This is a genomic window from Lysinibacillus sp. RC79, from assembly GCF_041262405.1.
Lineage (GTDB): Bacteria > Bacillota > Bacilli > Bacillales_A > Planococcaceae > Lysinibacillus.
This window is the reverse complement of record NZ_JBGCCD010000004.1, coordinates 115,343-173,013: the sequence shown is the minus strand read 5'-3', so window position 1 is coordinate 173,013 and position 57,671 is coordinate 115,343. Positions and strand designations below refer to the sequence as shown.

The following is a 57,671-nucleotide window of genomic DNA, read 5'->3' as shown; positions in this document are numbered from 1 at the left end:
ATAAAATTTTATAGTCACCTTTTCACTTGTAAGTAGCAATTTAGTTATTGAATATTTGTTCGTAACGGTGGAAGAATGCCACTGTGTGCGCTCTTGCTAGAGAATCATTTGGTTTAAACTCTTCATTTGTTTTAGTAGTTGTTAAACCATTATCACGAAGGAATTTAATAGCTTCTGACTGAGATACAGTCTTACCATAATGCATTGAAGCTAAGATACGAGCGAAGTTACCCCGTGTGATATCCTTACCTGCAATGGCTTGTTTGGATGCTGTGTTAGCACCTAGAACCGGTAGAGAGTATTTTGTAGCCAGTTGGTAGTTTACGTCTCCATACCATGAAGTATTAGCTATCGTTGAAGCTAGTTCTGATGGTTTGAAGTAACGTAATAGGATAGATAACATTTGGTTTTCCGTTAAGTTAGTGTACGGTTTAAGTAAGTTTTCGTACTTACCTGTTGATGGGTTTTTCACGTTTGGGTATCCACTGATGATACCGATGTTGACTGCCCACTTAAAATCCTCAGCCCAGTATTGGTTTGCATTGTAATCAGCAAACTTTGATACATCAACGTTGCCCGTTGTGGGCGGTGTTACTGGAGGTGTTGGCGTTGGTGTTGAAGCTGAGTAGTTTAAATAACTTGATGCTACATACCCCTTTGTCCCGTCACTTCTTTTCATAGGATACCAAACAAAATGGTTTTTCTTCGTTGATACTTCTTCATATTCAAAAGGACCCGTAATGGTAACAATTTCGCCTTCACGTAAAGTACCCATAGAAGAACTATCCGTAGTAGGTCTTGTCCTTAATGTTACATTAGTTGTTGCACTAACTTTTTGATTTGTTTCAAAAAAATACTTTGATTTATTTAATGGTAAATCAAAATCATAGTTCATCGCTGAAAATTTAATATTTTCCCTGCTGTTAGAGTCATATTGAAAATGTTCGCGTGAAAAAGGCAGCTCTGTTAAGTCTATTAACTCCAATTTCTCAATAATTTGGAGAATTCTTTCTTGATAGGCATTTGCATTTCTTTCACCAGTTGCTTGGACAATTGGACTATTTACTGGCTTAGTACCGTTATAAGCCATGATAGCGAAGTACCAATGTTCCAGTACATCTCTTTCCCCACCGTTGATGCTAGGTAAATCCTTCCGCTTAAACATATTATCTAGAGTCTCTACACCAGCTTGAATATTATAGACAATATCGCTTTTTAGTCTATCTTGATTGTAGCCGGCTTGATTTGTAATTTGCATAATGCCAATTCCCTTATCAGCTGTCACAATCGCTTCACCATTCACATCGAAATGACGCCAATTTCCACTTTCACCTTCCGCTATTGCCTTCACAATTTCAGGAGGAACATCATAAATCAGTGCTGTTTCGGTTAACAAACAGTTCATTGTGGAAAAATCAGGGTTTACTTTCGATGCCGAATTATAATCACATGTATTTGCAATATTATTAGCTAATACATTTTTATCTATATTTATAGATAGAGAGAGGGCACCAATGGCAATAACACTAATCAATGGTTTCAATATCTTTTTCATATCCGAATATTACACTTCCTTTCATATTTTCTAAAGTTAAAAGATTCAGATATATGTTATCATAAACCCAATATTTGAGATAGGGGTAATAGTCAATGTTTCTTTCATTTAACAGGATTGAGTGATAAATGATAGCCCTAACATATATTGTTTAATATTGATTCGGTGAAAGGGTTGTAAATAGCGATTGTTGGATTTTTACATTTTTGTTAAATATGTAAGCTTCCTAAAGTCCATTTAGACAAGCCCAAGCCAAATCTATCAACTCTTACAGGCTCGTTAAATGGCTCTAGGAGGTTGCAAAGAGAAAGTAGTGTAATGATTCAACAATTGATTACGAACATCTAGGGGTAGCATCAGAAAAATGCGAATTTACAACGATAAGGGATAGATTTTGTATGTACGATTTTATGCATCTGAATTTTGGCTATCAGATTTTGAGTTTTTTAACTTAATAACGAATAGGATTATGACTAAAATTATCAGAAATAGACCTAGATAGAGTAGCCCTTTTCCTAAGGGATAGTTTATTGCATATTCTTTTTGAAATTCCAATAGCTCTTTACTACTTATAGAATTAATATCTTGTAAAGGGATAAGGATTGTTTGTAATATATATCCAATCACTATTAAACAAAATGATAAAAAAATCATGCTAAAAAGTGTTATCTTATTGAACAAAAACCGCATAATGTCACCTCAATTTTTTCCCTATTTCTTACATAGACGTTTTCACTCAAAAAAGGTTGTTCGATACAAAAAAGCTCCCATAGCGAAGTTAGGGAACTTTTTATACTTAACGTTGTAAATCCGCATAAATTAGATGCCACCTCATTTAAGGTAGCCTCTGAATCTCGAAGCAACATACCTACAAGCAAGTTTGCCCTTTTTGTGAATACTGTAGCGCCACGCTTAGAGATTTTATATAAAGACATGTTTTCCTCATAAACCATTGCTTTAATTTCACTATGTGGCATTACTTTAACACCGTTATTCTCTAGTTCCACACGATTGCGTGGAATCAATTTGTTTACCACTTAGTAATCAACACCATAGAACTCAGCAACCATATTTGTTGTTGCAAGCTCAGTGTTTGGAAGCAATAACAGCCCACCTGTTCTATCAAGCACCTCTGTTCTGTGAAGATGTTTTGCTCTTAGCTCAGGGTTAGTGATTAGGATAGAAAAACTAGAAAAAGCACACCATTTTAATGATGTGCCAATTTAATATCAATCAATGTAATTACACGAAATCAAGAATTGTAGTTAATCGCACCATATATATTATAAGTTTCATTACCATAATATATATATAAATCAATTATAAGTGTTATATATAATATGGTGCAGATAAGTACATTAGTTGATTTCCCCTTAATAAGGTAACTGGGCAATATCTATATCAGCCATAGGGATTGATGGGATTGATTTTTCAAACGCTTCCCTCTCCTGCTTCTTAATAGCAAGATACTCCTCCCGTTTCATTACTTCCATTTTCTCGAAGGGTACAGGTTTATCCAAAAAGGAACTATAGCCATTCGTGTAGTAGGTAGTAGCCTTCCTGTCTTTATCAAACATCCCAACTACAAAATACTCTTGATTAAACTGATGCTCAATCATATTGTAACCTTTTAGAAAGTCCAAATACTTAATCAGTGTACGTCTAGCAATCCCTGTTTCAGCAGATAAACTAGATAGCGGAACATCATAGCCATCAAAGAGGTCATTTTTATGCTTTAACCAACTGTACAGATAAAATCCTACGACACCTAAATCTTTGTTTGCCATACAGTAAGTGAAAATATCAAAGTCCACTGAATGAGTGTTAGATACATCAAAGAATGTACCTAACATATCTTGCTCAACTGCAACACCATCTTCTATGTGAAGCATAGTCCTTTCAAATGCTTTCATAGGACGCTTCAAGAAGAACATTTTAGGGATAGGTGGTAGCAAATCTTTATCCAGTTCAGAAGCCATAAAGAATGAAAGTCCTTCTCCTGCACCATTCTTATAGTCCCAAGTCCTTTGTGGATTCTAGGTAGCCAATCTCTTCTAGCAAGCCACCTTTTTTAGTAATGTAGTTCATTGTGCGATTGCTCTTGCTGTACCCTAGTATCTGCTTAATGACATTCACATCAATAAGCTCCTCAGTGTTAAAGTATTTGCAATTGCGATACAAGAACTGTGTTAGATAGCTTTAGCTGTAAGCAAATGCTATGTGAGTGCTATCACCAATATAACCCTGCAAGTCGCTGAATATTTCATTGGGCAGGAATATATCTGACTCCCTTCCTGTAATGCTCAATACTTTGTAGGTACTCGGAGCCAACAAAAAAAGGTAGACAAAACAAATCAAACCTTCTCGTATTCGAGAAAAGTCCAATTTAGTATTGTCTACCGCTGCATGTTAGTAGAATGTTATAGGTTTCAAATAATATACCCTTTAAGGCTTTGTTAATGTTTAAGTTTCATTGTAAATGTAAAGTTTCATATAATGGCTTCAAGTGCCTTCATTTAACATTATACTAGACTAATAAACTCTTGACAACTATTTCTTATCCCTTTTAACATGAAGCCAGAGTTGAGGACAACGGCTTGGTGCAATAATGACTGCCTACATCACAGAAACAATTAATCTTGAATCTAAGACATAGACAGCCATCGCAACATGAATCCGTCATTTGAGGTATCCGTTTATGTATGCCCTTGTTAATGTGAGATTGCTCTCGATACACATAGTTCCTACTTCTGCCCCCGAAACGTCTTATCGTCTGCCACACGCTCTCGTAACGTGTGCATAAATGCTTATCCTACTGATTGTGCGGAACTCAGCAACAACGATATTGTGTCATGTACCCTGCATGACCGTAGCCACTCAGACCTTCCACTCCTAGCTGTTAATGGTCGCTAACACCATTCAGACACCCAAGCTAACAAGGAAGCTTGTATTGGTATCCTAGACTTTTGTTTGCATTGGTAATGCCTTAACCTGACCATATTTTATTTTGATTGGTGTTAATGGGCAACCACCAAAGAGCATTGCTACTGACCTAAAAAAGTCAATAGGACTAGACCTTTGCATTTCCACTTTTTTTGAAGTAGAATGAAGGCACGTTAAACGCTCATATTTAGTTGTATTTGACGTATGGCTAAAAGCGTTGGAGGGTAGCATTGCGAGTGCTAACCCTCTATTTTTTTGCATAAAACTCAATTGCATTCTTCTTTACCAGACTCTTTATTACTCTAACTTGTAAACATGCTGTAATTTGCCTTCTACAAGCTTAATAACCTCTCTATATTAATTTTTGGTATATTTGGTCGATTCTTCTATTCAATCGACCAAAAGCCCTTCTATACATCTAAATTGTTCAGTGGACTGTGCCGCTGATATTTCTTCATCACTTCTTTATCCGCAAAATCCAAATAGATTTGTGCGGTTATTTCAACACTTGCATGTCCTAATAATCGAGAAAGTGTCGCTAGGTCACCACCATTGACCAAATAGCGTTTGGCAAAGTTATTACGCAGTAGATGGGGTGAGATTTCTAAGCCAACATCTTTACTTCGTAAACGAAAAGAACGCTCTACACCCTCTACTTTTACCTTAGTTCCATGTATTGTCGGAAAAACATAATCCGAGTTGGAATATCTATCTTTGTAGTCCAACCAAGACTTAAGATTGCGCCTAGTCTTGTCACTAAAATATACAAAGCGCTGTTTCTTACTTTTTGTATTGCGGAGAAGCAACGCATTGGCTCGTAAATCAATATCTGACGGGACAATGTCTAACAGCTCACCAATCCGAGAACCCGTATCAAAAATCAAACGTGCTATTTTCCAATCTCTGTACTGGTCAAACTTTGTCACATCAAATGATTTAAAGAATTGCTTTAGCTGGTTATCCTCCAGCATGACTTTCATTTTCCGCTCAGGCTTCACATTCTTAACGTTTTTCATTGGATTAGTACGAATCACTTGCTCTTGATACAAGTAAGAAAAAAACACCTTGATATTTCGAGTATAGTTCGATATCGTACTATTCGATATTTTCTTACCAAAATCTTCTCTAGCCTTTGGATTGTTATTTGCTTTGTCATTGACCGTCATTTCATATTTGCCACGCTCTGATAAACTTCGCATATAGCTTCTCAAATGCTCTGCCTTTACATTCGTAGGTGAATCAATTTCAAATTCATCAAACATCCATTTTGCATATAGCTTTAAGGTTTGTTCATATGACTTCATTGTTTTTACAGCTAGCCCTTTTGCCGCACAATCAAGCATAAAACGGTCTATTTCAATATCGAAATCAGTCATAAAAAAAAACACCTCCATAAACGGGATTTTCCCCATAAATGAATGTGTTTCATAGTTTAATTCAATTAATTAACATTAGTTATATAAATTCAGTAGTTAGTTGGTATAAATTCAATGAATTCTCTCTAAATAAGTCCTGTAATCCCTTGTGGCTCTAACGTTTAACTAGCCATCATATCAATGCGAATCTTGTCTGCAATCATAGCGATGAATTCGCTATTTGTCGGCTTCGATTTTAAATGATGGACCGTATAACCAAACATCGACGAAATCGATTCATAATTGCCACGGTTCCATGCGACTTCAATGGCATGACGTTTTAGATAACTCTTATATAGCGAAAATTTACCGGTCATTCTACCGGAAGCCTTCGCAGTTTTTGACGACTTATATTTACCGATTATTTTACGCTAGACAAACATAGAAGTAAAGATAAATTACGCTAACTTCACAATTACTTCTATTATAATACGTTGTTCTTTATCTGTTGTTTGGATTGTAGTCGATGATGGAATAACTTCTGCGCTAACTGGCGTTACATGAATAGCATTACCTTGTTTCAAACGTTTAATTACGACAGGTATTACATCTCGTGGTTTTTTTCCCCGAGCAATTTCACCCAACATCCAATCCATTTGTACAGCGTCGTTACCTTTGTAAACGGCACCTATCGAATCTTTAGGAGCAAACTCTGGCACTTCTTTGCGAATGTCTCTAACATAACCGCGAATTACCGGTTCTTCAATACCATATTTTTTAGAAAAGTCGCCTGTCCTCATAATCATTTTAAAGCCCCCAATGAACTATTTATTTACGTCAATTAAACGCTCATTTGAAGGATAACCGTTAATATCAGATTTTAAACGGCGCTCCTACGATTCGAGACGGTCAACTATCCGCTTATACGATTCTCGATACGTCTGACAGCGCTGAATATCGCAGATTACATTGACTCCCGTCTTTAAAAATGAAATTTATTTTGTGTGTGACGTAGAGAGGCGGGATATGATCGGCGGCCGTTGGGGGGGTTTCTACATTCAATTAACGTTGATTCAACACGATGAATAACGAAGGAATATTTATTCATTCTAGCTTCCGAAAACGTTTATTATGTAAACTAAAATAACCTACGAAACGTTGATATAACAACGTTCTTCAACTACCGCAAAACTACTCGTTATGCATTATTTTATACATAACGCTCAAACGCAGTGTCTACGCATGGTTACGTTATGTAACTGTAACAGTCCGATTGATTACGAATGCATAAAATATAACGTTGATTCGCATTGTTTTGACCCCCGATTTTTAAACGCTTCGTCCGCCCGAACCTTCTGCCTGATGTATTCGGATTTGTACGCAATCATGTCGCTATGACCACCGATATACTACCGAATATCCGCACTTATCCGATACATAAGCAAAAAAAAGACCGAGCATACAAGCGGTCTATTGCGCTCATACACTCGGTCATGGTCATTCTATTCGTTTGTGTCGTCAGTCATTTCGATAACATCTGCGTCTGCCTTAGCGATAATACGAGCGATGTCATCATCTGTAACTTGCGCCTGTAACATCGGTTGTTGGACGCTTACTTCGTGCTTAGTTGACTTACTATAAACGCCTGCCATTTCGAGTAACATCTCGATAGCTCTGATTGACGGCGTGCCCGTAATACTACCATCTGCTAACTGATGCAAGCGTGTGATTGCCATTGGAATAGCAGAGCCGGCGCTCATCTGTACGCTATCCCTTACATAGCGTTGAAACTCCGGCATAGCTCGATAGCGAATAAGCGTATCCTCGTCAATCCCTAATTCAGTGGCGATTTGCTTATAAGGCTTGCGCTTGCTACCTCGTTTCTTAAATGTCATATCGTTTATCATGACAGCTTGCGCTGCTTTGATTTGATGCGGTTTTAAGTCGTAGTTATCAGCGTCCGGTAAAGTCGGTTGCATGAAAGACTCGCTCTCTAATATCTCCGCTGGCTCATACTGTTCCTCAATTGCTTTAATCTCGTTTGTCATATCGTAATTCCTCCTGTTATCTTAGTGAAATCCTCGCCCTATTTGACGACGGCCTGTTACTTTCGTTTTATACTCTGGATACACACCGTACATCCAATCTGGTTTCGGTATAATCCTTGCTTCCGGTTTTTTAGCAGTAGAGAATGCCATTTCAATAGCATCTAAAACGTCCACAACTCCGTTAGGATATTCTTGCAACTCTCGATACACTTCTTTATGATCGCGATTAAGGATAAGCGACTTATTAGCAAGTGGTACTTCTAGTGATTCGATACGGCTCGCCTTTGACTTAGTACCGTGTGTTTTAATCGTTTTCATACGTGTGTGATAAATTGAGTTATGGCGCATCGCATCTTCTAGTTGCTCGGCATAAGCTCTGTACGCTCCAATACCTTCAACAACGCATTTATGCGGTTTATACTCGGCCATTCGTGGCAAGATTTCCATAATAAACTCAGACGGTACCTGTCGACTTGCGTAAACATCTAATACGAATACGAGGCCACTTTCCTTATGACGTCCTAGCGTCACATATGCGTTAAGTGCTGACCGTTTACTGCCCGCAAGTGCCGGATCCCAACATGCGACCTTATCCATATCGCGTAAATAGTAATACTTGTCGTTATATTCGATTGCGTCTAGGTGATGTTGTCCGTCAAATACTCGTCGACCATATGCGTATTCCTCAGGACTGAAATGCTGTTCATCGCTTGCGAATGATTGATTCATATACTCCGAAGCGAATGCACGACTTCCCAGCGACGCCTTTTTGTGCATAAGCTCACGGTAAGTCCACATATTCGACCAGGCTAACTCTATTCCACTTTCTAGTTCGTCCCGATGTTTCTCGTAGTATTCGTCTAGTTCAGCGTCTGTCGCTTCGCCCGTGTACATGTGCAAATAGTCGCTCCACAAATGAGGATTGTCCGGCTCATTAATAATTGCGGCATGGAATAGTTGCTTATAATCACGACGTCCTAGTAGGTGCGATAAGAGTCCGGTCGCAGTAACTTTTGTTCCTACGAATACAATTACGCCACTTGCTGATGGTAAAGGCTCGACAGTCGAGTTCCACCAATGAATTAACTTTTCGCGTTGTTCTTCCGTTGCTTCATTGTTCAACGAAGATAAATCATCGCAGATACATAGCGATGGACGCTGACCGTTAAAGGTTTTACCGCGCAGTGACTTCCCTGCTGACGATGCCTCTACTAATTGCTTATTACTAGTAATAAACGTATCTTCGTTATCTCGCTCATTCTTAGTAGACTGCTTATGAAGCAATTCTCCAAAGTCCTCACGTAAGCGCTCGTTGTGCTTCAATTGGTTAGCGATAGACGCAACTAATCGCTTTGCAAGCGTATCTGTCTCGGAAATAATAAGGATGTAATTATCGTGTCCGTATGCTAGTGAATGAAGTGCTTTGATCGTACTGACTATCGAACTTTTCGCATGACCGCGGGGCGCCGCAATAACGAATCGCTTATCTTTACGCTTAGTAATCGAGTCACACACGTCATACATATCGCGATGAATAGCTGCGATTTCTTCTATTGTTTCATGCGGTCGATCATCGCTAAAATTACGAATAATATTAACCGCCTCATTGTCAGGATTGCGTTCATCCGAAAAGTATTCATATGCGAAGTGTGCTACGTCATGTTCGCCTTTTATGATCGATTCCAGGCGCTCGCTTTCCCGGTCCATCGCTACGAGTTGCAATTGTTCCTGGCTCGTTAGTTTCCCCTTGCCTGCCTTCTTGGCCAACGTTTGAATAGCGCGACGTAGCTGTTTTAATCGTGCTTTACGTTCACTCATATTCATATTAGTTAGCACCTCCGGCGATTAATAAGTCTGCAATCTCGTTACGAGCATCGGCTGCAGACCGTAGATGTTCTGCATCACCTGTTACATGGAACATAATCGCTGACGTTACTAAACTGCGTGCTGTAATCGTTGCTGGCGTCTCCTTCATTTGATTTATCGCTGTTAAATCCTCTTGCAAAGCCGAAATAGTTTCTCCGTCTGCAGAGCCTAACGCTGTTGTAAATGCTGCTAAGATTGTGTGTGTTTGAATTGCTTTTAAATTGTCTCTAGTCATATTCCCATCCCCTTTTTAAATATAAAAAGACAAGCGCTGATGCGCCTGCCTTCGTTGTTATTCATCCGATAAAGATAATACATATAATAGCTGTTGGTGCTCCGCCTCAAACACGAATACCCTTGCACCTTTAACTAACTTTTGCGGATATTCAATCGTAGCCGGCTGACCGTTTATCTTAACCGTCTCTGTATGAGGAAATAACTCCGGATTACATACAATAAACGGATCAGGCGTATCAAATTCATCCCTATCTAAACGAATTGAAAAGTTAGGATATTCACTAGTAACAGTAGCCAACTGTAATGTACCGCCTGGATTGTAGCCTAACGCTTGAATTAATCCAATTATGCGTGACGAACCAGTACCTTCTCTCGGAATCATAGGTTTAAAAGCCATATCCTACCGCCTCTTTTTCAATTAATTTTGCCAGCTCAAATGCGACTCTTTGTATGTCAGCTTCTTCTCGTACCGTAAATTGGTTGCCGGTAATGACAACGCCACCTGACCCGTTTCCGCCTTTACCTTGCGAATAATCTTTATTTTCCTGTGCAGTCATAATGCGTTCGCCCTTGTGCAAGCGCGTATAATACGAGTCATACGGCACATAATCTAATCCATGATAGTTCGATTTCGCAGTCTCACCCTTGCCGCCGCCGAATAAACCGCCGACAAAGTTTACGCCCGCACTAACGCCATTGGTCACCCAGTCCGGTAATTTCGCCTTACCGATAAAGCTAATGAAATCTTTTACATGGCCGTAAGCCGTCGATACCCAACCACTTAACGTTTCGAACCATCCTTGCACGATCTTTAATGCCCCGGAAAAGTTGTCAAACGCATTTTTCGCAGCGGTTGTGATAAAGTCGATAAATGGCACTAGGACGTTATCCCATAAACGCTTAATTATAGTCGACACTAATTCAAATAATAGCCCTAACCCAGTTAGTATAGGCTGTGCTATTGACCATAAAGTCGCGAACAGTTGCACTAAAAACGAAATGGCAGGCATGATAATGTTATTAAATACAACCATAGCAATATCGCCGAGAACCTGTAGCATATTCCAGAAACCGCTCAAAAATGGCTCGATAATAGACCACGCGTTTGTTAGAACACTGACTAATGTCGACCATACAGTCGAAAAGATTTCTTTCAAACGGTCAAATGTCGGTGATAACTGCTCTATTTTTTCAGAAATATACGACTTTACTTCGCCGAATTTAGATTTAACGTTAGTGATAAACTCGGATATTTTCGATACGATTCCGTTAATCTGTCCGTCTACTTTTGATGCCATTTCAGGTGAGAATCCTAGTGCGGTTAACAAATCTACGGTGCCACCGCCAGTAACCATCGTTCCTATGCCGGAAAATACGCCTTTTACCATATCGAATGCCGACTTTAGGCTGTATCCGAATTTGCGAATAAGAGCGACTTGCTCATCCGAGAATCCTGCGCTTTTTAGTATGTCTAAAGATGCTTTGTGCTCGCCACCGAAAATTTTAGCTGTACTTTTAAAGACGGCTTTAACCTTGTCGAACGCATCTCTAAGTGAGTAAGCGAATGTCATAACGAGCCTTATTTGTCCTTCACTAAGTCCGGCTTCTTCCAAAAGGTTTCTCGCTGTTCCGTATCCTTTAAGTCCGTTTTTAAATATTTCTGACACAGCTTTGAACGCGCTGCCGATGCCGTTGATGGTGTTTCTGAGTGGTTCACTATTATCGTAAAGAGCTTTGAATCCTATTACTACTGCAGATATTCCTGCAGCGATTAGTGAAATCGGATTTGCTAGCATTGATATAGCTCCTACAGCAATTAGTGCGCCAGCAAATGTAGCGACTGCGCCTGCAGCATACATTAGTGGCTCACGCCATTTCCATACGAACTTGCCGAACGCGATTGCCTTATCAACGAGACTAGCGAGTTTCTCGTCTATTTTGGCAGCCAATGAATTTAAAGCACCCTCAGAATTGTCAAACATTTTAACGATGTCACCTAATGCAGCACCTAGTTTAGAGTTACCCATATTTCCGATTTGCCGCATGAACTTTCCGACTCGCTCGCCAATTTGTGCCCAATAGCCGAGAGTTGTTTTACCCATAGCATCTACGGTTTTTTGTGTAATTCCCATACCGTCTAGCATTTTATTAATCTCTGCAATTTGTTGTGGGATAGCCATCTTCTTAATATCATTAAGTTTTTGCTTATCAAGCCCAAATCGCTCAACCATTGACAGCGAGTCGCCTTGCCACATTTCTTTTAGCGCGAAGGCTGCTCCGTCTGTACCTTGCGTCGGATCAAGAACCATTAATCGCTCAATAATCGACCATGCTTTACCTAGGTCATCAACGTTTTTTGTCATTGCAACAAGCGATTTAGACGACGCGAGCATATCGGTAGAGTTAAGCAAAGGTGAATCTATAGCCGTCTTGTCAACCATCTTCATATACGCATTGGACTTTTTGTCATCATTAAAAATTGCTTTTACTGCAACTTCTGACTGTTGATACCTAGCTGCAGCACCAATCGTTGCATCGAACGCTTTAGCTGCGCCTTGAGCACCTAAGTATGCCGAAGCTATTCCAACTAGCGAACTTTGCATTCCGCGTAATGATGCACTAAGCCCGTTAGCACCCACGCGCAATGATGAAACGCGAGTTGCAAATCCTCCCATGTGGTTAGACGCAGATGATACTGCTCCTCCAAGCTTATTGGTTGCAGATTGCGCTCTTGACATACTGTCGCTGGTCGTACGGCTTGTCCGGTTCATACCCTCCATCATACGCGTGAGTTTACGCATCTGTTGCGAACCCTGGTCACGCATCTTAAATACAGCTGTTAAATTTATGGCCATTAGCTGCGCTCTACTCTCTTTGCCACTATATCCGCTAGACGATCAGCTTGTTGGCTTGCGGCAATATATCGTTTGCGTGCGCTCATATCCCCATTTGCATATTCGATTGCAGCGTTTAATGCCTCTAATCGTTTTCGTGCATGGTCCGCTTGTATTCGACCACTCATTGCGATAGCTAAAAGTGGCATACGAAATTGCTCAGCTTGCTTAACTTTTAATTTCGCAACCTTACCGTGCAATCGCTCTACTTCAACTACAAACGTAGCCGCAGCGAGTATTACTTCGTTATCGCCCAGTATTTGTGTTACTTCCTGTCTGCGGTGATTTATTTTCATTTCTCGCATCCCCTTTGCGTTTTATGAATAGAAAAAAGACACAACGTCAGTTAAAAACGTCATGTCTTTTGCGTTAATATTGCGTTATTCAGTTTGTCATTTACTACACGTTAACAGGCTTAATTGACTTCGATGTAATGGCCGGCGCATGTGAAATTTTCGGTTGGTTTGCTTGCTCTGTAACTAGCGCCTGCTGTCGTTCAAACGCTGCTTTAATAGCAAAATATCGTTTAATTGCTTCAACACCTCGATACTCAGCGTGATTTGCTGCGATAGCTAAGTTATGTGCGTCGATTTTTTCATCCGAAATATCAACTTGTAATACGTCGAAGCCTTCCGGTAACTTCTCAAATAATTGTTCGTCACCCTTAATTGCAAAAGTGCCGTCGCCGTTTGTTAGCATAGAAATTGTCATTTAATCGTCTCCATTCGGTTTTATTTGTGGAAATATAAAAAGGCGGAACCAAGTCCGCCCTAATCGTTATTCCATTACATTTGTTCCAGCCATACCTCCGAGTGTTTCAACCTGTCCGTCAAGGATGCCTAGCGCCGTTTCCGGATCGTTAATGTGATTTGCAATAGCGCCAATATACGTCTTAACAGTGTCGTGCTGAGGCGATCCCTCACGGAACAATTTAATATCCTCACCATCGCTAAAGTACGCCAGGACTTCGTTAGCCTTCGTAACTTCCGGCGTAGTAGCCTTTGCCTGGACGCTAGAATAAATATATCTTAATGCCTGTCTATGCATCGGACTGTCATCAATAGTAGTTACTGTTTGGATAAGCGAAGGGAACGTTTTTTGTAGTTCAGTAGCATAATAAGGTTCATCATATTTTGATTGAAATGAATCAATTGCTTTAATCGCTGTATCTACGTTTGTACTAAGCATGATTGACGTCTGTAAAGCAGCGAGTTCTTGCTCGAACAACTTAACGTCTACTGCATTAGATGGAGGCTTAATAGCATCTGTTTTCATCTTTTTAGCGAGTGCCGTAGCTTCTACAACCACTTTCGCATATGTAGCTTTTTCTTTTGCTACAACATCAAACACTTCGCGAGCTACCTCTCGCTTAAACTCCTCTACTTTTACCTTTTTACCTTGAGGCGTAAGATGTTGGTCATTTCTAATCTTGGCCAGTGGATCGTTCATTCCTTCTCTTACTTGAGTAGCGATTGTTGTAGCGAATTTTGATCTAATTTCGTAACCTTGGTCAAATAGCTCGTTTAATTTTTGGATTGTCATATTTTCATTTCCCCTTTGTGTTTATTGGCTTATTCACGGAATACTTTACATTTGATTTTTAATGTGATACCATGTGATTATGGATTAGTCTATTTAATTTTTGAGATTTGTCGACAAAAATAAATAAACCGTCGTCAAACTGAATTTTTTGCGCTATTTTTGCACGGGTTAATAAGCTCATTGATTGTGATCCGCTCTCAATTCTCGCGATAGTACTGCATCCCACACCTACCATTTCTGCAAACTCTCGTTGAGACAAAGATAAAGCTAAACGTAAATCTCGTAGCTGCTCGCCTGTCATACCGTTTCCCTCCTTTTAATATCGTTTGCTTACTAGCACCCTAAAAATAAATGCGGGCTTAATGCCCCTTATACCAATTAAGGTGATTTTCCGACGCATATTCGACTTTTCTCGTGGCAATATTTACAGTTAAAAACGGCTTAAACTCATGTTGCTCTAAGGGTTTAGGACGTCGATTCCCTTTAATCGGTGATGTTGCAATACCCTTTGCATACCTACCTTCAATCGCATCTATCGACCTCGCAACTTCACGTAATCGGACTTCATCTCCAATATGCTCCGATGTCTGTTCTAAGTAGAAATATACCGGCAAGTAAGAGCCGTGTTGCTGGAAGCGCTTAGTAGCATCATGATCCGCCTTACGACAAATATCACAGCAATAGCGACTATCCGCCCTTTTCGGATCATCCCCACGAATGTTATCTCCTTCAATCGGAAACATATTTAAGCAGTATTTGTACCGGCAACTTTGGAATTTCTTTCGCTCACTTCTGTAATAATCCCAATCTAAACGGTCAGTATACGTAGATAAAGCAGCACTTCCGAAAATCAGCAAGCGCATCAAGTAAGTAGCGACTTTGTACCACTCCATGACCGATCGAATATCGTTATACAAGTCTTGCAATGTGAAATCGGAACGTTCAACGTATGAGCAATCAGTGACAGGTGGATTTACGCGAGCTAGCAATTGATCCGTACTTTCCGATTGTTTGATTAGCTGTAACGCCTCATTTTCGAGACTGCCCTTTGGAGCACGCTTTAGTGACACATCGTCTACATTTGCGAAACATTCCAATATTGACGGCTTTTTAACTTTCGTTATATCATCGCTAAATTTTACATAATGGTACGCCTTGATAATTTTATGCGTGTAAATAGAGCCTGGATAAACGTTTTCATACGTTATAGTGATTCCGTCAGCTTTTGCATATTCGATTAGTGCGAACGTTGTTTTACTGGCTCTCATTTTAGCTGCGACTGCTTTCGTCATTGGCTGGCCTCCATTTTCGTGGTGTAAAAATTTAACCACACGTTGTATTTTTTTGTTCATACTCTTTTAAATACCATCACTAATATATGAGAGTGATAGATAGCGTTTATTAATGCACTCTTTTAAGCATTAATGAGCGCTAAATGTTTTAAGTCTTTATACGTAAGTCTTAGTAAGTAAGTATTAATACGGTACAATTTTTACACATCGGATTTATAAAAATTACACATCTGAATTTTAAGCTACAATAATCCTGCTTTTGCGGCTGCCTGTTTCTCTCTAAATCGCGACTGTCGGTCATGTCTTTTCTGTTTATCTCGCTCGCGCGCTGCCTCGTGCTTTAAACGATTTGCTTTCGCTTCGGGAAATCTTATTTCAAACGACAGCTGGTTATCAATTGGACGTTTCAAGAAGTACACAACGTTATCATGGTCCGGATTACGTTCCGCATCAACTAATCCAAGAAACTTTAGCGTACTAATAGCGGTGCTAACAGTACTCCGGCTTGTACACAATGCATCTGCAATCTGGTCTTGCGTCGGAAATGCGTAACCATACCTTGCATTATGACGATGTAGTAGAAATAGATACACGTTTGTACATGCGGGCGTATATCTCGGATGAAATGCGTAAATTTCAAATAAAGCGTTTGGAATGCCCGTCCAACCCGCGTCGTACTTGTAAGGTAAAGCCGTTTGTGCCTCGATTGTTTGTTTTTGTTCCGTCATTTAATCGTCTCCTTTAGCAGTTTAGTAGATTGGCTGCGGATCATCATTACCGTCTGCGTGATTGTGTTAGCATAGCTTGTAATGCGGGCGAATCTTCGAATATGAATACGGTAAAGTCCGGTGACTCTCGACTATGCTCTACTTTTAATATTTTGTGACCACTAGCGGCAAGCTCGTTGGCAAGCCGTAGTGATCGGATAGCTTTCGTTTTCATGCGTGTACCTCCGTTTTTCTATAACTTTTCTCGTAATTCTTTTCTCCGTTCCTCTAATTCGAAATGACGCTCGATATGTTTTACTTTCTCATCAGCATCTAACGTTTCTGAATGAATCGCTTTATAAGTCTGTAGCGCTTCCTCAATTGTTTCGTTAAAATTTTCCGGTTTATTAGACATTAAAATCCCTCCGATTATTAGATGATAGCCCGCCAATCAGACGGGCATGTACGCTGTTATCGTCCGATGAACTTACGCATAGCTGCATCCGCTTGTGCGATTAAATCCGAGTATGTCATTTCTTCGTTGTTAATGAGAACATGATTGTCAAACAACATCCCTGAAAATAATTGATCTCCACCGAGTCCTTCGACAATAGTGATTACATAAAAAGTTAGGTCGGCCTGTTCTACATCCGATGCTTTATATAGATTAGCTGCGAATGCCCCATTACTTTTTTCATCATAAATTTGATTTTCAAATCCTGTTGTTTTATATACAGATAGTCCTTTAATTGCCGTTAATACCTCTAAAGCTTTTTGCTCATCTGTTTTAGTTACCTCGATTGTGTTTGTTGTGTTTGTCATAATAAAATCTCTCCCTTTTTGGTTTTATAATAAAAGTCGTGTAAATGAGTCCTTCTATAATTCAACAATTTAACTTGGAAACTCTACAACGTTATCGATACGTGGTGTAATACGATCGCAACCTTTCGCAACTCTAAAGAATCTATCCGCCCCATCTATCCAAACATAAACACCTTCGGCAAGCACGAAACGTAGCGAGTATAAGTCAAGTTGACATTGTTCATCTAGTGTCATAGCATCATACATCGATTGAAACTCCTTCGCAGCCAATAACTTATCGCCTGCTTGTAAGTCCTTTGTATTAATGAACGAATCATCTGCAGCCACTAAATACCAATCAGCGTTAAACAACGTCCCATACTCACCATTAATAGGAGTCCCCGCATAGTTGAGCATTGCTTTAGTCGCCAACTCAACCACCTCTTTGTCACGCAACGCATTTAATGTATTTCCTACCACAAAACCATCTTGTATATTACAATAGCGTGCTTCAAAGATTATATTGTCCTGATGGAATGCAGAAAAAATTTCAAGAGTATAATTAGTAACCTCTGTATCTCTTAATAATGAACAGTCTAGAAAAGTTTCAGTTTTTAGAGTAACGCCGAAAACATTATCACGTGTCTTGGTTGTGTTTAAAACCGCTTGGAATGGTGCCGACTCCTTAATCCCTTTTAATACTGCTAACACTCGTTGTTTTGTTTCTACCATATCAATCTCTCCCTATTGTTTGGTTTTGTTATATGTGAACGCCGATTGATCGACAGAAATGCCTCCTACTTTATATACCCGAATGAAAAACCATTTTCGGACATGTTTCTGATAATTTTCTTCCTACTTCTTATTCCCAGGTAAAACATTCAATTTGGTATCACTTTTTATAAAATTTCCGTCCTACTATATACAGCACACTAAAACGCCGTGTTTTGGGACAGATTCTAAAAAATTATTTCCTCTTACTTTATATATCCCGATTTTTTAACGCGTTTTGCAACAAGTTACAAGAAAAACATCTACTTACAATACATAGTGGACTCAAGCATTTGTTTTTGGGACAACTTTTCGAATAAATTTATTCCTACTAACTTATATCCATAAAATTTCCGTTTGTCGCACTTTTGTTAAAATAAAATTTAAATTTATCGAACCGTCCCTACTAAACTAATATAGATAAACAATTAAATCCGTACACTTTTGCGTAAATTAATTTCAAAATACGGTACCATCGCGATACTTACGAGTTTTGTTTCTGCCACCTTTAGCACCTCCTTACCGAACTTATATACATAAAAATTACGTTTCGCACACTTTACTCATAAAATAATCCAAAATACCTACGAACTATATCGTAAAATATAGATTGCTATCGCCAGTGAAACATTGCTCTCCTTTTGTAAGCTTGCGATTTAAGACGTTTTATCCTCCGGATGATAAATACATCTACTACATTGCTAGGACGCCTAAATCAACGGGAATAGCAAGGGAAAACAAAAGGCTAGAAACGTCTGCAACCGCCTCTAGCCTCAACTGGAACTGCGCACATTCCAAGTAAAATTCAATTCTATCTATAATAAAGTCGCCTGTATGTTTTGCTTGGTTAAACCGCTAAATACTGTTCTGCAATACTGATGAATGTCTGCGAGCATCGCCAACTGCTCTGATGTATGTAGCGCCGTAGAATCCGTCTAAAGCGCTCAGTTGCCTTCACTCTGCGTTGAACCGTCTCCAATTTATTCAACCGTCGTGGCGAGTAAGACGTGCCTTTACGTCTGCTAAATGGTCATCCGGAGCAAACTACGTATAATTCACCGTATCAAATTCCTGTATCAGCCTCCGATACCGTAGTTTTTATGCTGAAATTACGTATTAAGCAGACAGACTCGGTGCTTGCGCTAGGATTGTTAGTAGTTCGATAGGTTCGCATGTGTCCAGTTCTGAAAAAATTAATTTGGCTTCCTCATCCCACTTAAAGAAGATTTCATTATCTCCTATGTGCAAGATTGCATCATCTGCGTATCCGGGCTGCTTAAACACTTCTAAACACACCCCATCAAAAATCTGAGTTCTTTCAACTACGTAACTGTAGCCAGGTTCAACCTCAACGATTTGCAATTGTGTAATCATGATATAGCCTCCATTCATTCATTAATTATTCCTTATATTCATAATAAATGAATAATATGACTATGTCAACATAAAATATGAACTAAATTCATAAAATATGATATATTATGATTAACAATACATAAAAGGATGGTACATATATGAATATCACAAAGAAAATTAAATTACTTTTAGTAGAAAACGAAATGACCGCAACACAATTAGCAAAAAAGATCGGTACAACTCAATCTAATTTATCTAAGAAAATGAAGAATGAAAGTTATACTATATCTGACCTTGAAAAGATTGCAGAAGCATTGAATTTGGAGCTAATCATTGATTTTAAATTGAAAAATTAACATAAGAAAAGCGCCCGGCATCAGCTAGGCGCTCTTTTATTACTCCACTCTATGTCACCAAAAATTTATGATTTATTTTCAACTATATCTACATTTATACTAGGATGACTTTGTATTATTTTTAAAGAATCAAGATAAGCTTTAGGTTCGATATAATCGAATAAAATATTTCCTTTTTTAAATTCATCTAGATTTTTATAAGCAGCAAGTAGAGGGACTTTTCCACCGTTTTCTTTTATCATTTCATTTAAGTATTCCAACCCTTTTACTACAGAAGGAGCGATGTCGTAAATATAAGATTCATAAAGATGTTTTATGAACAGCATCGAAACCTTTACATGAGGCTCCAGTAATATATCGTTTGGCATTTTTTCTATATCTTCTTTGGCGTGTTTCCATTCTTTAAACTTTAAAAGTGTTTCTTTGGAAGAAAAAATTCCATTTTTTTTGGTTAAACTTCTTTTAATATGGGTTAAGGGGAAGCCGTAATGTAACGCATAATTTCTCATAATGGCCATAAAGCGATAAGAAACATGACTATCATAAAACTTATGCGTCTTACTTAAAAATTCGTCCATTTTTTGTTTTCCAAAATGTTTTTTATTAAATTTTTTGCCGTAATCTATAAACATCGACAGGGAGGACAAATAATTAATTAATAAGCGATTCGCTTCCATATATATAGATTCTTTATCTTCATCTGATTCTAGATATGCCGGTATTTCCGAAGTATACTTTAAAAATTCTTTTCCGTTTCTTTCAAAAAGATTATATATATTGTTCATTGTTTTTAGCTTTGTTGCTTCACCTAAAGAACTTAAATGGCCCTCGTACTCTTCTTTTTTTATTTGATCCTTAATAGTAAATCGATGTTCTCCTTCTTTAATAAATTCACTATAGCCAATTGCGTATATCATTTACTGAACTCCTTTTCTGATACTTACTTTTTTTAATATGTATTTATGTATACCAACACAATTCAAACGAATGTAACTTATTTTTACTATATAACAAAATATTGTAAAATGGAAGTTAGGTATTGACAATAGCACCCAATTTCAGCAGAATAGCTGCTCGCTCCGGGAAATCGGCGCAGAGAGGTTACCTATTATCGCTAGACTCGTAGAAATACTCGAATAGCAACAATAAGTAACAATCGCATATTTCAGCGTCATAGTGACGTCCTGGGTGGCTCGTATGCTCCTGTTAGATTGGGATATTTCTATCCGTATGTACTCGTCTAATTATCGTCCTAGACGTGCGGTAGTCCTTAATTGAGCGTATTTGTACGCTGATTATCCGCTTGTACATGCTTACCCTAGCCGTAACTAGCCGATAAACCATGCCGCGCCCTTAATGGTGGCGCTCACCAATTCGTCGCAACCGTAACAGGAAACGGCTTGACCTGCGATATATTCCGTAGTTTGCGATGTGACGGACGGCACTGACCAGGTTATATTAACGACGAATTAGTGGGCAACCTCGTCGCTACTGCTAAAAAAGGGTGCATTTAATAGGAGTTGCATCATCGAATTTTTTTCGATATAATGAACCCTAAGTAAACGCTATTGCTGCCAGGCAATTTTTAGCGTAGATATTAAGTTGTAAAGTCGTTAGTGTTGTCGCACTAGCGGCTTTTTTCTGTTTAAATATCCAAATTTTCAAGTGGACTGTGCTGTCTGTATTTCTTCATCACTTCCTTATCCGCAAAATCGAGATAGATTTGCGATGTGATCTCAACACTTGCATGTCCAAGCAAACGAGATAGAGTTGCCAAATCACCGCCATTAACTAAATACCTTTTCGCAAAATTATTTCTGAGCAAATGAGGTGTCACCTGTAGCCCGACATCTTTACTACGGAGTCTAAATGAACGCTCGACTCCCTCAATCCGTAGTTTAGTTCCTCTATTCGTCGGAAAGACATAAGAGCTATCTGAATATCGATCCTTGTATGCCAGCCATGCTCTAAGATGTTTGCGCGTCTTTTCAGAGAAGTAAACGAAGCGTTGCTTGCTGTTTTTCGTCTTTCGCAATAACAACGCATTGCCCCGCAAATCTATATCAGACACTACAACTTCCAACAATTCTCCTATTCTAGCGCCAGTATCAAAGATTAATCGCGCAATAATCCAATCTCGATACTGATCAAATTTTGTAACGTCGAAAGAACGGAAAAACTGTTTTAGTTCATTATCTTCGAGCATTATCTTTACTTTTCTCTCCGGTTTAACATTCTTAACGTCTTTCAGCGGATTTTTGCGAATCATCTGTTCGTTGTATAAATGCGAATAAAATGCTTTTATGTTACGTACATAATTCGCTATTGTTGTCTTGCTGACAGGTTTGCCGTAATCACCGCGTCTCTCAGGATAGTTTACAGGTGTTTCAGCGGCACTTACTTGAAACTTGCCCCTTTCTTCAATTGAACGGATATAAGCCTTTATGTGCTCCGCTGTGACGCTCTTAACGTCAGTAATATCGAAGGTATCCTCCAAATATCGCGCAAATAGTTTTAAAGTTTGTTCATATGAACTTAGTGTTTTCTTTGATAGACCTTTCGCAGCACAATCGAGCATATAACGGTCTATCTCTATTAAAAACGGATTAAAAGACATAAAAAATACGCCCCCTCAAACAGTCGGCGTAAACTGTCTAAAAAGGCGTTATAATTTTCGCTATATAAGCGTTATCTAATTTAGATTTACCGGTCATTCTCCGCTGAGCCATACGCTACAAACCTTGATATACCGCTATTAACTAGCCATCATATCAATGCGAATCTTGTCTGCAATCATAGCGATGAATTCGCTATTTGTCGGCTTCGATTTTAAATGATGGACCGTATAACCAAACATCGACGAAATCGATTCATAATTGCCACGGTTCCATGCGACTTCAATGGCATGACGAATCGCACGTTCAACTCGTGATGGCGTTGTGTTGAATTTTTTAGCAATTTCTGGATATAAAATTTTCGTCACAGAGCCTAATAACTCGATATCTTCGAACACCATTTGAATAGCTTCTCGTAAATAAGAGTAACCTTTAATATGTGCAGGAACGCCGATTTCTTTAATAATGGCTGTAATCGTGCTATCTAATTGATGTTGATTTAATTTTTGAGGTGCCGCTGGTTGTAAAACACTTGTCTTTTTAGGAAGTGCAGCCTTCTGCCCTGCACAATTTAAGATCTTTTGAACCAATTGATCAAATTCAAATGGCTTTAACATGAAATAGGATGCACCTAAGTCTACAGCCTGTTTCATCACATCTTCTTGGCCAAAAGCAGTTAACATTATAACTTGAATTGATGACATTCGTTCATTTTGATACATCGACTCTAAAACAGCTAAACCATCAAGATGTGGCATTATTATATCTAGCAGTAAAATATCTGGTGTGAATTCCTCTAGCATTTGTAAACAAACTTTCCCATTAGAAGCAGTTGCAATTATTTCAATTTCAGGATGCCCTTGAAAATACTGCTCCATCGTTTTTAATAACTCACGATTATCATCTGCAATCGCTACTTTAACCTTTGTCATTTAAATTCCTCCTTTTGAACTTTGCTTTGAATCGCCTCAAAGCGTTACCTATCCCCAAATGCATTTTTTTGCACACTGTGGAATTTTCGACATTTTTGTTTTAAAAACCTTTTCTATTTCCAAAAATGAGTATGTAGTCCGATACTTTCTTTTTATATCGACAAGTTATGATAAATACCTAATGCTTATATCATTTATTTTAGTGAAAAAATTGAGATAAAACTACAGTTTTTTTTAACTATCGCTAATCGCTTCATAAATAAACGAAATACGTGGTGAACAAGATATTTTCATGAAAGAATGGAGCTACCTCTAGGCAGCTCCTTCATTTATGATGATTTTTTTAACATTTCTGCTACTGTAAGTGCTGCTCCTTTTTTCGGCTCCTCCACAAACATATGTGTAACCGCACCTACAAAGCGACCGTCTTGAATGATAGGACTGCCACTCATCCCCTGCAAAATACCACCTGTTTTTTCAATGAGCTTTTTGTCAGTTACTATGAATTCAAGGCGTTCATTTTCGACCTTTGTAATTTCAATTGAAAAAGTTTCCACCTTACTGCCTTCGATCGCCGTATAGATTTCAGCCTTCCCTGTTTTTATATCCTTTTCATGCATAATTTCAATTGCTTTAGGTAATCTTTGTTGATAACCGTCTTCCCAACGGCCAAAAATTCCATAAACTGTATTTTTATCTATACTCCCTAATCGATCCTGATGTTTTTCAATGGAGGATATTTTATAGCCAGGTTGGCCAGGTATACTTTTACGAATTTGTTGAATCGAAGCTAAAAAAATGGAACCAGCATGGAAAATAGGGGCTTCTTGTAAAGTTGAATCAACGATTTGGTGGCCTAACGCACCGTAATTTTTTGTCTCTGGATCAATGTATGTCAATGTTCCTACTCCATCTGTTTCATCTTTTAGAAAGGAAATAACATGTTCTGCTTCTTGCTCCTGTAAATCAAGTGTCACTTCTTTTCCTTCATTTTTTATCGTCCATTTCTGTTGTCCTTGACGAGCAACAGCTTGTTTAGCATCTGCAAGCGTTTTTACTGTAATATCATTAATTTTTTCAATAACAGCGCCTCCTTTCATCCACTGATTGGAAGCTAATAGCACATCATGTGCTACAAATACATGAGATAAATGAAGTTGGATTCCAATTGCTTCGCCCATCGGAATAAGCTTTTTTGCAGCAAAAGCATTTACGGGCATGAATAATAAAACGATGAGCATAGGCAAAATGACAAATTGACGCCAACGACGATACATACGACACCTCCTTTTTGTTTTTGTCTTTTTACTATGTGTTGTTGTGGCATTCTTATAAGCGGTAAATATTTGTGCAAAAAGAAAAAATCCAGAAACAACGAGCTGTTTCTGGATTCTTTGCTATCTCATTTGTTTTTTTCGTTCATTAGCCATTTTTAAGAGCTCTGTTGCGTGCTGCAAAGTTAAGTCTGTAATTTCCGCTCCAGATATCATGCGACTAACTTCTTCAATACGAGCATCCGTATCTATTTCCAGCAATGACGTAAATGTTCGATCATGTTCGACTTCTTTTTTAATAAAATAATGATGATCGGCCATCGCAGCCACTTGCGGTAAATGCGAAATACATAAAACTTGCGAGTTAATGGATACTGCTGCAATTTTTTCTGCGATTGCTTGCGCTACACGACCACTTACACCTGTATCTACCTCATCAAAAATAATAGATGTTATGCCATTAGAGGATGAGAAAATCGTCTTTAACGCAAGCATCATACGCGATAATTCTCCACCAGAAGCAATTTTCGGTAAAGATTTTGGTGGCTCGCCTACATTTGTAGAAATATAAAAAATTACTTGATCTTTACCATTCGCATCAAAGTAAGGCAATTCATCAAAATTAACAATAAATTTTGCTTTTTCCATATGTAATTCACGTAGTTCGGCCATAATAGCTTCACTTAAGTTATGTGCAGCATCCTTTCGTATAGTAGAAAGTTCTGCAGCAAGCTCATCAAGTACTGCTTCCATTTCCAGCACTTTTCGTTCTTTCACTTGCAAAATTTCGTCTCGATTTAAAAGCTCATTAAGCTCTGTTTTAATTTTATCGTAATACGCTAAAATCTCTTCGACTGTTGAGCCATATTTACGCTTCAAATTTTGTAATAAGGCTAAACGTTGCTCAACCTCATTTAAACGAGCAGGATCAAATTCTAATTCATCCAATACATTTTTGACCTGGTAAGCAGCATCCTGTAACGCATAAAATGCAGTCGTGACGGATTCTGATGCCTCTTTAAATTGCTCGTCAACAGTGGCTGCATCCTCTAAGGCTCCCATTGCATTGCCAATCCAGTCAAGGCCTTTTGATTCACCTTGAATTGCTTCATAAGCTGCACTGGAGCGTTCGAAAATCTTATTGAAATTCATTAGACGACGACGTTCATCAAGAAGCTCATCTTCCTCGCCAAGCTTTAAATTGGCATCCTCCAGCTCTTTCATTTGGAATTGATACAAATCAATACGTTGCGCCATTAACTGCTCATCAATCGAAATCGAAGCTAATTCTTTTTTTAGTGAACGATATTCATCATATTGAGAACTGTATGCTTCTTGAATTGGTGTAAGTTGTTCCTCGGCAAAATGATCAAGTAAATAGATATGCTGTTTCTCATCCATTAACTCTTGATTTTCATGTTGACCATGAATATCGATAAGGCTAGCCCCTATATCACGTAAAACAGATAATGGCACAAGTTTACCGTTTACTCGACAAACACTTTTTCCAGAATCATTTAAATCACGGCGCAAAATAATGGTATCTTCTTCAATTTCAATGCCTGCATCTTCAAGTTTCTTATGAACAGGATGCTCAGAACTTGAAATTTGAAATAAACCACCTAATTCAGCCTTTTTAGCGCCATGACGAATAAATTCGGTATTTCCTCGTCCGCCAGCAAGTAAATGCACTGCATCGATAATAATGGATTTTCCTGCCCCTGTTTCACCTGTTAAAACAGTTAAACCACCTGAAAAACTAACGGTTAAATCCTCGATGATGGCAAAGTTTCTTATACTAAGCTCTCTTAACACAAAATGTCACCTCTGTATCAAATTACCCTGCTATTTTATAGCATGTCTAATAAGCGATTTTTAGTATTTTCACGCTCATCTTCATTACGACAAATAATTAAAATAGTATCGTCTCCAGAAATAGTCCCTAAAATTTCAGGCCAATCTAAATGGTCAAGTAGTGATGCAATAGCATTGGCATTACCAGGAAGAGCCTTCATTACTAAAAAGTGTGTTGCACCGTCAATGCTGACAAAAGCATCAGCTAACGCACGATGTAATTTTTGTATAGGATTGAATCGTTGGTCTGCGGGCAAGCTGTATTTATAGCGTCCATCCTGTAAAGGTACTTTAACAAGATGAAGTTCTTTAATATCACGTGATACGGTTGCTTGTGTCACATTATAGCCTGCATCTTTTAAAAAATCGACTAAATCATCTTGTGTTTCGATTTCATGATTGGCAATAATATCCCGAATTCGTATATGTCGCTGTCCTTTGTTCATATCGGTCACCTCTTATAAATAGTTGAATATTTGTATATTTACACTACCATTTTAAACATAAAAGCACAAGAAAAAACACGGCTCTATAAACGAGCACGTGTTATTTTAGTGCACTATGCGCTTCTTCAACGAGTGCATTAAAAGCTGTATATGCAGGAATTTCTTCATTACCAATAGGATTCACTAAATGGAATAAAAATTCAATATTTCCTTCGCCTCCTGTAATTGGCGAAAACGAAGCATCCTTAACGACAAAGCCAACCTCTGTCGCCATTGCAGCTGTCTTTTCTAAAACTTCTAAATGTACTTTTTTATCACGAACAATTCCTTTTTTACCGACTTTATCTTTCCCAGCTTCAAACTGAGGCTTCACCAGTGCCATTACATCGCCACCTGGCATTAACAATGTTTTTAAGACAGGTAAAATAAGCGATAATGAAATAAAGCTAACATCAATTGTTGCAAAGTCTGGTAAGCCCTCTGATAAATCTGCCGCTGTCGTATAACGGAAATTTGTTTTTTCCATTACAGTTACACGTTCATCAGATCGGATTTTCCATGCTAGTTGGTTGGAACCAACATCCAGTGCATAACCATGTCTTGCACCATGCTGTAGTGCGCAATCGGTAAACCCTCCTGTAGAGGAGCCAATATCAAGCATTAGCTTCCCCTCTACAGACATATCAAAAATTTGTAGCGCTTTCTCAAGTTTCAAGCCGCCACGACTAACATATTTTAAATCTGAGCCTTTTACTTGTAGTGGTGCATCTATAGCGATTTTTTCCCCCGCTTTATCGATGCGAGTTTCATTAGAAAAAACAAGTCCTGCCATAATAGAGCGCTTTGCTTTTTCTCGCGTTTCGCATAGCCCACGCTCTACAAGTAAAATGTCTACACGTTCTTTTGGATTTTTTGTCATTATTTATTCAAACCTACTTGCTGTTTTTGTTGAAGTAACACATGCATACGTGCCACTGTATCCTCAGCCGTCATATGAATTTCAGCGAGCAGCTGATCTACATTACCATGCTCAATAAAATGATCAGGTATTCCCATGCGATCGATTATTGCACTTAAATAGCCATGGTCATGGGCAAATTCTAATACACCACTACCAAAACCACCTTGTAAGACTGCCTCTTCAATCGTCAATATTGGTTTACGGCTTGTTAATATACGGTGAAGCATATCCTCATCCATCGGTTTAATGAAACGAGCATTGACTACTTCTATCTCTACACCTTGCTGTGCTAGAGTAGTGGCTGCTTCCATCGCCATAGGAATCGTCGTACCAAAGGTTAAAATCGTTGCATCCTTACCTTCACGTAACACTTCCCAGCTTCCTATTGGTAACGTCATAAGCTCATCATCTAACGGAACGCCTATACCATTACCTCGTGGATAACGTAACGCAATTGGACCGCCATCATAGTCAATGGCTGTTTTCACCATATGCTGACCTTCATTTTCATCTTTTGGCATCATAATTGTCATATTTGGTATATGACGAAGGAATGCAATATCAAATACGCCTTGATGTGTTTCACCGTCTGCACCAACTAAGCCTGCACGGTCAATGCCAATAAAGACATTTAGGTTTGGACGTGCGATATCATGTAATACTTGGTCATAAGCACGTTGAAGGAATGTTGAGTAAATGGCTAAAAATGGCTTCATTTTTTGCGTTGCTAGACCTGCTGCCATCGTTGCCGCATGTTGTTCAGCAATCCCTACATCGAAGAAACGTTCTGGGAAATCCTTTTGGATACCTTGTAATTTCGAGCCCACTGGCATTGCAGGAGTAATTGTGACAACTCGTTTATCCTCATGGGCAATTTTGTGAACTGTCTCAGCAATCAAACTACTCCAAGCTGGGCCTTTCGCCTCTGACTTTACAAAGGCACCATTTTCAATTTTATAAGGACCTGTCCCGTGCCAATTACCAATTGTATCATCTTCAGCAGGTTTATATCCTTTGCCTTTTTTCGTAATAACATGAACGAGCACTGGGCCTTTTACTTTTTTAGCTTGTGATAATGTTGTCTCAAGAGCATCGAAATCATGTCCATCAATCGGTCCTAGATATTTAAAGCCTAGCTCCTCAAAGAACACACCTGATACCACTAAATATTTTAAGCTATCTTTTAAGCGCTCAGCCGTTGAAGCAAGCTTACCACCTAATACAGGAATCTTATTAATGAGCGATTCCAGTTCTTCTTTTGCTTTTGAATATTCCTTGGCTGTACGAAGACGTCCTAATACATTGTGTAACGCTCCGACGTTTGGTGCGATTGACATTTCATTATCGTTTAAAATAACAATCATATTTGTTTTAGCATGGCCTATATGGTTTAATGCCTCCAGTGCCATACCGCCAGTTAAAGCTCCATCTCCAATAATTGGTATCACGAAGTTCTTTTCATTTTTGATATCACGTGCTGCTGCCATACCCATGGCTGCTGACAAAGATGTCGAGCTATGACCTGTCTCCCACTCATCATGTTCACTCTCCACACGCTTTGGAAAACCACAAAGCCCTTTGAACTGACGTAATGTGTCAAATTGATTTGCACGACCTGTCAAAATTTTATGCACGTAAGCTTGGTGGCCAACATCCCATAAAAACTTATCTTGTGGACTGTCAAACATTTTATGGAGCATAACCGTAAGCTCCACAACACCTAGGTTCGGTCCGATATGACCACCTGTGACAGAACATTTTTCGATTAAGAAGGTACGAATTTCTTGTGCAAGTCGCTCAAGCCCCTTCTTATCTAAGCTTTTTAAAAAGGCTGGACTAGTTATCTTATTTAAATCCACCTTTCTCACACACCTTTTCAATAAATTATTCACCGTAATTGTGTTTCCACCATTATAACAGTGTTATTAATATGCTAAAAGTACGAACACTTTATTGTTTGCACATCTGCAAACGCCCTCACCTATTCTAGCATATTATGTGCCGTTAACGCCTCGTTTTTCCCCTAGTTTTTACGATGTACAATATAGGCTGCAAACTCACGTAATAAGCTGGCATCTACTTCCAATTTATCTAGTGCGTTAATGGCATGCTGATAATGCTCAGCAAGCTTTTCTTTTGCCCCATCTAAAGATAACAGAGCTGGGTATGTGCTTTTATCACTTGCTACATCTTTACCAGCAGTTTTACCTAGTTCTTCTGTAGTACCCTCAATATCTAAAATATCATCTTGAATTTGGAAAGCAAGACCGATATGATGCGCATATTCCTTTAAAGTTTCCCGATTTTCTTGCGTTACATCAGCTAACACTGCTCCCGCTTCAATACTAAATCGTAAAAGAGCGCCCGTTTTATTGATATGGACATGCTCAAGCTCAGCTAAGTTTAGCTGACGTTTTTCACCTTCCATATCGAGTACTTGACCACCAACCATACCTTCTGCACCAGCTGCTTCACTTAGCAGATTGACAAGCTCAATACGTTTTTCAGCTGATACATCCATGCGTGCTAAAATGCCAAACGCAAGTGTATTCAATGCATCACCTGCAAGTGTCGCTAATGCCTCGCCATAAACTTTATGATTTGTGGGCTTACCTCTACGGAAATCATCATTATCCATACTTGGTAAATCATCATGGATTAATGAATACGTATGAATGATTTCAACAACTGATCCTACAGTTAAACCATCCTTCAAATTCTTATTGTATAGTTCAAGAACAGCCAATACGAAAAGAGGGCGAATACGTTTACCTCCAGCTTTTAATGAATAAAGCATTGATTCTTTTAAATTGGCTGGTGCATCAATTTTCTCAACTAGTGCAAACATTTCAGCTTCAACTTGTGGTATGTTGCTTTCAATAAAAGGTTTTAATTGCTCGTTCATTTTCTTAGTTCTCTCCCTTTAGTGGATCAAATGCCGTAGTCTCACCTGTCTCTTGGACAATAGAAATTAACTGCTCCTCAGCATGTTGCAGCTTGCTATGGCAAAATTGTGATAGCTCCATTCCTTGTTTATATAAATCAATCGCGTTTTCTAGCGGCACATCACCTTGCTCTAGCTGACGAACAATTTCTTCAAGTGCCGTCATTGCTTCTGCGAAAGTTTGTTGTTTCTCTGCCACAATTATTCCTCCTCATTTTTCGGCAAAATCTTAACCACATCAGCAATAACCTTTCCATCATGGAAGGAAAGTGTTAATTGATCCTGTGGCTTTACATCAGCTGATGATTTTAACATTTGATTATCTTTATAAGCTACTGTGAAGCCCCTTGTTAAAATGGCAAGTGGATTCAATGCTTCTAAAGTTCTGACAGTTGCCTCAAATTGTTGTTTTTGCTTCGATACATAATGCGTTGCAGCACGAGTTAATTGTTGGACGTGAGTTTCTAGCTCTCGTTGATGGAAAGCTAATGCCTTTTTCGGCGAGTGCTGTTCTACCGCACTATGTAATTGTTGAAACTGCGCTGTTTTCTTCATCAAATCGACCTGCATTGCTTTTTGTAATCCCGATTCAAGTTGTGCTAGCCTTTCCGTAAATGGTCGATATAGGCGTTCTGGCATTGACAACGGATAAGATTGTTGGAGCTTATTTAGACGTTGACGTTCTGCCATTAGTTGCGCTCTTACAATTTGATGCAGTTGTGATTTTTGTGTAAGCACCCGTTGAAATAAATCTTGTTGATCCGGTACAGCCATTTCAGCCGCTGCCGTTGGTGTCGGTGCGCGCAAATCAGCTACATAATCCGCGATAGTTGTATCGGTTTCATGACCTACTGCACTAATAATAGGGATATGGCTTCCAAAAATCGCTCGTGCAACAGCTTCCTCATTAAATGCCCATAAATCCTCAATCGATCCACCGCCACGCCCAACAATCAGTACATCGCAACTCGCATCGATATTTGCTCGCTCAATATTGTGAACAATATTTGGCGCTGCTTGTGCTCCCTGTACAAGGGTTGGATAAATAAAAACTTCAGCAAGTGGATAGCGTCTCTTTAATGTTGTACAGATATCTCGAATGGCGGCACCTGTTGTCGACGTTAAAACACCGATTTTTTCTGGAAACCTCGGAATTGGTTGTTTCCACTCAGGTTTAAAAAGCCCTTCTTGTTGTAACTGCTCTTTTAGCTGGTTAAAGGCCACAAACAAGCTACCAATTCCATCTGGTTGCATTTCCTGTACATATAATTGATATGTACCGTAGCCTTCATAAACGTTTACATCTCCACGGATAAATACTTGCATACCTTCCTTTGGTTCAAACGCTAATTTTGTGGCTGCTGTTTTAAACATAGTAGCCGCAATTCGTGCTCCATCATCCTTTAATGTAAAGTAAATATGCCCTGATTGATGAATCTTGACATTAGATAGCTCACCCTTTACATAGACTTCACGTAAATGCGGATCAGCATCAAATTTCCGTTTAATATATTTTGTTAATGCTTTTACAGTTAAATAAGAAGCAGATGACATTTTTTCGGCTCCTTTACTAAAATCAAGTTTTTCACAAAACTACACCTATCATAACATTTTTTATTGCTCCTGACGTGCCAAAATGCAGTTTCGTTAGAAAAAACGACTGTCTTTCATGCCATTGAAAAACTTACTATAACATTTCTATTGAATAGTTACCTCAATAAAGCTTTCTTAAAAAGATATGACTGCTTATGCAAAATGTATCAGATTTACAAATTCTGAAATTTCACTATAACTTTCCTGCAAAGCGAGGGGTTGATTTCCGTTCCGGCTTGGCGCTTTCCTGGGGGCGTCCGATGAGCCGCTTCACTCGCGATGCTCGCTCCAGGGTCTCATCTGTGACGCTAATCCCCAAGGAGTCGCCCAGCCTCCACTCCAATCAACCATTTCTCTTAATATGTATCTTTAGGTCGTCACTCTAATTTAGAACTCCTACCATTTCATTTTTCAACAACAAGAAAACCTCACAACTAATTATAGTTATGAGGCTTTTTAAATTAATAGCAATGTTTAGAACTCTGTTGATATTTGATTGGAACGAACTCAGATGGTAAGAAATGAGTTCAAGGGGTTTATCATATTCAGAATGTAAAAAGTTTTCATAGTCGTTTGAAAGGCTGGATAAGTCGATTTAATGGTGTGACAACGAAATACCTTGTCCATTATTTAAGTTGCTTGTTCTCAACGATTGTTACCTATGATAAACTCAGTTTATCAAAATTTTCCATTTATAAAAATAATCAGGGGGAAAGAGGATGAATACAATCGAACTACCAAAAGTTAATTTAAGAGAATTAACTCTTAATGATGTTGAAGACCGTTATCAATGGTGTCTTGATAAAGAAGTGATAAAGCATTTAAATATGCCAGAGAAATATCCACCTTTTAGTAGAGAAGAAACTGAAAGGTGGATTACAATGTGCATTACCAAAACAAATGGATATGAACAAAAAGCTATCGTTACAGAAGAAGGAAAGCATATAGGTTGGATAGATTTGAAGAACATCGACAAACTCAACAAACATGCAGAACTAGGGGTGGCAATAGGAGATAAATCCTATTGGGGTAAAGGCTATGGATTATCTGCAATGAAAGAAATGCTTTTGTGGGGCTTTAATGAATTAGACCTTAACAAGATTTGGCTTAGAGTAGAAGTTGACAATGCAAAGGCAATTAAGTCTTATAAGAGAATTGGGTATGTTGAAGAAGGTATACTAAGACAGGACCGACTAAGAAATGGTGAATTTATTGATCGTTTAAGAATGAGTATTCTTAAACACGAGTTCGTAAGTTAACAAGAGCATAAATAGATTAAGGGAACTCCAAAGATGTAGTTCCTTCTAACAATATTCTTTAACATAGCTAAATTAATAAAATATTAATAAGAGAGTACCTACAAGAAAGCAATAATATGTAAAGTAGCTAAGCTTGCCACTTTTCATGATTCCCATAAACCAACGCATTGCAAAATAAGTCATAAATAATGTCGCAATAAATGTCGCAGCATAAGGAATTGCTAATGCACCTTTATTTGGCTCATCTAAAAAATCAGAAATCCCAAGGACAACCCCACCAAGACTTACAGGAATATAGAGCATGAAGGAAAATCGCAAAGCGGTTTCCCGTTTCATACCAACTGCAATGGCTGAAATAATCGTTGCTCCTGAACGACTAATACCAGGTGTTAATGCTACAGCTTGACCAAGACCTACGATGATGGCGTCTTTCGCAGTCAAATCCGCATCCCTTTTCGTACCACGCATATTACGGATTAGCCATAGGGCAATACCTGTCACAAATAGCATAAGTGCAATCGTCGTCATACTAACATTATCCGCAATAACATCGCTTAACAAAACACCTAAAACACCCGCTGGAATAGAACCAATTACTATGAATATGGCGAAACGAAAATCAGCTTTATAACGATTCTCTCCTGTTTTAAGATAAAGGAAAAAATTTGTGATGAGTCGGACAATATCCTCTCGATAAATATAGACAATAGCCAGTAAAGAAGCTGTGTTCGTTAAAATAGCAAAAGTAAAACCTTGCTCACCAAGACCAAGAATTTCACTTACAATCATAACATGTCCGCTAGATGATACAGGAATTGGCTCTGTAAATCCTTGTACAAGACCGATAATAATATGTTTGATGATCAGTATTAAATCTATGTTTTCCATAAAAACCTCCCTATTATTATGTATGACCCAAACATTATATTAGACGTTAACAACGAAGAGAAAGTTCTCGAAATACTTAGAAAGTAAATTATACAAAAAAGCTACCTCAATAAAAATTGAGATAGCTTTTTATAAAGAGTAATTCAAAATTATAACTTAACTATATGTGCAAGCTTATTTTCTGCTGCTTGAACTGTGTTGAATAGTAGCATAGTAATTGTCATTGGTCCTACACCGCCTGGTACAGGTGTAATGTGAGAAGCAATACCATCGACTTCACTGAAGTTAACATCACCGCAAAGCTTGTTGTTTTCATTACGATTAATTCCAACATCTATAACAACTGCGCCTTCTTTAACATGTTCCTTCGTAATAAAGTTTGCACGTCCAACTGCCGCAATTAATATATCTGCTTGTTTAGTGAATGAAGGTAAATTTGGTGTTTTGGAATGCGTGTATGTAACGGTTGCATCTTTTTGTAGAAGAAGTTGTCCCATTGGTTTCCCAACGATATGACTACGACCCACAATGACCGCATGCTTTCCTGCTATTTCAATTCCTGAATATTCAAGAAGCTTCATTACGCCAAACGGTGTACAAGGCAAAAATGTTTCTTGGCCAAGCATCATTTTCCCAACACTTACTGGTGAGAAGCCATCAACGTCTTTTTCAACAGCAATTGTGGCAATAACAGTATCCTCATCAATATGTTTTGGGAGTGGTAATTGTACTAAAATACCATGAATATCTTCACGATTATTTAATAATTCAATTTGTGCTAATAATGCATCCTGCGTAGTTTCTTCTGGTAGTTTAATTAGCTCTGAAAACATACCAATGGCTTCACAAGATTTTTGCTTATTTCTCACATATGTAGCCGAGGCTTGGTTGTCTCCTACTAAAACAACCGCTAAGCCTGGTGTTAATCCTTGCTCTTTTAAACGCGTTACTCGCTCTGCTACTGAATTACGAATTTCTTGACCAATTTCTTTACCATTAATAATTGCACTTGACATAGACCTTAGTTACTCCTTCCAATTCAACACATTTTATTGTTCTGTAAATTTAGAAAGTACGCCATTAACAAATTTCGACGAGCCATCGTCGCCAAATGTTTTGCATAACTCGATTGCTTCATTAAGTACTACTCTTTTTGGTGTTTCTGGCATGTATAAAATCTCGTATAAAGCTAGACGTAAAACCGTTCTTTCAATCTTGGGTAAACGGGCAAGTGACCACTTTTCAAGATGCTGCTCTAAAGTAGCATCGATTTCCTCTAAATGTTCAACTGTTCCAGTAACAATCTTTTCGTAGAAGGCATTTGTTGGTTGGCCTTTAATATGGCCCATTGCTTCTTCTACTGTTAGATCAGTATTGTCTAGCTGAAACAAAACTTGCAACGCTTTTTCGCGTGCCTCATGTCGTTTCATGTAAAGCTCTCCTTCTTAAGTGGCATTAAGTTTTATAATAGCATAAATTCGTACGAGAAACACGAATTCAAGCAAGTTTTCAATAATCTGATACCTTTTTCAAGCAACTTTTTGCTTATTTTTAACACCCTGCAATTAACTTCACTAAGTAATAAAAATCCACCATTATTGTTTATATAACAAGAATGTTATAATTAAGGAAATTAAATTTCATTTTTTGAGGTGTTCATTATGCATTATGAAGTTACATGTACAAGCTGCAAAAGAACATTCAAGTTATATGAAAGCGAGGAACAATATAAGCAATACAAAGAACGTAAATCCCGTTTATTTTACTGCGAGGATTGTAAACATAAAATTCGTTTTGACGCGATAAGAAACTTCTTTAGTTATTACTAGTGGAAGCAATTTATGAATGAACACGATTGTAAAGAAACAACAAGAAACCTGAAAAGAAATTTATGATTCAAAAATTATTGCGCCACTTTGTATAACTGCGAACTAATACTTCCACACTGATAAAAAACTAAAAAAAATCAAAACAAATCTTTTGACCCTATAGTTACTATAGGGTTTATTGTATTACGTGGAAAGATTCTAGTAGATTTAGATACATGTATCGTGAAAGATTGAAGGAGAACAATATGAATAAGAAACAAATTTTAACCTTAAGTATTTTATTATCGAATTTATTCATTGCCTTTTTAGGTATTGGTTTAGTTATACCCGTGCTACCTACAATCATGAATGAGCTAAAAATTTCAGGCTCAGTCGTTGGTTATATGGTGGCGGCATTTGCTATTACTCAACTTATAGTGTCACCGATTTCAGGTAAAATGGTGGATAATGTTGGCCGGAAAATTATGATCGTTGCGGGTCTTTTTATATTCGGTTTTTCAGAGCTATTATTCGGGCTCGGACGCACAGTTGAAATACTCTTTATCTCACGTATGCTTGGTGGTGTAAGTGCTGCCTTCATTATGCCGGCAGTGACTGCTTATATCGCTGATATTACAACATTGTCACAACGTCCAAAGGCACTGGGTTATATGAGTGCAGCGATTAGTACTGGCTTTATTATCGGACCTGGTATCGGTGGATTTTTGGCAGAATTCGGAACACGCATACCATTTTTCGCTGCTGGCATACTTGGAATTTTAGCAGGTATCTTGTCATTTATTTTGTTAAAAGAACCGACACGTGCTTCAGATGATGCAGAATCTGCACCATCAATTTTAGGCAGTGTGAAGCGTATTTTTAGCCCGCTATACCTTATTCCATTCGTACTTATTTTCGTACTATCATTTGGTTTAGCTGCATTTGAATCGTTATTTAGCCTATTTGTGGATCATAAATTCGCATTTACACCTTCGGATATAGCGATTATTATTACAGGAAGTGGGGTAGTCGGGGCACTTGCTCAGTTAGTGCTATTCGATGGGCTGACAAAGAAAATGGGCGAAATCAATCTTATTCGTTATTCGCTCGTCCTATCTGCTGTTTTAACCTTTGCTATGACCATTGTTAGCCACTATTTCGCAATATTATTTGTCACATTCTTTATTTTCGTCGGCTTCGATTTAATACGTCCTGCCGTTACCTCTTATTTATCGAAAATTGCTGGTAATGAACAAGGGTTCGTCGGTGGCATGAACTCCATGTTTACAAGTCTCGGTAATATCTTTGGTCCTATTTTAGGCGGGGTATTATTCGATATTAATTTAAACTATCCATATTACTTTGCGACAATTGTTTTAACAATCGGCGTTATACTTGCTTTTTTCTGGAGAAAGCCAAAGCATATTGAAATATAATAAAGTAGCGATATTAATCATTGCTGATCAATTTCCGTTAACAATGTTAAAAAGAAGGATTGCCCTATAGGCAACCCTTCTTTTTTAGTCTTGTACAGCTACTTCTTCTTTTTCAAAGTGAATACTTGTAATGTGAACATTCACTTCAGCTGTTTCAAGTGCTGTCATATTATAAATCGCTTGGCGAATTTGAGTTTGTACTTCCTTCGCCACTTTTGGGATTGTATAGCCGTATTTTACAGAGCAAAATACATCAATGGCAATCTCACCAGTTTCAGTAACACCCGATTTAATGCCCTTATTGTGAACTTTTTTACCGAAGCGTTCTACTACACCTGTAGCAATATTACCACGAGTTGCAGCGACCCCTTCTACCTCGTTCACTGCGATTCCAGCAACAACCTCGATTACTTCCGCTGCTACTTCAATTTTCCCAAGTTCTTCTTTTCCAGAAGGTGTTGGTTGTACGAAAGATTGTCCTACTTTCTCTGCCATACAAATATCATCCTTTCCCTTACACATCACAAACAAATGCTGTACTTACGCTTATTATACTATAAAAAGGAAGGTTTGGCTTCGTAAAGCCGCTTTAATTTATTTGGGACAGGTTTAGGTCGATAAATTCAAAAAGATAGACGATAAAAATAAAAAGCAAAAACAGCCGCTACCTCACAAATGAATTTTTCACATCGAAACCAGACGTTGCTTCTATCACCTATGACTTTCGATAACGCACCAAAATATTTCATTTTTTCCATTTAAGTTTCAACAAACAATCATAATACGCTATAATTCCCTTATATATGGAATTTCTGAATAATTAAGAATATGTAAGAGAAGGAATTGAATAAGATGGGCATTTTTACGTTTATATTAGTGTTACTTTTAGTTTTTACAGGTTTAGCAATAGAAAGAATTTTGAAAGATATACGTGAACAAAATAAAGAAATTATTGAAATATTGAAGAAGAACAACAGAGATAAAGAAGAAAATACAAACTATTAAGTTGAACATTTATTCTAGGTTTATGCGTATGATCTTAACGCTATCAAATTTAAATAAATAGCAGATTTAATACATTTTCGCAAACGAAACCGCTCTTAAAGGCGTGATGTCGATAAATTTAAAAAATTGGGTAATAAATATAAAAAGTTAGGCGATAAATTAACAAGTTTATCGATAAATTCAAATAATCTCTCGATAAAAAATGAAAAGCGAAGAAGTCTTCATAGTTTTCTTCGTTTATGTAAGAAAAAGACAGATTATATGGGGGAAATAAATTTGTTTATTGTCAATGCTGAAGGAGCAATAAGAAAAGATGACAAGTGGATAATTGTTGAAAGAAGTAAAAAAGAAGAACATGCAGGTGGATTACTTTCACTTATTGGAGGAAAAGTAGATATTGGAGGAAATTCACCAAATATATTAGAAAAAACTTTGAAAAGAGAATTTGAAATATATACATAGCACTTCGTTTGTAACAGATAAAGGTGAAAACGTTGTTGATATTATTTTCCTCTGTGAATATGAATCAGGTGATTTTTTTGTAAAACAACCTGAAGAAGTAGAAAACGTATTTTTATTAGCAACGAAAGAAATACTTAACAACCTCAAGCATCGTTATTTTTAAAAGAATCTATAAAATGGGCGGAAATAGCACTGTTCTAAAGTAGGTGAACTAATGGGAGAAATAAAAGTAGCAGTCAAAGGTGTTTTGATAAAAAATAATAAAATGTTAATTGTGAAGCGCTCTGCTTTTGATGAAACAGGAGCAGGCACATGGGAAAGCGTTGGTGGTGTTTTAGAATTTGGTGAATCATTTGAGGTTGCTTTGAAACGAGAATTCCTTGAAGAGGTTGGTCTAAATATTAACGTAAGTACACATCTTTTTTTCAACGACCTTTTTAACTCATAACTTACGACAAATTGTACTTCTTACATTTCTTTGTGAATGTCAGAATGATGAAGTATTTCTTTCGGATGAACATAATCAATTTATATGGGCTACTAAAGATGATTTGATGGAATTATTACCTGAAGTAATAATTAATGATTATAAAAAACATAATGTTTTCGAATTACTCTAAAGGGAGCCATTTTTTCCTTATGTTATGCAATAACAGCTCCCTTTAATGGACTAACTAATCTACTTCTAAAATGAATGCATAGAAAGCGTCGCCACGAGATAAATTCGCTTCCTTTTCATCCTTCCACCATACGTCATAAGAATAATAATAAACTCCACGCTGTGTAGGTGCGGTAAAATGATTGTCTTTGACCATGACTTCAATTTCTTTGTTATCACTCATTTGTACAACATGAAATTCATTTGGTTTTGGTTCGTAATCCATCACAAGAGTTATATTTTCACCAGATTTAACTTTTAAAGGCTTTTTACCTTCTAAAAGTTCAACTGGTCCAGCAGTATCAACGCATTTACTTGGCCAACAATAAGTTCCAAGTGTAGTTTCAAATTTTTTATTATCAATCTCTATGTAGGCTTTAGGAGGCTTTCCTCCCGACAATCCATTAGTATTTGAACACCCCATTATGATAAGTACAAAAAGAGCTACTAAATATAAAAAATACTTCTTCTTCATACATATCTCCCCTTTATATTTGCGCACTCGTTTATACAACGTTACAAAACAGTTTATATTTGAAGAGCCTATTTTTATATAGTTTGACACTTGAACTTTCCCTTCTCCTTTATTACTATCGTTTAATAATACGTAATTTACAAGTATATGAAATACATGAATTGGAGTTAAGCACTTTTATAACTAGTTGCGTTCAGATTCAAACACGTTCTGCCTTGCGATTAATTCATTAGCTTGCGTTACCTTCCGCAATACTTCCAGTGCGCCATTCTTCGCGTGTTTCTGACGAGCGTTTATCATATGCTGGCGAAAGCGTTGGATCAACGAGGTGCCTTCGTTATACGATGTTTGTATGCTATCGGATGTGATTCGGTATTCATCAGATATTTCGATGTTTAGTGGCATTCCGATTCCCCCTTCGTTAAATAACGTTCATCATTAGTTCCATTTCGGACGCTGCGTAAATTACGTTGCTGACCGTTAAAGGTTCGCCCATGTATACATATAAGGCGCCTTGACCTTCGCTGTAATATACGTCTGTTTTACGCCCAGTCCGTTCGAGTAGTTTGCGTTGGATATTAATAATACTTACTGTAATATTCATTCCGTTCAATCCCCCTTATAATTCCGTTTGATTTAGCTTCGAAACGCTTAAGATGATAAATACGTCGACTGGCGATTTAAAACCGGTTTTAACCACGTTTATAAAGGCGAAATAAAGGCGCTATGCTTCCTCATTACTAATACCCGAGCATAATCCCGTTTTCGGACAAGATATCCGCAAAAACATATAAATATTTTCCTCGATGGATCCACGCTGTCTTACCATTGATTTAACCGTTTTAAGCCGTTTAGGATAAATACTATTACTTGCGTACTTTGGCGCAAATTAGGCAGTCATTTAAAGGCAAATCGATGTGTTGTTAGTTTGTTCGTCAAGGCTCACTTCTGAAAAATCTTCCTCATTCAACTATTTAGCCAGGTTAGTGCAAGAAGGAATATTAGAATATAACGTTGAATTAAGCTTATAAAATCAAATAATTGGAAGTGTTCATCTGAAATGCAAGAAATATTAAAAAGTTTTATGAACGATCCCTGGTGGCTGATTTCAACAAGTATGTCAGAATCCTTAACTAAAGAGTTAGAGAAAGAACTTTCAATAAAACACATTCTCTACGGAAAAGAAGCTGTAGCAGTGGCTAGAAGAGAAGATAATGATGATATTATTTTTTGGATTAAAAAGCTAAATAAATATGCTGTAGTTCATTTAACATATTCAAAAGAAACTTCAAGTGATTTCCCTATTACACTACTATTTACATTGAGTGAGTTAGAAGAATACTGTAAGACTGTTTCAAAATTTCATTCAAACGGGGGATATTAGTTAAAACTAATAAAAGCTAGGTGTTGGCGCAACTAACTTTCAACGGCCATTGTTAGCGCAACGATTAGTCGTATTCTTTAATGGTTTGTTTGCGTATGCCCGATAAGCGCATTTGTTCTTTAACGATGATTAGCGCAGAATATGCACTAATACGATTACCTTTTAAACGAACTGAATTAACGTCAATCATAATTGTTGGCGCTGTTATTAGCGCTTTTTTTCGTTTTTAGGATTAATCGTTTTTAGTTCGATCGAATTCATATTTTCTAAATCGAAAATGCCGGTACGCTGATCATTTTTATGCATAAAAAAGACCCCTAACGAATCAGTTTCGTTAAAGGGTCTAAAAATCGGATATTCCATTTTGTTATATTCCTAATTCTATTCCGCCAACTATTCCGCTGACAAATTTCGCACAACTAGCGTTGCGTCTGACTTCTTTCAAATTCGGGTATTGTATAGGAATTTTTCTGCATTGAGTTGCGCTTTATTACTGAATAGATTTCTAAGCTACTAAGCCCTTATCGACTCGGTAGATTATAACAGTCAATCTCATTTGTTACACTTTTACCATTCCTCTACCAACTCAAACTTTGCTATGTTACAATCTCGATATAGAGAAAATTTCCATTTAGTAAAAAAAGCAGGAGAATTTGAGTTGTGAATAGTTTATATACAGAAGATATGAATCATTTTAATTCAGGAGATATTTTATTTAGTGCTTTCTCGATTTTCGGGTTATTACTTTCTCTTGTCCCATTTATTTTTTTCGTTTGGTTTACTATCAGTACAACTAAGCAATTAAAAAGGCAATCAATACTACTGGAAGAAATCAATGAAAAACTAAAACGTTAACAAGGACTATTATCACCTTTTTAACAAACCAAACAATAGCCATCATACATAAATCTAAGGGCTTGTGTTAGCGTAACACCCGATGCACACAAGTCCAATTCCTCGGAATCCCCATCTTTATATGCTTCTGACTCTAACAACTAAATTTACGACTCTAAACCTTATGCTACCGTTGACACTTGTGCATATCCGTATTTAGCCATTATATCGCTCCTAAGTTTTGATAACATTTATAAGGCTATACTATCGCATCAGTAAAACGTTCCAATACTAGTAAGTTGTGACATTATTGAAGTAAAAAAATAAGCCGACCTATAATCGACTTTCGTTTATTAAACACCCCAATTGTTGAATAAGCGAGCGTCTACATTACCACGCTTCTCACTTTATTAACTTATATCAATAATTGTGAATATATAGTGTTACTGTCTCTTTTCAACGAATAGCAAAATTAGTGTTGCAAATGGACCTAACACAAGAGAAAGTAAAAACCAGTTTAACCCCGTTCTATTCTTCCCTTGTGCAAGTGCAGCATTGATCAACGCCAATGCCTACGACATATTGGTTATCCATCATCTGCCCCCCATCTCATTTAACCGTACTGCACCGTTAGTGTACATTTCTTCTCAAATTTGATTATAACACATCCAAATAACATGCTTCATAAAAGGCGCCAATACTGTAAAATCAAATAAGCCTGAACGCTGATTAATTTTATACAAATAAAAAACCTCCTGACTAGTAAAGTCAGAAGGTATAAGAAATAAACGTTAGCGTTCTATTCCGTTGTTAAAGAATTTCAATTACTTGCTTGTCCCCAAAACATCATTCTCTTCAAGGAACTTCGTATTGAATTGCGCTGATTTGAAAACGTCATTGTTCATTAATGCTTGGTGGAATGGAATTGTTGTATTGATCCCAGGACCAGATACTTCAAATTCGCTAAGCGCACGATTCATTTTCGCAATCGCTTCTTCACGTGTATTGGCATGAACAATTAGTTTTGCAACCATTGAATCATAGTATGGCGGGATTGTATAGCCAGCATATACAGCAGAGTCAATACGTATACCATAGCCACCTGGAGTTACATAAGTATCTACAGTACCAGCTGATGGCATGAAGTTTTTATAAGCATTTTCTGCATTAATACGGCATTCGATTGCCCAACCATTTATTTTAATATCATCTTGAGTGAAAGGAAGTTTTTCACCAGATGCAATTTTTAATTGTTGTTGTACAAGATCTACACCAGAAATCATTTCAGTTACTGGGTGTTCTACTTGGATACGAGTATTCATTTCCATGAAGTAGAATTTATCTTCTTGATAGTCATAAATAAACTCGATTGTTCCAGCACCTTCATAGTTACAAGCTTCTGCAGCTTTTACTGCAGCTGCACCCATTTCAGCACGACGCTCAGAAGATAGAGCTGGAGATGGAGCTTCCTCTACTAATTTCTGCATACGGCGTTGAACGGTACAGTCACGTTCACCTAAATGTACAACATTACCATAGCCATCCGCTAATACTTGGATTTCACAGTGACGGAAGTACTCGATGAATTTTTCTAAATATACGCCAGGGTTACCAAATGCTGCAGCAGCCTCTTTTTGCGTAATTTCAATGCCTTTTACAAGGTCTTCTTCTGTACGAGCTACACGGATACCTTTACCGCCACCACCAGCAGTTGCTTTGATGATAACTGGGTAACCAATTTTAGCAGCCCATTCTTTACCTGTTTCGATATCTGGAACGATACCAGTACCCGGAACAAGTGGAACACCTGCTGCTTCCATTGTTGTACGTGCAACGTCTTTAATACCCATAATTTTAATAGAATCTGATGAAGGGCCAATGAACTTAATGCCTGCGTTTTCACAAGCCTCAGCGAAGTCAGCGTTTTCAGATACAAAACCGTAACCTGGGTGGATACCGTCTGCACCAGTTTTTTCTGCTACGCTAAGTAAAGCCGGGAAGCTAAGATATGAATCTTTTGATAGCTTTGGCCCGATACAATATGCTTCGTCTGCTAATTTCACATGTAATGCGTCTGCGTCTGCTTCTGAGTACACGGCAACAGATTGAATGCCTAACTCTTTACAAGCACGAATGATGCGCACAGCGATTTCGCCGCGGTTTGCAATTAAAACTTTTTTCATAGTTGTGCACTCCTTACTCAGCTTTTACAAGGAATAATGGTTGACCGTATTCTACTAATTCACCGTCTTTAACAAGTACTTCAACGATTTCCCCTTGAACTTCTGCTTCAATTTCGTTGAATAGTTTCATAGCTTCTACGATACATACAATTGTTTCATTACCAACTTTGTCCCCCACTTTAACGTAAGCTGGTGAATCTGGGTTTGAAGATTGATAAAAAGTCCCAACCATCGGCGATACAATTTTATGTAACGATGGGTCGTTATTTGTTGCTGATGCAGCTGGTGCTTCTTCAGCTTTTGCTGGTGCTGGAGTAGCTGGTGCTACAGGCGCAGACTGTTGTACAACAGGTGCAGCTACTTCTTTTTTAGGTGCTACAGTTTCAGTAACAACTACACCATTCTTTTTTAATTTAACTTTTGCGCCATCTACTTCGTAAACGAACTCGTCAATTGAAGAAGAATCTACTAATTTGATAATTTCGCGAATTTCTTGAATTTTGAACATTTCTAACTCTCCTTATGAAATAAAATCTACTACAAACACTATTTTATATTTTTTTCGAACAATTTGAAATACTTTAATGCAAATTAAGTAAATATGAACAAAATAAAAGGCTTTCCTTTACTAAACGAAAGCCTTTTCATTATACTGATATATAACAATAGTTATTTAATAAACAGAAAATTCATCTTTTTCTTTCTATTTTTAATAGTTATTTGCGCTGAATTTTACTTGGACGTCATTTGCGCCTTCCATCTCTGTTTTTACCAAATAAATAATTTCATTTGCTTGAGCTTTTGATAGCTCCTCCGCCATAACAGTTACCGATACTTTATCACCATCTGCTTTTACAAACGCATCGGAGTAACCTGAAGATTTAATAAGCATTTCTAACATCGCTTCAGAGGATTCTTGTTTTATAAGGTTATCCATATCATTATAAGCCTTACTTTTTTCTTCTGCTGTGTAATCTTTTGAACCGATCTTCTGCTCTAATTGCAAACGAAGCTGGCTTCTTTCATCACTAACTTGCATGCGCATTTCTTCAAATAAATGACTTGGAGAAGATACTTCCTTCGTCTCTCCCTCTTTCGCTGCTTCTTGATCAGTCACACCTGTTACTGCAGTTTGCTGTAATGAGTCATCTGTGAAAATAGTTAGTCCATTAAATTGTTTTGCTGGATCAACCAAATAATACACTGAGATAACCGCTACTAGACTTAATAATGTCATAAACCAAACTGTTCTTCTACGTACGCGCATTTACTTTTCCTCCTTATTCTCCATTGGAACGATAATAATTCGATGAATCGGCAATTGCATTACTTGACTAACAACAGCACGAATTTCATTTTTCACAAAGATATCTGATGCTCCTTCTGAAACAATTAGCATCCCTGTTACTTCTTTCGTGCCTTGTTCAGTTCCTCGAAAATATTGACTGAATAGTTTATTGTCATCCTTCGCATCTGTCATATCTCCATAATAAAAATAGACTTTAACCTCCCCAACACCTTTCATAGCCTTCAGTGTCTGCTCAAGTTTTTCTTCATTGGTCATCGATGTTACTTGCCCATTCGTTGTATTCGTTTGATACATTGGTAAAATGATGAAAATCCCCACGGAGGCAGCGATAAGCATTAAGACTATAAATGACGTTGTTTTTTTTCGTTTCTTTTCCACATCACTTGTACATTGCCTCCTTTCATCTTCTCTTTTTCAAGTGTATGTACGCTTGTTTCCTCCTATGAATTGATAAATGGAATCTTTAATAGCAATTGCAAAAATACTAACGTAATAACAAGCTTTGTAAGTGAAATTATTTCTTTATCTTCTGTTAGAAACACAAATATCTGACAGATAAAGAGCATTGCCAATAAAAGAATCAATCTATCTCCCCCCAGCCATAACTTGCACAAAAACGATGAGGAATAAACAAGAAAACATAAATGAAAAAGCAATTAGAAATGATACAGCACACAATGTAAATAGAGATTTACTAACATGATCAAGTAGTTTACAAATATCATCAAAAGCAATTGGTTCTAAAATAGCAGCTAACATTTTCAATGAATAGGCACTGACAACAAGCTGAACTGTTGGAATGAACGACACGGTAATAACTGCTATAAATGCAGAAATACTAGTAATAGAAGAGGAAAATTGTGTCATATGTTGGAACATCGAAAAACTATCTACTATAAAGGAACCAACAACCGGAATATTTTCCTCTATTAATTTCTTCACAGGCTCTGCAACAGCTGCGTTGACACTAAATGCGGCAACACCACTCGCCGACATTAAAATAATGTAACAAATAACAGATGCTGAGACGATGCTCATAATGGTAAAACGAATCAATTCAGCAATTCTCGTAAACGAAATTTCTTTAACAATGACACTGCAGACATCAAATACTATGGCAAAAAGCACTCCCGGAATAAGCCATTTACTACTAATAATCGTTAAGACTTGTACAAAAAAAAGTAAAAAAGGCTGCCAAGAAGCAATCGCTGTAATACTGCTTGATAAAAGAAAGCTTGAAGTAAGAATGGGATAAAATGCAGTAAATATATGAGCAAGTCCCTGTGCTATTTCGTCTATTAATTTAAAGGAATTCACAACGACAGGTCCTATTGTTGCAAGTACAATAAGAAAAAAAAGTATCCTTGTCCCTTTTTCAAATTCTGGTAAAATCATATTGACAATCAAAATAATAATGACGTAGCTACACAAAATAAGCGTCATCTTCAGCAATAGAAAGAATGGATCAGTTAAAAACGAAAATATTTGCTCCAGCAATGTCTTCGCCCCTTAGTTTAGCCGTTGTAAAATGGCCGACACCTCCTGTAAAACAGCCAAAAATTCCTTAAACCAGTACAACAAAATAACAATCTTGACCCCATCATAGACAATATGACCGAGTACTTTATAGCTTTGTTCTACAAGTAAAAAAGACACCCATTGCCCTATATAAAAAAGGCTCGCACTTACTACAATTGCTTTCGCATAAGGCAAAAAAGCTAATGTCTCAAGCAATTGCTTGATGAATGGCAATAGGAGTGTCGAAAACAACATACTGAACAACAAAAACGAAAACATTACACTAATTAGCGCATGGAGTGGCTTTATGACTTCTTTTATAAGCATTAATAAAAGCAACATGACAACAGCTATGATGACAATTTCCATTTACATTACCCAGAAGAGGTCAGCCATTGAAAGAATGTAAGGATTTCATTGAAAAATAGACGTAAAAATCGCAGTAATTCCGCTGTCATATATAAGTAGGCAATGAAAAATAGGAAAAATGAAAATTCTTTTTTTCCTGTTTGATCAAAGAAGACATGAAGAAGCGCAACTACTAGTCCCACTCCAGCGACTCTTAATACGTCTTGTAATTCCATTTCATACGCCCCCTCGTGTACAGCAATATATGTTGCTACACTAAAAAAAAGACCTCTATACATACGTATAGAGATCTTAGTATTTTTATGAATCTTTAACTTCTTTCAACGGATGTTTGGAAGCCGCTGAAAAGTAACTTAAGCTCACCACCTATAGAGGTGGGAAACTAGCTGAAAGAAGTTAAAGTAACTTTTCAACGATGTTTTTGACAGTACCTGGTTGTTTCACTAAATAGCTATTTTCGCCCATCCACATCGATAAATATTCGGCTTTGCCCTGTTTTGCACTTTCTTTACGAATAGTTGTAGTTAGATCATTTTGCAATGGATAAGGTGCTACAATAGCATCCTTCATACGTTCCGTAAAACCATTCACTAAACCTCTTGCTGGTTTACCAGAAAAAGCACGAGTAATTGTCGTCTGCTGTTCTTTTGATTGAAGCACGGCATTTTTATAGAGAGATGAAATTTCACACTCATCTGCTACTAATAAGGCTGTACCAATTTGAACTGCTTGTGCACCTATTGCTAGTGCTTTGTTTACATCTTCCTTCGTCACAATACCTCCAGCAGCAATAATCGGTATGGAAATTTGTCCTACAACTTGCTGCAGTAAATCATGCAAATCAATTAATTGCATAGGTTCAGTGAAAGAACCACGATGACCACCAGCTTCACCACCCTGAAGGACAACAGCTTGCATTCCTGCTTGTTCTACACGCTTTGCTTCCTCTAATGTAGTAGCTGTACCAATAACATAAACATTGTTGTCCTTTAAACGATGAATGACATCTGCTGAAGGAATGCCAAACGTAAAGGAACAAATGGCTACATCTTCATCAAGAACAGCTTGTACTTGTTCTTCAAATACTTCCTTGGACGTGACACTTTGTACAGGTGAAAGTCCAAGCTCATCATAAAACGGTTGTAAAGCCATTCGAGCTTTTTGAAGTACATCGATATCAATACGTGGCTCTTCCTGTACAAATAAATTAACTGCAAACGGCTTTTTCGTTAGCTTTTTAACGTCCTGAATAAAGCTTTTCGTTTGCTCCCCATCTAAATAGCCCGCACCAATCGAGCCTAAAATACCTTCCTCTGTACAGGCAGCAACAAATTTTGGCGTAGTTACACCAGCCATTGGTGCCTGTATTATTGGATATGTTGTCTCAAAAGTTGTTTGTAACATAGCATTCACTCCTTATTATTATTGTAAACAACTCTTCCAAATATGACCATATACCAAATGATAGAAACAATTTTTATACTAGTAAAAAGGACTGCTATTTCTCTATCTATTGTCACAAAGTTAGATTGCTTTAATTTCATATGTATAAATAAAAACCTACCCTTTTGTTAGAAAAGAGTAGGCTGTATATTTTTATTCATTACGCACGAGAAACGTAAGAAGCTTCTTCTGTATTGATGATTAACTTGTCACCTTGGTTTACGAAGAATGGCACTTGTACAATAAGACCTGTTTCAAGAGTTGCTGGTTTCGTACCACCAGAAGCTGTATCACCTTTAATACCAGGCTCTGTTTCTGCTACTTCTAGCTCAACAGTGTTTGGTAATTCAACACCTAGCATTTCACTTTGGTATGATTGGATATGAACTTCCATGTTTTCTTTTAGGAATTTTAATTCATATTCAATTGCATCTGAAGCAAGCTCAGTTTGCTCATATGATTCTAAGTCCATGAAAACATGCTCGTCACCTTGTGCATAAAGGTATTGCATTTTACGGTTATCAATTTGTGCTTTTTCAACTTTCTCACCAGCACGGAAAGTTTTTTCGTTTACTGAACCATTACGTAGGTTACGTAATTTAGAGCGTACGAACGCAGCACCTTTACCTGGTTTAACGTGTTGGAAATCTAACACGCGATATAATTGGCCATCTACAATAATAGTTAGACCTGTACGGAAATCGTTTACTGAAATCATTTGTGTTCCTCCATAGTTTACAAAATAATAAGTTCTTTTGACGAATGAGTTAGTAGTTCATTACCTGTCTCTGTGATTAAAATATCGTCCTCGATACGTAAACCACCGATTCCTGGTAAATACACTCCTGGTTCAATCGTTACGGCCATACCTGGCTCTAGCACCGCTTCAGAACGCATCGATAAGCCAGGACCTTCATGTACTTCAAGACCAATCCCGTGTCCTAAAGAATGACCAAATGCCGCGCCATAGCCTTTTTCTGTTAAGTAGTTACGTGCAATCGCATCTGCTTGAATCCCTGTTAAGCCAGGGCCTACCTTTTCAAGTGCTAAAAGCTGGGAAGCAAGTACTGCGTTGTACATATCCACTAATTTTTCAGACGGCTCGCCAACTGCAACAGTACGTGTAATATCCGAGATATAGCCATTGTACAGCGCTCCATAATCTAATGTAACAAAGTCGCCTTTTTCAATCACTTTATTCGTTGCAACGCCATGTGGTAAAGCTGAGCGAAGACCCGACGCAACAATTATATCAAACGAGGACTGAGTTGCTCCTTGTTTACGCATGAAAAATTCTAATTCATTCGAAACCTCAAGCTCTGTTTTACCTGGCTTGATGAAGTTTAAGATATGTGTATATGCGTGATCAGCAATTTCACACGCAACCTTAATAATATTAATCTCTTGTTGCGTCTTAATCAAGCGAATTTTTTCAATTAGCCCAGAAATCGGTACTAAATCTGCTTGAATTTTATTTTTATACAGCTCATATGTGCCATAGCTAACAGTATCTTTCTCAAAGCCCAATAATTTGATACCCATGTTGTTTACTTGCGTTGCAATTTCTTCAATGATCGTCGCCTCATGCTTTACAATTCGGAAGCCCTGTACTTGCGCAGCTGCTTGCTCTGTATAACGAAAATCCGTGATAAACACAGCATCATTTTGAGACACAATCGCTACACCCGCTGTCCCTGTAAAACCAGTCATATAACGTCGGTTAAACTCATTCGTAATTAAAATGCCATCGATACTTTGCTCCTGAAGTGCCTTACGTAGCTTTTGTAATTTCAACATAATCAATTCTCCCTCTCGATAAATGTGCGTAGTGCCAGTTCATAGCCTTTCGTACCTAGTCCACTGATTTGACCAAGGCATGCCGGAGCGAGATAAGAATGATGACGGAAAGCCTCACGTTTATGGATATTTGAAATATGTACTTCTATAACCGGCACAGAAATTCCTGCAATTGCATCATGTAACGCGATGCTTGTATGGGTATATGCACCGGGATTAAAGATAATACCATCATATTTTTCGTCCTCTGCTTCATGCACCCAATCAACTAGTACCCCTTCATGATTAGATTGACGAAACTCGACAGTGGAACCTAAAGACGCCGCAAGATTCTGAACATTATTTTTCACATCTTCTAATGTCTCATAACCATAAATATGTGGCTCTCGTTTACCTAGCCGATTTAAGTTAGGTCCATTCAAACATAATAACTTCACGCATATTCGCCTCTTTCTATGTACTTGCCATTATTTTATCATACAAGACACATACAGCAACTAATTTCCTTTTTGTGCTGTGTGCTCTTTCTGATGAAAATTCGCAGTTTCAAGCAAGAAACGTAATAGACAAATAATGATGACTATGAAAGGGATCGATAGTTTTTTAAAGGAAGAAGATTGTAAAGGCAAATCAAGAACAATCCATTCTAATGTGATGGACAAAAAAAGGCCGAGCAAAAAAGAAGATAGCACAGCTGGGATAATATAGACATATCTCAATGTAATAAATAATAAAAATCCAATAAAAAATAAGACTAGGATGAGAAAGCTCCATTGAAATAGTTTTGAACTACCTTCAAATATATCCCACTTCTTATAAAAACCTATTGGATTCCATTTAATGAGTTGAAAGTATTGAAGTCCCTTTAAACACAATGCTAAAACAAGTGCACTGACGAGCGATGTAATACTAGCTACTTTCAAGCAAAATCCTCCTAACTTGTACCACGAGTTTATTTTCAAACGTTAATCATTTCCTAAACTGTACAATTAGTGTAACCATATAGAAATTTTACTATGCGTAACTCTAGAGGTTTTTCACTAAATTTAGTACAATGGTACAGTTGAAATATATAAAGAGAGTGGTGTTAGCCTTGAGCAATTCACCTGTATACGGGGGACAAGCACAATTAGAGGGTGTAATGTTCGGAGGAAAGGAACATACGATTACCGCTATTCGCCGTAACGATGATTCCATTGATTATTATCATTTTAAAAAAGTTCAAAACCCTGTTTTACAAAAACTTAAAAAAATTCCATTGGTACGGGGCGTTATAGCACTGATTGAATCAGCTGGTTTAGGCTCTCGCCATATGCAATTTTCAGGGGACCGTTACGACGTTACACCTGGCGAAGAAGAAGATCATAAAGAGGAAGGCTCGAGACTTCAAATGATTTTAGGAGTTGCAGTCGTAGGTATTCTTTCCTTTTTATTTGGTAAATTTGCCTTTACATTAATTCCTGTATTTATTGCAGATTTTTTCTCTAAATGGATAGAGGGCAAAACCGGTCAAATTTTACTGGAAAGCGGCATTAAGCTATTTTTACTACTTACCTATTTATATTTTATATCTTTAACTCCGCTAATTAAACGAGTATTCCAATATCATGGTGCAGAACATAAGGTTATAAATTGCTATGAAGCTGGTATGGACGTAACAGTGGAAAATGTACAAGCACAATCACGCTTACACTATCGTTGCGGTAGTAGTTTTATGCTGTTCACCGTGTTTGTAGGCATGTTTTTATATTTCTTTGTGCCAACTGATCCACTTTGGTTACGCATTTTGGACCGTATTCTATTAATTCCAGTTGTTCTTGGTATATCATTTGAGGTTCTTCAGGCTACAAATGCATGTCGTAATATTCCCGTGTTACGCTTCCTTGGCTATCCAGGCTTATGGCTACAATTACTGACAACACGTGAGCCTAAGGATGAGCAAGTAGAAGTAGCCATCGCATCCTTCAATATGCTGCTTCAAGTGGAACAACAACCAGAAATCGCAGCTACTTTAAATCATGATTAAAAATTAAGGGCAAGTCCAACTGATGAGTTTGGTTGGACTTGCCCTTTTTTATAGTTTTTACAATGACTGTACAGAAATTATTTGTTGCTTTGCTTTCTCGTACTCTGCTTCCAATGTTATGAGTATTTCACGAACCGATTCTCGCTTGATAACATTTGTGATACCATGACCTGCCGACCAAATATCTCGCCATGCTTTTACATTGACAAGATGTGTCAAATCAACATCCCCTCTTGGCTTCAATGTCGCTGGATCAATGCCTTCCTTCAATAAAGATGGAATTAACACATTCACATGGACACCGCTAAAGGCATCGGTATATAAAATATCAGAGGTATCACTGTCAATCACCATATTTTTGTACTCCTCAGGTGCATTTCCTTCATCACAAGCTAAAAAACGAGTACCCATATAGGCATAGTCTGCCCCCATTATTTGAGCAGCTAATACGTCTGCACCGCTAGAGATGGAACCTGATAAAATAATTGTCCCCGTAAAGAATTTCTTTACGGCAGATACAAAGCCAAATGGGTTCAGTTGCCCACCATGCCCACCAGCACCTGCACAAACAAGAATTAGTCCGTCTACACCCGTTGCAGCAGACTTTTCTGCATGCTTGACGTTCGCAACATCTGCATAGACCTTCCCTCCATAGCCGTGCACAATGTCCATAACTCTCTTTGGATTACCGAGTGACGTAATGACAATTGGTGGCTGGAATTGTTCAATTAACTGTATATCTTCTTCAAAACGTGTATTCGCTACAGGGTGACATATTAAGTTGACTGCCCATTGCTCAGTCGGTAGTGCCTTTTTTATTTCTTCAAGCCACTCAGCACATGTTGCAGCGGGTCTTGCGTTTAATAATGGAAATGAACCGATAGCCCCTGCCCTACTAGCTTCAATAACCATCTTAGGGTTAGAAACTAAAAACATCGGAGCTACTATAATTGGTAAACTAGACATACACTCTCCCCCTTTATACTTAAATATTTCGAGAAATTTCCTGAAAATCCTACTAAAAAAATTTAAATTTTCATTCTGTTTCCGCATCTTACGTTGCAATAACAGGGACCCATCTCCCCTCTCAAAGGTGGGAGACTTCCGTAGCTAGGGTTTGTCTAAATGAAGATAAAAAAAGTGCCTATCCGTCTTGTTAACGAGATAGATGGTTACTTTGAAATAAAGTTCGATCAAAAATACCCCACAACCAGTATTTTACGATAAATAAAAAGAATCCATTTTGAACAAAGATAGATCAAAATGGATTCTTATCCAGAAGAATTAATTATCAGTTTTATAAAAAAGTTTGATCATTTTCTACCTGCGTCCTTCACAATCGCGCCCTTTAATGGATATCATATTATTTTTATTATGTGGTTTTGTTGAAGAACATTGCTTAAGCGTAATTCAACATAAGCACCCGTTGGTGGCAAGATAATCTGTATAGGCAATTTTTAATGACGGTTATGGGTAGAGTAAATCCGTTAGACGTGATCTAATTCGAATACGTCAACGTGAAGGAATTAATTTAGCGAAATAGGAAAGAAAATACCGCAGAAGAGTTAAAAAGTATCTTAAGCATGCCGGGATTAACTATGTATTGAGCCGGATTAAATCAGGTTTTTGATGTGATTAGCGGAAGAGGGAAATCAAGAAGAGACTTGGATATTTTCACCAAGTTCTTTAATATTGCACAAAAACAGACACGAAGATATAATTATATTACATTTTCCATCTATCAAAAGCGCATAATAATCCTATTTTATAATTTAATTATATCGCACTGGTAAGCTCTTGTCAAATATTTTTTCTCAATAAAATGGTTAGGAGAGATGCAGAATGAATTCTTTAGTTCTTGGTTTTCAGGAAATGGATAAAACACAGCTTTTGCTCGTTGGTGGAAAAGGGTCAAATTTAGGGGAATTATCAAAAATTGAAGGAATACAAGTACCAGAAGGGTTTTGTGTTACAACAGTGGGTTATCAAAAAGCCATCGAACAAAACGAAACGTTTCAAGTATTGTTGGATCAACTATCAACGCTAAAAGTAAATGATCGAGATCAAATTGGTGAAATCAGCAGGAAGATTCGACAAATCATTATGGAAGTAGCAATTCCTTCCGATGTTGTAAATGCAGTTGCTCACACACTCTCTCAGCTAGGTGATGACCATGCTTATGCAGTGCGTTCTAGTGCGACAGCTGAAGATTTACCACATGCCTCTTTCGCTGGTCAACAAGACACCTATTTAAATATCATCGGCAAAGAATCCATCTTGCAGCATATTCGCAAATGTTGGGCTTCCCTATTTACGGATCGCGCGGTAATCTACCGTATGCAAAATGGATTTGACCACAGTCAAGTGTATTTATCCGTTATCATACAACGGATGGTTTTCTCACAGGCATCAGGGATTTTATTTACCGCTGATCCGATTACTTCTAACCGAAAGCTGCTATCAATCAATGCCAGTTTTGGACTCGGAGAAGCACTGGTCTCCGGCTTGGTCTCTGCCGATTGTTATAAAGTACAGGAAGATAAAATCGTCGATAAAATGATAGCGACCAAGAAATTAGCTATCTATGGCCAAAAAGGAGGAGGAACAGAGACACAACAGATCGATTCGAATCAGCAAAAGACACAAACACTTACCGATCAACAGATTTTACAACTAGCACGCATCGGAAGACAGGTCGAAGCTTATTTTGGTTGCCCACAAGATATCGAATGGTGTTTGGTTGATGATACATTTTATATTGTCCAGAGTCGCCCAATCACGACTCTTTTCCCCATCCCTAAAGCGAATGATCAAGAAAACCACGTCTATATATCTGTCGGTCATCAACAAATGATGACCGATCCCATGAAACCATTAGGACTGTCTTTTTTCCTGTTAACGACTTCTGCGCCCATGCGTAAAGCAGGCGGAAGGTTGTTTGTTGATGTCACGCATCAACTGGCTTCACCGGTCAGTAGAAACAATTTATTAAATGCTATGGGACAACACGATCCGCTCATGAAAGACGCACTCAAGAACATCATTGAGCGTGGAGATTTTATAAAATCGTTACCTAATGATATTAAAGCACCGAGTCCCAACAGAGGCAATTCAGATACGCTAGCACAAATCGAAAACAATCCATCAATCGTTTCTGAATTGATTAAGCGTAATCAAACATCCATAGAAGAGTTAAAACAAAACATCCAAACGAAATCAGGAATAGATTTATTTGATTTTATTCTAGAAGATATTCAGGAATTAAAGAAGTTTTTATCTGACCCACAAAGTTCAGCTGTATTTATGGCTGCTATAAATGCTTCAATATGGATCAATGAAAAAATGAACGAGTGGTTAGGTGAAAAAAACGTAGCGGACACGCTTTCTCAATCTGTACCAAACAATATTACTTCAGAAATGGGTCTAGCACTATTGGATGTCGCAGATGCAATCCGTCCTTATCCAGAAGTAATTGCATATTTACAACACACAAAAGATGATAACTTTTTGGATGAACTAGTTAAGTTTGATGGTGGACAGGAAGTTAGAGACGCTTTCTATGTTTTTCTCAACAAATACGGAATGCGATGTGCTGGAGAAATCGATATTACGAAAACTCGTTGGAGTGAAAAACCAATTACACTTGTCCCCATGATTCTTAACAATATCAAAAACTTACAGCCTAATGCCAGCACTCGAAAATTTGAGCAAGGGCGACAGGAAGCTTTGAAAAAAGAACAAGAGTTATTAGAGCAATTGAAGCAATTACCAGATGGTGAACAAAAAGCCAAAGAAACAAAACGAATGATCGACCTAATTCGGAATTTCATCGGCTATCGTGAATATCCAAAATACGGCATGATTAATCGCTACTTCGTTTATAAGCAGGCTTTACTGAAAGAAGCCGAACAACTCGTACAAGCCAACGTTATTCATGAAAAAGAAGATATATACTATCTCACTTTTGAAGAACTTCGCGAAATCGTACACACCAATAAACTAGATTACCAGATCATCAGCGAACGAAAAGACGAGTACAAATTATATAAAAAACTTACTCCCCCACGTGTTATCACGTCTGATGGTGAAATCATTGTAGGTGAATACAAACGAGAAAATCTCCCAGCCAAAGCTATTGTAGGGCCACCTGTTTCTTCCGGAGTTATAGAGGGACGGGCTCGTGTCATCTTAAACATGGAAGATGCTGATTTAGAAGATGGAGATATATTAGTCACACCCTTTACTGACCCTAGCTGGACACCATTGTTTGTATCCATAAAAGGTCTAGTCACCGAAGTTGGTGGACTGATGACTCATGGAGCAGTTATTGCGCGTGAATATGGCTTACCAGCAGTTGTTGGGGTGGAAAATGCCATCAAACTGATAAAAGATGGGCAACGAATTCGCGTACATGGAACAGCAGGGTATATTGAAATATTGTAATAACTAAATACGTCAAGTAAGAGCCTCTGTCT

Annotated in this window: 62 protein-coding genes and 3 pseudogenes; 11 read left to right on the top strand and 54 right to left on the bottom strand. The window is 37.7% G+C overall.

Annotated elements, in window-relative coordinates; all coding sequences use genetic code 11:
- Positions 1-40: 40 nt before the first annotated feature.
- From ABH968_RS05795 to ABH968_RS05690, 22 genes and pseudogenes are all read right to left on the bottom strand, one after another.
- Positions 41-1,555: an SH3 domain-containing protein gene (locus ABH968_RS05795; RefSeq protein WP_370043073.1), complete on the bottom strand. Its 1,515-nt coding sequence runs from the start codon at positions 1,553-1,555 to the stop codon at positions 41-43.
- A 665-nt stretch (positions 1,556-2,220) separates the two neighbouring features.
- Positions 2,221-2,580, bottom strand: a complete 360-nt coding sequence (locus tag ABH968_RS05790) for a hypothetical protein (protein WP_370043072.1) — start codon at positions 2,578-2,580, stop codon at positions 2,221-2,223.
- A gap of 348 nt (positions 2,581-2,928) precedes the next feature.
- The gene (locus ABH968_RS05785; protein WP_370043071.1) at positions 2,929-3,534 is read right to left on the bottom strand and encodes a hypothetical protein; all 606 of its coding nucleotides are present in this window, start codon (positions 3,532-3,534) and stop codon (positions 2,929-2,931) included.
- A 1,374-nt stretch (positions 3,535-4,908) separates the two neighbouring features.
- On the bottom strand, positions 4,909-5,874 hold the full coding sequence (locus ABH968_RS05780) for a tyrosine-type recombinase/integrase (RefSeq protein ID WP_370043070.1): 966 nt from the start codon (positions 5,872-5,874) through the stop codon (positions 4,909-4,911).
- Positions 5,875-6,035: 161 nt separating this feature from the next.
- A pseudogene (locus tag ABH968_RS05775) lies at positions 6,036-6,191 on the bottom strand (sporulation initiation factor Spo0A C-terminal domain-containing protein); the annotation flags it as partial.
- A gap of 120 nt (positions 6,192-6,311) precedes the next feature.
- Positions 6,312-6,659: a hypothetical protein gene (locus tag ABH968_RS05770; RefSeq protein ID WP_370043069.1), complete on the bottom strand. Its 348-nt coding sequence runs from the start codon at positions 6,657-6,659 to the stop codon at positions 6,312-6,314.
- Between the two features lie 696 nt (positions 6,660-7,355).
- Positions 7,356-7,901, bottom strand: a complete 546-nt coding sequence (locus tag ABH968_RS05765; RefSeq protein ID WP_370043068.1) for a phBC6A51 family helix-turn-helix protein — start codon at positions 7,899-7,901, stop codon at positions 7,356-7,358.
- Positions 7,902-7,922: 21 nt separating this feature from the next.
- On the bottom strand, positions 7,923-9,725 hold the full coding sequence (locus tag ABH968_RS05760; protein WP_370043067.1) for a hypothetical protein: 1,803 nt from the start codon (positions 9,723-9,725) through the stop codon (positions 7,923-7,925).
- A 1-nt stretch (position 9,726) separates the two neighbouring features.
- Positions 9,727-10,002: a hypothetical protein gene (locus ABH968_RS05755; RefSeq protein ID WP_370043066.1), complete on the bottom strand. Its 276-nt coding sequence runs from the start codon at positions 10,000-10,002 to the stop codon at positions 9,727-9,729.
- Positions 10,003-10,059: 57 nt separating this feature from the next.
- Entirely contained in the window at positions 10,060-10,401 is a 342-nt protein-coding gene (locus tag ABH968_RS05750) for a DUF2577 family protein (protein ID WP_370043065.1), read from the bottom strand.
- Positions 10,391-12,775: a phage tail protein gene (locus ABH968_RS05745; protein WP_370043064.1), complete on the bottom strand. Its 2,385-nt coding sequence runs from the start codon at positions 12,773-12,775 to the stop codon at positions 10,391-10,393. The genes ABH968_RS05750 and ABH968_RS05745 overlap by 11 nt, the downstream gene beginning before the upstream one ends.
- Before the next feature lie 83 nt (positions 12,776-12,858).
- Entirely contained in the window at positions 12,859-13,194 is a 336-nt protein-coding gene (locus ABH968_RS05740; RefSeq protein WP_370043063.1) for a hypothetical protein, read from the bottom strand.
- A gap of 103 nt (positions 13,195-13,297) precedes the next feature.
- Positions 13,298-13,609, bottom strand: coding sequence for a hypothetical protein (locus tag ABH968_RS05735; protein WP_370043062.1), 312 nt, complete (start codon positions 13,607-13,609; stop codon positions 13,298-13,300).
- 66 nt (positions 13,610-13,675) lie between these two features.
- Positions 13,676-14,440: a hypothetical protein gene (locus ABH968_RS05730; RefSeq protein ID WP_370043061.1), complete on the bottom strand. Its 765-nt coding sequence runs from the start codon at positions 14,438-14,440 to the stop codon at positions 13,676-13,678.
- Between the two features lie 58 nt (positions 14,441-14,498).
- The gene (locus ABH968_RS05725) at positions 14,499-14,741 is read right to left on the bottom strand and encodes a helix-turn-helix transcriptional regulator (protein WP_370043060.1); all 243 of its coding nucleotides are present in this window, start codon (positions 14,739-14,741) and stop codon (positions 14,499-14,501) included.
- Between the two features lie 58 nt (positions 14,742-14,799).
- Positions 14,800-15,732: a hypothetical protein gene (locus tag ABH968_RS05720; RefSeq protein WP_370043059.1), complete on the bottom strand. Its 933-nt coding sequence runs from the start codon at positions 15,730-15,732 to the stop codon at positions 14,800-14,802.
- Positions 15,733-15,974: 242 nt separating this feature from the next.
- Positions 15,975-16,460, bottom strand: a complete 486-nt coding sequence (locus ABH968_RS05715) for a helix-turn-helix domain-containing protein (RefSeq protein WP_370043058.1) — start codon at positions 16,458-16,460, stop codon at positions 15,975-15,977.
- A gap of 46 nt (positions 16,461-16,506) precedes the next feature.
- A complete protein-coding gene (locus ABH968_RS05710; protein ID WP_370043057.1) occupies positions 16,507-16,674 on the bottom strand; it encodes a DUF5659 domain-containing protein in 168 nt (55 codons plus the stop codon).
- Positions 16,675-16,692: 18 nt separating this feature from the next.
- Entirely contained in the window at positions 16,693-16,854 is a 162-nt protein-coding gene (locus ABH968_RS05705; protein ID WP_370043056.1) for a hypothetical protein, read from the bottom strand.
- A 56-nt stretch (positions 16,855-16,910) separates the two neighbouring features.
- On the bottom strand, positions 16,911-17,261 hold the full coding sequence (locus ABH968_RS05700) for a hypothetical protein (RefSeq protein WP_370043055.1): 351 nt from the start codon (positions 17,259-17,261) through the stop codon (positions 16,911-16,913).
- Between the two features lie 69 nt (positions 17,262-17,330).
- Positions 17,331-17,972 carry a hypothetical protein gene (locus ABH968_RS05695; protein WP_370043054.1) on the bottom strand — a complete coding sequence of 214 codons (642 nt, stop codon included), beginning with the start codon at positions 17,970-17,972 and terminating at the stop codon, positions 17,331-17,333.
- A 1,155-nt stretch (positions 17,973-19,127) separates the two neighbouring features.
- Complete coding sequence (locus ABH968_RS05690) at positions 19,128-19,385, bottom strand: hypothetical protein (RefSeq protein WP_370043053.1); 258 nt, start codon at positions 19,383-19,385, stop codon at positions 19,128-19,130.
- Between the two features lie 140 nt (positions 19,386-19,525).
- Here ABH968_RS05690 and ABH968_RS05685 point away from each other — a divergent pair, with 140 nt between their 5' ends.
- Positions 19,526-19,723, top strand: coding sequence for a helix-turn-helix domain-containing protein (locus ABH968_RS05685; protein WP_370043052.1), 198 nt, complete (start codon positions 19,526-19,528; stop codon positions 19,721-19,723).
- Positions 19,724-19,788: 65 nt separating this feature from the next.
- Here the strand turns inward: ABH968_RS05685 and ABH968_RS05680 are convergent, their stop codons facing one another.
- The 11 genes from ABH968_RS05680 to xseA all read right to left on the bottom strand — a co-directional run bounded on the left by ABH968_RS05680 (position 19,789) and on the right by xseA (position 32,303).
- Entirely contained in the window at positions 19,789-20,640 is an 852-nt protein-coding gene (locus tag ABH968_RS05680) for a hypothetical protein (protein WP_370043051.1), read from the bottom strand.
- Positions 20,641-21,368: 728 nt separating this feature from the next.
- Entirely contained in the window at positions 21,369-22,340 is a 972-nt protein-coding gene (locus ABH968_RS05675) for a tyrosine-type recombinase/integrase (protein WP_370043050.1), read from the bottom strand.
- A gap of 138 nt (positions 22,341-22,478) precedes the next feature.
- Complete coding sequence (spo0A, locus tag ABH968_RS05670; RefSeq protein WP_370043049.1) at positions 22,479-23,270, bottom strand: sporulation transcription factor Spo0A; 792 nt, start codon at positions 23,268-23,270, stop codon at positions 22,479-22,481.
- Between the two features lie 329 nt (positions 23,271-23,599).
- Positions 23,600-24,547, bottom strand: coding sequence for a SpoIVB peptidase S55 domain-containing protein (locus tag ABH968_RS05665; protein WP_370043048.1), 948 nt, complete (start codon positions 24,545-24,547; stop codon positions 23,600-23,602).
- A gap of 120 nt (positions 24,548-24,667) precedes the next feature.
- The gene (gene recN, locus ABH968_RS05660) at positions 24,668-26,359 is read right to left on the bottom strand and encodes a DNA repair protein RecN (protein ID WP_370043047.1); all 1,692 of its coding nucleotides are present in this window, start codon (positions 26,357-26,359) and stop codon (positions 24,668-24,670) included.
- A 35-nt stretch (positions 26,360-26,394) separates the two neighbouring features.
- The gene (gene ahrC / locus ABH968_RS05655) at positions 26,395-26,844 is read right to left on the bottom strand and encodes a transcriptional regulator AhrC/ArgR (protein WP_370043046.1); all 450 of its coding nucleotides are present in this window, start codon (positions 26,842-26,844) and stop codon (positions 26,395-26,397) included.
- Positions 26,845-26,944: 100 nt separating this feature from the next.
- Positions 26,945-27,763, bottom strand: a complete 819-nt coding sequence (locus tag ABH968_RS05650) for a TlyA family RNA methyltransferase (protein ID WP_370043045.1) — start codon at positions 27,761-27,763, stop codon at positions 26,945-26,947.
- Entirely contained in the window at positions 27,763-29,664 is a 1,902-nt protein-coding gene (gene dxs / locus ABH968_RS05645; protein WP_370043044.1) for a 1-deoxy-D-xylulose-5-phosphate synthase, read from the bottom strand. The genes ABH968_RS05650 and dxs overlap by 1 nt, the downstream gene beginning before the upstream one ends.
- A 164-nt stretch (positions 29,665-29,828) precedes the next feature.
- Positions 29,829-30,710 (bottom strand): polyprenyl synthetase family protein, encoded by an 882-nt coding sequence (locus ABH968_RS05640; RefSeq protein WP_370043043.1) that lies wholly within the window; start codon positions 30,708-30,710, stop codon positions 29,829-29,831.
- 4 nt (positions 30,711-30,714) lie between these two features.
- On the bottom strand, positions 30,715-30,948 hold the full coding sequence (gene xseB / locus ABH968_RS05635; RefSeq protein ID WP_053597070.1) for an exodeoxyribonuclease VII small subunit: 234 nt from the start codon (positions 30,946-30,948) through the stop codon (positions 30,715-30,717).
- Between the two features lie 2 nt (positions 30,949-30,950).
- Complete coding sequence (gene xseA / locus ABH968_RS05630; protein ID WP_370043042.1) at positions 30,951-32,303, bottom strand: exodeoxyribonuclease VII large subunit; 1,353 nt, start codon at positions 32,301-32,303, stop codon at positions 30,951-30,953.
- A 567-nt stretch (positions 32,304-32,870) separates the two neighbouring features.
- Here xseA and ABH968_RS05625 point away from each other — a divergent pair.
- Together ABH968_RS05625 and ABH968_RS05620 are read left to right on the top strand one after the other, a co-directional pair.
- A pseudogene (locus tag ABH968_RS05625) lies at positions 32,871-33,065 on the top strand (hypothetical protein); the annotation flags it as partial.
- 5 nt (positions 33,066-33,070) lie between these two features.
- Positions 33,071-33,601: a GNAT family N-acetyltransferase gene (locus tag ABH968_RS05620; protein WP_370043148.1), complete on the top strand. Its 531-nt coding sequence runs from the start codon at positions 33,071-33,073 to the stop codon at positions 33,599-33,601.
- 72 nt (positions 33,602-33,673) lie between these two features.
- On the opposite strand, the gene ABH968_RS05615 is transcribed toward ABH968_RS05620, so the two are convergent.
- From ABH968_RS05615 to nusB, 3 genes are all read right to left on the bottom strand, one after another.
- Positions 33,674-34,489: an undecaprenyl-diphosphate phosphatase gene (locus ABH968_RS05615; RefSeq protein WP_370043041.1), complete on the bottom strand. Its 816-nt coding sequence runs from the start codon at positions 34,487-34,489 to the stop codon at positions 33,674-33,676.
- A 149-nt stretch (positions 34,490-34,638) separates the two neighbouring features.
- Entirely contained in the window at positions 34,639-35,505 is an 867-nt protein-coding gene (gene folD, locus ABH968_RS05610; protein ID WP_370043040.1) for a bifunctional methylenetetrahydrofolate dehydrogenase/methenyltetrahydrofolate cyclohydrolase FolD, read from the bottom strand.
- Positions 35,506-35,538: 33 nt separating this feature from the next.
- Complete coding sequence (gene nusB, locus ABH968_RS05605) at positions 35,539-35,919, bottom strand: transcription antitermination factor NusB (RefSeq protein WP_370043039.1); 381 nt, start codon at positions 35,917-35,919, stop codon at positions 35,539-35,541.
- A 644-nt stretch (positions 35,920-36,563) separates the two neighbouring features.
- Here nusB and ABH968_RS05600 point away from each other — a divergent pair.
- Positions 36,564-37,733 carry an MFS transporter gene (locus tag ABH968_RS05600; RefSeq protein WP_370043038.1) on the top strand — a complete coding sequence of 390 codons (1,170 nt, stop codon included), beginning with the start codon at positions 36,564-36,566 and terminating at the stop codon, positions 37,731-37,733.
- 84 nt (positions 37,734-37,817) lie between these two features.
- Here ABH968_RS05600 and ABH968_RS05595 read toward each other — a convergent pair whose 3' ends face one another.
- Complete coding sequence (locus ABH968_RS05595; RefSeq protein WP_370043037.1) at positions 37,818-38,228, bottom strand: Asp23/Gls24 family envelope stress response protein; 411 nt, start codon at positions 38,226-38,228, stop codon at positions 37,818-37,820.
- Between the two features lie 357 nt (positions 38,229-38,585).
- Between ABH968_RS05595 and ABH968_RS05590 the strand changes: the two genes are divergently transcribed.
- From ABH968_RS05590 to ABH968_RS05580, 3 genes and pseudogenes are all read left to right on the top strand, one after another.
- Positions 38,586-38,738 carry a hypothetical protein gene (locus ABH968_RS05590; RefSeq protein WP_370043036.1) on the top strand — a complete coding sequence of 51 codons (153 nt, stop codon included), beginning with the start codon at positions 38,586-38,588 and terminating at the stop codon, positions 38,736-38,738.
- A gap of 276 nt (positions 38,739-39,014) precedes the next feature.
- Positions 39,015-39,401: pseudogene (locus tag ABH968_RS05585) on the top strand (NUDIX hydrolase).
- A gap of 13 nt (positions 39,402-39,414) precedes the next feature.
- Positions 39,415-39,648, top strand: coding sequence for an NUDIX domain-containing protein (locus tag ABH968_RS05580; protein ID WP_370043035.1), 234 nt, complete (start codon positions 39,415-39,417; stop codon positions 39,646-39,648).
- A gap of 226 nt (positions 39,649-39,874) precedes the next feature.
- Here the strand turns inward: ABH968_RS05580 and ABH968_RS05575 are convergent, their stop codons facing one another.
- The 3 genes from ABH968_RS05575 to ABH968_RS05565 form a co-directional block, all read right to left on the bottom strand.
- Positions 39,875-40,333, bottom strand: coding sequence for a hypothetical protein (locus ABH968_RS05575; RefSeq protein ID WP_370043034.1), 459 nt, complete (start codon positions 40,331-40,333; stop codon positions 39,875-39,877).
- 183 nt (positions 40,334-40,516) lie between these two features.
- A complete protein-coding gene (locus tag ABH968_RS05570; RefSeq protein ID WP_370043033.1) occupies positions 40,517-40,738 on the bottom strand; it encodes a hypothetical protein in 222 nt (73 codons plus the stop codon).
- Between the two features lie 16 nt (positions 40,739-40,754).
- Positions 40,755-40,946, bottom strand: a complete 192-nt coding sequence (locus tag ABH968_RS05565) for a hypothetical protein (RefSeq protein WP_370043032.1) — start codon at positions 40,944-40,946, stop codon at positions 40,755-40,757.
- Positions 40,947-41,393: 447 nt separating this feature from the next.
- Here ABH968_RS05565 and ABH968_RS05560 point away from each other — a divergent pair, with 447 nt between their 5' ends.
- Both ABH968_RS05560 and ABH968_RS05555 read left to right on the top strand, forming a co-directional pair.
- Positions 41,394-41,717: a hypothetical protein gene (locus ABH968_RS05560; RefSeq protein ID WP_370043031.1), complete on the top strand. Its 324-nt coding sequence runs from the start codon at positions 41,394-41,396 to the stop codon at positions 41,715-41,717.
- A 660-nt stretch (positions 41,718-42,377) separates the two neighbouring features.
- Positions 42,378-42,572 (top strand): hypothetical protein, encoded by a 195-nt coding sequence (locus ABH968_RS05555; protein WP_370043030.1) that lies wholly within the window; start codon positions 42,378-42,380, stop codon positions 42,570-42,572.
- 803 nt (positions 42,573-43,375) lie between these two features.
- Here ABH968_RS05555 and accC read toward each other — a convergent pair.
- From accC to ABH968_RS05490, 13 genes are all read right to left on the bottom strand, one after another.
- On the bottom strand, positions 43,376-44,734 hold the full coding sequence (accC, locus tag ABH968_RS05550) for an acetyl-CoA carboxylase biotin carboxylase subunit (protein ID WP_370043029.1): 1,359 nt from the start codon (positions 44,732-44,734) through the stop codon (positions 43,376-43,378).
- Positions 44,735-44,747: 13 nt separating this feature from the next.
- Positions 44,748-45,242, bottom strand: a complete 495-nt coding sequence (accB, locus tag ABH968_RS05545; protein ID WP_370043028.1) for an acetyl-CoA carboxylase biotin carboxyl carrier protein — start codon at positions 45,240-45,242, stop codon at positions 44,748-44,750.
- 201 nt (positions 45,243-45,443) lie between these two features.
- Positions 45,444-46,001, bottom strand: a complete 558-nt coding sequence (locus tag ABH968_RS05540; protein ID WP_370043027.1) for a SpoIIIAH-like family protein — start codon at positions 45,999-46,001, stop codon at positions 45,444-45,446.
- Positions 46,002-46,421 carry a hypothetical protein gene (locus ABH968_RS05535; protein ID WP_370043026.1) on the bottom strand — a complete coding sequence of 140 codons (420 nt, stop codon included), beginning with the start codon at positions 46,419-46,421 and terminating at the stop codon, positions 46,002-46,004. It abuts the gene before it with no gap.
- 62 nt (positions 46,422-46,483) lie between these two features.
- Positions 46,484-46,627, bottom strand: a complete 144-nt coding sequence (locus ABH968_RS05530) for a hypothetical protein (RefSeq protein WP_199777723.1) — start codon at positions 46,625-46,627, stop codon at positions 46,484-46,486.
- Between the two features lies 1 nt (position 46,628).
- The gene (locus ABH968_RS05525; protein ID WP_370043025.1) at positions 46,629-47,540 is read right to left on the bottom strand and encodes a stage III sporulation protein AE; all 912 of its coding nucleotides are present in this window, start codon (positions 47,538-47,540) and stop codon (positions 46,629-46,631) included.
- 12 nt (positions 47,541-47,552) lie between these two features.
- Entirely contained in the window at positions 47,553-47,930 is a 378-nt protein-coding gene (locus ABH968_RS05520; RefSeq protein WP_370043024.1) for a hypothetical protein, read from the bottom strand.
- 5 nt (positions 47,931-47,935) lie between these two features.
- Positions 47,936-48,145, bottom strand: coding sequence for a hypothetical protein (locus ABH968_RS05515; RefSeq protein WP_012295089.1), 210 nt, complete (start codon positions 48,143-48,145; stop codon positions 47,936-47,938).
- A gap of 181 nt (positions 48,146-48,326) precedes the next feature.
- Entirely contained in the window at positions 48,327-49,334 is a 1,008-nt protein-coding gene (locus ABH968_RS05510) for an NAD(P)H-dependent flavin oxidoreductase (RefSeq protein WP_370043023.1), read from the bottom strand.
- 199 nt (positions 49,335-49,533) lie between these two features.
- A complete protein-coding gene (gene efp / locus ABH968_RS05505; protein ID WP_370043022.1) occupies positions 49,534-50,091 on the bottom strand; it encodes an elongation factor P in 558 nt (185 codons plus the stop codon).
- Positions 50,092-50,108: 17 nt separating this feature from the next.
- Entirely contained in the window at positions 50,109-51,170 is a 1,062-nt protein-coding gene (locus tag ABH968_RS05500; protein ID WP_370043021.1) for a M24 family metallopeptidase, read from the bottom strand.
- Between the two features lie 2 nt (positions 51,171-51,172).
- Positions 51,173-51,607: a type II 3-dehydroquinate dehydratase gene (gene aroQ / locus ABH968_RS05495; protein ID WP_370043020.1), complete on the bottom strand. Its 435-nt coding sequence runs from the start codon at positions 51,605-51,607 to the stop codon at positions 51,173-51,175.
- 60 nt (positions 51,608-51,667) lie between these two features.
- The gene (locus ABH968_RS05490; RefSeq protein ID WP_370043019.1) at positions 51,668-52,093 is read right to left on the bottom strand and encodes a hypothetical protein; all 426 of its coding nucleotides are present in this window, start codon (positions 52,091-52,093) and stop codon (positions 51,668-51,670) included.
- A 170-nt stretch (positions 52,094-52,263) separates the two neighbouring features.
- Between ABH968_RS05490 and ABH968_RS05485 the strand changes: the two genes are divergently transcribed.
- Positions 52,264-53,196 (top strand): DUF1385 domain-containing protein, encoded by a 933-nt coding sequence (locus ABH968_RS05485; RefSeq protein WP_370043018.1) that lies wholly within the window; start codon positions 52,264-52,266, stop codon positions 53,194-53,196.
- A gap of 57 nt (positions 53,197-53,253) precedes the next feature.
- Here ABH968_RS05485 and ABH968_RS05480 read toward each other — a convergent pair whose 3' ends face one another.
- A complete protein-coding gene (locus ABH968_RS05480) occupies positions 53,254-54,162 on the bottom strand; it encodes an NAD(P)H-dependent flavin oxidoreductase (RefSeq protein WP_370043017.1) in 909 nt (302 codons plus the stop codon).
- An 876-nt stretch (positions 54,163-55,038) separates the two neighbouring features.
- On the opposite strand from ABH968_RS05480, the gene ppsA reads away from it, so the two are divergent.
- Complete coding sequence (ppsA, locus tag ABH968_RS05475; RefSeq protein WP_370043016.1) at positions 55,039-57,639, top strand: phosphoenolpyruvate synthase; 2,601 nt, start codon at positions 55,039-55,041, stop codon at positions 57,637-57,639.
- Positions 57,640-57,671 lie beyond the last annotated feature (32 nt).

What these genes read in the sequence shown, in the direction of transcription:
- ABH968_RS05795 (WP_370043073.1), bottom strand. Translation starts at nt 1,555, where the DNA reads ATGAAAAAGATATTGAAACCATTGATTAGTGTTATTGCCATTGGTGCC.
- ABH968_RS05785 (WP_370043071.1), bottom strand. Translation starts at nt 3,534, where the DNA reads ATGGCTTCTGAACTGGATAAAGATTTGCTACCACCTATCCCTAAAATG.
- ABH968_RS05780 (WP_370043070.1), bottom strand. Translation starts at nt 5,874, where the DNA reads ATGACTGATTTCGATATTGAAATAGACCGTTTTATGCTTGATTGTGCG.
- ABH968_RS05770 (WP_370043069.1), bottom strand. Translation starts at nt 6,659, where the DNA reads ATGATTATGAGGACAGGCGACTTTTCTAAAAAATATGGTATTGAAGAA.
- ABH968_RS05765 (WP_370043068.1), bottom strand. Translation starts at nt 7,901, where the DNA reads ATGACAAACGAGATTAAAGCAATTGAGGAACAGTATGAGCCAGCGGAG.
- ABH968_RS05760 (WP_370043067.1), bottom strand. Translation starts at nt 9,725, where the DNA reads ATGAATATGAGTGAACGTAAAGCACGATTAAAACAGCTACGTCGCGCT.
- ABH968_RS05755 (WP_370043066.1), bottom strand. Translation starts at nt 10,002, where the DNA reads ATGACTAGAGACAATTTAAAAGCAATTCAAACACACACAATCTTAGCA.
- ABH968_RS05750 (WP_370043065.1), bottom strand. Translation starts at nt 10,401, where the DNA reads ATGGCTTTTAAACCTATGATTCCGAGAGAAGGTACTGGTTCGTCACGC.
- ABH968_RS05745 (WP_370043064.1), bottom strand. Translation starts at nt 12,775, where the DNA reads ATGAACCGGACAAGCCGTACGACCAGCGACAGTATGTCAAGAGCGCAA.
- ABH968_RS05740 (WP_370043063.1), bottom strand. Translation starts at nt 13,194, where the DNA reads ATGAAAATAAATCACCGCAGACAGGAAGTAACACAAATACTGGGCGAT.
- ABH968_RS05735 (WP_370043062.1), bottom strand. Translation starts at nt 13,609, where the DNA reads ATGACAATTTCTATGCTAACAAACGGCGACGGCACTTTTGCAATTAAG.
- ABH968_RS05730 (WP_370043061.1), bottom strand. Translation starts at nt 14,440, where the DNA reads ATGACAATCCAAAAATTAAACGAGCTATTTGACCAAGGTTACGAAATT.
- ABH968_RS05725 (WP_370043060.1), bottom strand. Translation starts at nt 14,741, where the DNA reads ATGACAGGCGAGCAGCTACGAGATTTACGTTTAGCTTTATCTTTGTCT.
- ABH968_RS05720 (WP_370043059.1), bottom strand. Translation starts at nt 15,732, where the DNA reads ATGACGAAAGCAGTCGCAGCTAAAATGAGAGCCAGTAAAACAACGTTC.
- ABH968_RS05715 (WP_370043058.1), bottom strand. Translation starts at nt 16,460, where the DNA reads ATGACGGAACAAAAACAAACAATCGAGGCACAAACGGCTTTACCTTAC.
- ABH968_RS05710 (WP_370043057.1), bottom strand. Translation starts at nt 16,674, where the DNA reads ATGAAAACGAAAGCTATCCGATCACTACGGCTTGCCAACGAGCTTGCC.
- ABH968_RS05705 (WP_370043056.1), bottom strand. Translation starts at nt 16,854, where the DNA reads ATGTCTAATAAACCGGAAAATTTTAACGAAACAATTGAGGAAGCGCTA.
- ABH968_RS05700 (WP_370043055.1), bottom strand. Translation starts at nt 17,261, where the DNA reads ATGACAAACACAACAAACACAATCGAGGTAACTAAAACAGATGAGCAA.
- ABH968_RS05695 (WP_370043054.1), bottom strand. Translation starts at nt 17,972, where the DNA reads ATGGTAGAAACAAAACAACGAGTGTTAGCAGTATTAAAAGGGATTAAG.
- ABH968_RS05690 (WP_370043053.1), bottom strand. Translation starts at nt 19,385, where the DNA reads ATGATTACACAATTGCAAATCGTTGAGGTTGAACCTGGCTACAGTTAC.
- ABH968_RS05685 (WP_370043052.1), top strand. Translation starts at nt 19,526, where the DNA reads ATGAATATCACAAAGAAAATTAAATTACTTTTAGTAGAAAACGAAATG.
- ABH968_RS05680 (WP_370043051.1), bottom strand. Translation starts at nt 20,640, where the DNA reads ATGATATACGCAATTGGCTATAGTGAATTTATTAAAGAAGGAGAACAT.
- ABH968_RS05675 (WP_370043050.1), bottom strand. Translation starts at nt 22,340, where the DNA reads ATGTCTTTTAATCCGTTTTTAATAGAGATAGACCGTTATATGCTCGAT.
- spo0A (WP_370043049.1), bottom strand. Translation starts at nt 23,270, where the DNA reads ATGACAAAGGTTAAAGTAGCGATTGCAGATGATAATCGTGAGTTATTA.
- ABH968_RS05665 (WP_370043048.1), bottom strand. Translation starts at nt 24,547, where the DNA reads ATGTATCGTCGTTGGCGTCAATTTGTCATTTTGCCTATGCTCATCGTT.
- ahrC (WP_370043046.1), bottom strand. Translation starts at nt 26,844, where the DNA reads ATGAACAAAGGACAGCGACATATACGAATTCGGGATATTATTGCCAAT.
- ABH968_RS05650 (WP_370043045.1), bottom strand. Translation starts at nt 27,763, where the DNA reads ATGACAAAAAATCCAAAAGAACGTGTAGACATTTTACTTGTAGAGCGT.
- ABH968_RS05640 (WP_370043043.1), bottom strand. Translation starts at nt 30,710, where the DNA reads ATGAACGAGCAATTAAAACCTTTTATTGAAAGCAACATACCACAAGTT.
- xseA (WP_370043042.1), bottom strand. Translation starts at nt 32,303, where the DNA reads ATGTCATCTGCTTCTTATTTAACTGTAAAAGCATTAACAAAATATATT.
- ABH968_RS05615 (WP_370043041.1), bottom strand. Translation starts at nt 34,489, where the DNA reads ATGGAAAACATAGATTTAATACTGATCATCAAACATATTATTATCGGT.
- folD (WP_370043040.1), bottom strand. Translation starts at nt 35,505, where the DNA reads ATGTCAAGTGCAATTATTAATGGTAAAGAAATTGGTCAAGAAATTCGT.
- nusB (WP_370043039.1), bottom strand. Translation starts at nt 35,919, where the DNA reads ATGAAACGACATGAGGCACGCGAAAAAGCGTTGCAAGTTTTGTTTCAG.
- ABH968_RS05600 (WP_370043038.1), top strand. Translation starts at nt 36,564, where the DNA reads ATGAATAAGAAACAAATTTTAACCTTAAGTATTTTATTATCGAATTTA.
- ABH968_RS05595 (WP_370043037.1), bottom strand. Translation starts at nt 38,228, where the DNA reads ATGGCAGAGAAAGTAGGACAATCTTTCGTACAACCAACACCTTCTGGA.
- ABH968_RS05590 (WP_370043036.1), top strand. Translation starts at nt 38,586, where the DNA reads ATGGGCATTTTTACGTTTATATTAGTGTTACTTTTAGTTTTTACAGGT.
- ABH968_RS05580 (WP_370043035.1), top strand. Translation starts at nt 39,415, where the DNA reads ATGGGAGAAATAAAAGTAGCAGTCAAAGGTGTTTTGATAAAAAATAAT.
- ABH968_RS05575 (WP_370043034.1), bottom strand. Translation starts at nt 40,333, where the DNA reads ATGAAGAAGAAGTATTTTTTATATTTAGTAGCTCTTTTTGTACTTATC.
- ABH968_RS05570 (WP_370043033.1), bottom strand. Translation starts at nt 40,738, where the DNA reads ATGCCACTAAACATCGAAATATCTGATGAATACCGAATCACATCCGAT.
- ABH968_RS05560 (WP_370043031.1), top strand. Translation starts at nt 41,394, where the DNA reads ATGCAAGAAATATTAAAAAGTTTTATGAACGATCCCTGGTGGCTGATT.
- accC (WP_370043029.1), bottom strand. Translation starts at nt 44,734, where the DNA reads ATGAAAAAAGTTTTAATTGCAAACCGCGGCGAAATCGCTGTGCGCATC.
- accB (WP_370043028.1), bottom strand. Translation starts at nt 45,242, where the DNA reads ATGTTCAAAATTCAAGAAATTCGCGAAATTATCAAATTAGTAGATTCT.
- ABH968_RS05540 (WP_370043027.1), bottom strand. Translation starts at nt 46,001, where the DNA reads ATGCGCGTACGTAGAAGAACAGTTTGGTTTATGACATTATTAAGTCTA.
- ABH968_RS05520 (WP_370043024.1), bottom strand. Translation starts at nt 47,930, where the DNA reads ATGGAAATTGTCATCATAGCTGTTGTCATGTTGCTTTTATTAATGCTT.
- ABH968_RS05515 (WP_012295089.1), bottom strand. Translation starts at nt 48,145, where the DNA reads ATGGAATTACAAGACGTATTAAGAGTCGCTGGAGTGGGACTAGTAGTT.
- ABH968_RS05510 (WP_370043023.1), bottom strand. Translation starts at nt 49,334, where the DNA reads ATGTTACAAACAACTTTTGAGACAACATATCCAATAATACAGGCACCA.
- efp (WP_370043022.1), bottom strand. Translation starts at nt 50,091, where the DNA reads ATGATTTCAGTAAACGATTTCCGTACAGGTCTAACTATTATTGTAGAT.
- ABH968_RS05500 (WP_370043021.1), bottom strand. Translation starts at nt 51,170, where the DNA reads ATGTTGAAATTACAAAAGCTACGTAAGGCACTTCAGGAGCAAAGTATC.
- ABH968_RS05480 (WP_370043017.1), bottom strand. Translation starts at nt 54,162, where the DNA reads ATGTCTAGTTTACCAATTATAGTAGCTCCGATGTTTTTAGTTTCTAAC.
- ppsA (WP_370043016.1), top strand. Translation starts at nt 55,039, where the DNA reads ATGAATTCTTTAGTTCTTGGTTTTCAGGAAATGGATAAAACACAGCTT.